Here is a 54,776-nt window from a genome sequence, read left to right as displayed (position 1 = left end):
ACGACGTGTGGAACGTCGTCGGCCTGCGCGGCACCGGTAGCAACGACATCGTGGTCGAGGACGTCTTCGTCCCCACGCACCGCGTGCTGAGCTTCAAGGCGATGAACGACCACACCGCCGCCGGCCTCGCGGTCAACACCGCGCCGGTGTACAAGATGCCGTGGGGCACCATCCACCCCACCACGATCTCGAGCCCCATCGTCGGAATGGCCTACGGCGCCTACGAGGCTCACGTCGAGCACCAGGGCAAGCGCGTGCGCGCGGCCTACGCCGGCGAGAAGGCCAAGGACGACCCGTTCGCCAAGATCCGGATCGCCGAGGCGTCCAGCGACATCGACGCCGCGTGGCGTCAGCTGTCGGGCAACGTCGCCGACGAGTACGCCCACCTGCTCGCGGGTGAGGAGGTACCGATCGAGCTGCGCCTGCGGGCCCGTCGCGACCAGGTGCGCGCCACCGGTCGTGCGATCGCCTCGGTGGACCGACTGTTCGAGAACTCGGGTGCGACCGCTCTCACGAACGGCACTCCGATCCAGCGCTTCTGGCGTGACGCGCATGCCGGACGCGTGCATGCTGCGAACGACCCCGAGCGTGCGTACGTGATGTTCGGTGGCGCCGAGTTCGGCCTGCCGCTCACCGACACGATGGTCTAGGGGGCACCGATGACAGCCACCGAAGCCATCGAGCTCTCCTACGAGTCGACCTCGCGGTTCGCGCAGGTCCGCCCGGACCTGAAGCTGCACTACCACGAGGCGGGGGTCGGCAACGGCCCCACGATCGTGCTGCTGCACGGCGGCGGCCCGGGTGCGTCGTCCTGGTCCAACTTCGCCAGGAACATTCCCGTTCTGGCGCAGCAGTTCCACGTGATCGCCGTCGACCAGCCGGGCTACGGCCAGTCCGACAAGCCCACCGAGCACCCGCAGTACTTCCGGCACAGTGCGTCGGCGTTGAAGGACCTGCTCGACACGCTCGGCATCACCGATCGTGTTCACCTGCTGGGCAATTCGCTCGGCGGTGGCGCTGCGGTCCGATTCGCCCTGGACTACCCGGAGCGGGCCGGACGGCTCGTGCTCATGGGACCGGGCGGCCTCAGCGTCAACCTGTTCGCGCCGGACCCCACCGAGGGAGTCAAGAACCTCGGCAAGTTCAGCTACCAGCCGACGCGGGACAACCTCGAGGCGTTCCTGCGGATCATGGTGTTCGACCAGAAGCTGATCACCGACGAGTTGATCGACGAGCGGTTCGCCGCGGCGAGCGCTCCGGAATCGCTGGCGGCCGCGAAGGCGATGGGGAAGTCGTTCTCCAGTTCCGAGTTCGAACTCGGCATGCTGTGGCGTGACGCCTACAAGCTGCGCCAGCGGGTGCTGCTGATCTGGGGTCGCGAGGACCGGGTCAATCCGATCGACGGCGCCCTGGTGGCGCTCAAGATGATCCCGCGCGTGCAGCTGCACGTGTTCGGTGGGTGCGGCCACTGGGCTCAGCTCGAGAAGTTCGACGAGTTCAACCGTCTCGCAGCGGACTTCCTTCTCGACGGAGGTAAGTGATGGGTATTCGTTCACTGGCGTACATGCGCATCGAGGCCACCGACATGGCCGCGTGGCGCGAGTACGGTCTCAAGGTTCTCGGGATGATCGAGGGCAAGGGCACCAACTCCGACGCCCTCTACCTGCGCATGGACGACTACCCGGCTCGCCTCGTCATCGTTCCCGGTGAGCGCGACGGGCTCTACTCCGTCGGCTGGGAATGTGCGAATGCCGAAGGTCTGCAGGAGATTCGTGAGCGCCTGGCCAAGGCCGACTGGGAGTTCGAGGAGGGCACCAAGGAGGAGGCGGCCGAACGCAACGTCGTCGAGTTCATCAAGTGCCGTGACGCCTCCGGTTCCCGCCTGGAGATCTTCCACACCGTCGCTCTGCAGCACCGCCGCATCGTGAGCCCGTACGGACACAAGTTCGTCACCGGCGAGCAGGGTCTCGGGCACGTCGTGCTCGCGACCAAGGACGACGAGGCGGACCTCGAGTTCTACCGCGACGTCCTCGGGTTCAAGCTGCGCGACTCGATGCGACTGCCTCCGCAGGTCGTCGGGCGTCCGGCAGACGGGGAGCCGGCCTGGCTGCGCTTCCTCGGTTRCAACCCGCGTCACCACAGCCTCGCGTTCGCGCCGCTGCCGAACCCCACCGGGATCGTGCACCTGATGGTCGAGGTCGAGAACTCCGACGACGTCGGACTGTGCCTCGATCGCGCGCTCCGCAAGAACGTGAAGATGTCGGCGACGCTCGGCCGTCACGTCAACGATCTGATGCTCTCGTTCTACATGAAGACCCCGGGCGGATTCGATGTCGAATTCGGTTGTGAGGGGCTCGAGGTGGAGGACGAGAAGTGGATCGCGAAGGAGAGCACCGCTGTGAGTCTGTGGGGGCACGACTTCACGGTGGGGTTCAAGTAAATGTCCGGCCATGAGACGTCCAGAGTGGGAACGGGAACGGAGATCGATCCGCGACAGTTCCGGACCGTCCTCGGTCAGTTCTGCACCGGCGTCACGATCATCACGACCATGGACGACGGTGCGCCCGTCGGGTTCGCGTGCCAGTCGTTCGCGGCATTGTCGCTCGAACCGCCTCTGGTGCTGTTCTGCCCCACCAAGGGGTCGCGGTCGTGGGCGGCGATCGAGCGGACCGAGCGATTCTGCGTCAACGTGCTCGCGGAGGAACAGCAGTCCACCTGCGCCCGGTTCGGGTCGCGGGAACCGGATAAGTTCGCCGGAATCGACTGGACTCCATCGCCGTTGGGGTCGCCGATCCTCGACGGCTCGCTCGCGCACATCGACTGCACGGTCGAGACGGTGCACGACGGCGGCGACCACTACGTGGTCTTCGGACGGGTCCACTCGATGAGTGAGATCAAGACCGAGAGGCCGCTGCTGTTCTACCGCGGCCAGTACACCGGGATCGAGCCGGACAAGACGGTGCCGGCGAAGTGGCGGGACGACCTCGAGGCGTTCCTCACGACCGCCAGCGAGGACACCTGGTTGTAGGCTCCGCCCATCGGGGGATAGCTCCATCAGATGATGGATTGGGGAAAGAGTTGAAGGGTCCCTTCACACGCTCACCGCGTGTGAAGGGACCCTTCAGCCGTTGGGGCAGGGGTTCAGATCATCAGGGCGGTGAAGCGCCAGTCGAGCGCCGGGCGGTCCGCGCCGCCGCCGCTGCGGGCGTGGACGATCGAGCGAAGGTGCACGGCCCACGCGTCACCGATCGGGTCGGCCGCCACCACCTCGAGGGTGCTGGTGAGTGTGTCGCTCTCCCGGACCGGGCCGGTGTGGTCACAGGATTCCCAACCCAGCACGGTCACCAGGTTCGGTAGCGCCCGCACCGCCTGTGCAAGCGCGATACCGATCGTGTGCCCGCCGTAGACCAATCGGGATCCGCCGACGCGCTCGTCGTGATGGACGGCGGCGATGTTCAGGCTGAGCCGAGCCAGTTCGGGTGCACTGGTGACGACGTCGCCACTGTTGGCGAACTCCGTACCCACAAGGTCGGGGGAGAAGCGCTCGCCGGGAACTCGGTCTCGATAAGTGTTCAGGTTCCAGTTGTCGGGGACCGACCACGCGGGGGCGTCCGACGGTCCGATCGAGGACAGGTCGTCCGCGTGAACGACGCGTGTCGGGTCGGGGGCGTCGCTCAGCGGGAGCATCGCGCACCGGTAGAAGTCGAGGACAGTCCGCCCGTCCTGGTCGGTGGTGGTCATCCGGAGCGCGGCCAGCCCGGTGGGTGGGCGACCCGGACGAGCTGAGTTCTCGCGTAGGCCGATGACCTCCGTCCTCGTGTACAGGGTGTCGGCGAGGTGAGGGAACCGGTGGAAGCGGAGTCCTCGATAGAAGAGGTTGGCCTTCACGTGGTGCGTGGCCAACGTCGACTGCCCGATCGCGATGTCGCACACCAGACCCGGGTTGACGACCGCAGTGGGTGCCCCCGTGACCGCCCGCGACAGGTGGGTGTCGAGCGCGAGCCGGATCCGGTCGCCGAGGATCACCTGATGCGCTGCGGAGAGGCCGTCTGTGAGGGTGACGCCGGGGGCTGTGTCGAACACCGTCCCGACGGACAGGTCGTCGAAGTAGGGCCCCCCGACGATGTGTGCTCCGGGCATGTCGTCAGACTCCGATCTGCGCAAGTGTGCGCCTGGCAGCGACCGCGACCGCCTCGTCGAGCATCTGCCCGTCCAGCTGTGCCGCCCCGGCCCCGGCGGTTGCGGCCTCGGCCATCGCGTCGAGGATTCGACGGGCCCGGTCGACAGCTTCGGTTGTGGGCGTGAAGATTTCCATGGTTGCCTCGACCTGTTCGGGGTGGATGACCCATTTTCCGTCGAAACCGAGGTCTCGGGTCCACTGCGCCGCCGCGCGGAAGGCGGCGTGGTCGGCGATGGACAGGTGTGGGCCGTCGATCGCTTGGATATCTGCGGTTCGGGCGGCGATCAGGATGCGGTCCTGGACGTGCACCCAGAGTTCGGGCGCGAACCCGCCGCCTCGGCCGAGCGCGGCGCCCAGGTCGGCGTATCCGATCACGACACTGTCGAGTCGCGCGGTTGCGGCGCAGATCTCGTCGATCGACGAGACACCTTGAGGAGTCTCCACGAGGGCCTGCAGCCGGGCGGGCGAGCCCAGTTCGGTGAGCACCCGGTCGGCTGCGACCAGGTCGGTCGCGGTGTCGACCTTCGGCAGCACGATTCCGACGTTGTCGAGCGCACCGATCGCCCCCAGGTCGTCGGCGCCCCACGGGGTGCCCAGTCCGTTGACACGGACGGTGACCATTCGGTCGGGTCGGTGTTCCCCGAGGAGTCGGCACACCGAGGTGCGTGCCTCGTCCTTGCGCGCAGCCGTGACGGCGTCCTCGAGATCGAGCACCACCTCGTCGGCGGTCGATGCGAGGGCCTTGAGGATCTTGCGTTCGTCCGATCCAGGGGCGATCAGCGCACAGCGTCGGCGGTTCGGTGTTGTGGTGCTGCTCATTTCGCCTCGGCTTCCCCGAGAACGCCTGATTCGACGAGGTCGTCGATGGTTCTTGAATCCAGACCGGCTGCCGTCGCAACGTCGCGGGTGTGTGCTCCGGACACCGGCGCCGCGGCGGCATCGGTGTACACGCCGGACCAGCGGAGCGGGGAACGCGAGGTGAGCATGGTGCCGATTCCCGGCTGAACAACTTCCTGCACGACACCGTCGCCGTCGAGGCAGCGGATATCGGCGGCGACCTCGGCGAGCGTGCGGTAGGCGCTCCACAGCACGCGGGTCCCATCGAATTCGGCCTCCAGCTGTGCGAGGGAGCGGGCCGCGAACCACGGTTGCAGCACAGCCGTGATGGCATCCCGGGCCGCGTACCGGTCGGCCTCCACACTCAGGTCCAGTCCGCGGTGTCGTTCGAGTGCGGAGAAGATGTCGGCGGTGCCGGTGACATCGACGAGTGCCCGCCACTGACCGGTCGTCAGCCCGACAATCATGACGGCCCGACCGTCGGCGGTGGGGAAGTCTGCGCCGTAGCTACCGAACAGCGCATTGCCCTGACGTCCCCGCGCTGCACCGCTGCGGTCGGCTTCCGCGACCCACCCCATGCTCGCGACCGCGGACAGTGCGACATCACCCAGTGCCAGTTGTAGATACGAGCCCTGACCGGTCTGGTCGCGACGACGCAGCGCCGTCACCAGTCCGAGTGCGGCGTACAGCCCGGTGAGAAGATCCCACGCCGGCAGAACATGATTGACCGGGGTGTCTGAACTCGGGGCTCCCGTCATGAGCGGCAACCCGACTTCCGCGTTGACGGTGTAGTCGACGGCGGGAGTTCCGTCGGCGTGGCCCTCGACGTGCAGATGGATCAGGTCGGGGCGGCGCCGGGTGAGGACGGTGTTGTCCAGCCACGGTGCGTGTGCGGCGTTCTCGAGCAGAATCCCGGAGTCGGCAACCAGATCGGTGACGAAGCCCCGACCGGCTTCGCTGCGTAGGTCCACGGTCACCGACTTCTTCGCCTGGTTGAGGCCGGCCCAGTAGAGGCTGGCACCGTCATCGGTGACGGGCCAGCGGTTGCCGTCGACGGCACCGGAGATCGGATCGACGCGGATCACCTCGGCGCCGAGTTCGGCGAGGACGCGTCCGGCAGTCGGCCCGGCGACGAACGACGACATGTCGACGACGCGGATGCCGTTCAGCGGTCGTGCGGTCATGACACCCTCTCGAAGATCGCCGTCAGTCCCTGCCCGCCGCCGATGCACATCGTCTCCAGCCCGTAGCGCACGTCGCGGCGCTGCATCTCTCGCAGCAGTGTCGTGAGGATACGCACGCCGGTGGCACCTACGGGGTGCCCCAGCGAGATTCCCGATCCATTGACGTTGGTTCGCTCACGGTCGGCGGCACCGAAGTTCCACTCCCGCATGCAGGCCAGTGCCTGCGCGGCGAAGGCCTCGTTGAGTTCGATCAGATCGATCCGGGACAGGTCCAGTCCGGCGCGCTCGAGAGCCCGTGCCGTCGAAGGAACCGGACCGATGCCCATGATCGACGGGTCCACACCTGCGACTGCCCACGTGACGACACGGGCGAGCGGGTTCAGCCCCAGCCGGTCCGCATTCTCCCGTGTGGTTACGAGACAGGCTGCAGCGCCGTCATTCTGGCCGCTCGCATTGCCGGCGGTGACGGTTGCGTCCGGGTCGGTCCGCGCCATCATCGGCCGCAGTCGGCCGAGGGATTCGACGGTGGTGTCGGCTCGGGGATGCTCGTCCCGCTTGATCGTCTCGGTGCCACCACCTTTGACCGGGACCTCGACCGGCACGATCTCCTCCGCGAACTTGCCTGTCCGGATCGCCGTCACCGCGCGCCGGTGCGAGGCGACGGCGAGTTCGTCCTGCTCCTGGCGGCTGATGCCGAACGTACGTCGCAGATTCTCGGCGGTCTCGAGCATACCGCCGGGAACCGGGTAGTTCCGTCCCCCCGCGGTGACGCGTCCGCGGGCCAGGCGGTCGTGCAGGGCCGCTGGTGCCCCCTTGGCGCCAAAGCGCATGGACTCGGTGTAGTACTCGGCGCGGCTCATGGATTCGACGCCACCCGCGATGATGAGATCGGCGACGCCGGTCTGGACTCGCATGGCAGCGTCGAGTACCGCCTGCAGACCGGAGCCGCAGCGCCGGTCCAACTGCTGGCCCGGCACGGTGACCGGCAGTCCGGCATCGAGTGCGGCTACCCGGCCGATTGCGGGGGCCTCGCCGTTGGGATAGCACTGTCCGAAGATGACGTCGTCGATCGCCTCGGGTGCGACGCCCGTGCGCCGAATCAGCTCGGCGATCACCCGGGCGCCCAGATCGGCGGCGGGAACGTCGCGGAACACCCCGCCGTACCGCCCGACAGGCGTGCGCAGCGGCTCGCAGACTACGACATCGGTTGCTGACGGTGAGTTACTCACTGCGGAAATCCCTTTCACGATCCGTCCATTGCTGCGCCCAGTCGCGCAGTTCCACGGCCCGGATCTTGGTGCCGTTGCCGCCCACCGTGGTGGGCATCTTCTCGATCACGTGGATGGCCGACGGCACCTTGAACGCCGCCAGCGAATCCGCACACCACTGCCGTAGGGCGGCGGATGCGACCGTGGCATTCTCGACGGGAACGATGAACCCGACGGCCTGGGTGTAACCACCGGGCCCGGTGATGCCGACGACCTTCGCGGTTTGCACATCCGAGTGCGTCGCGAGGCGCGTCTCGATCTCGGCGGGGTCGACGAGGAACCCGCGCAGCCGCAACGCATCCCCGGCACGACACACGTAGGTGAACCCACCATCGCCGGTCGCGACCGCCAGATCACCGCTGTGGAACCACCCGTCGGCGGTGAATGCCTGTGCTGCGGCGTCCGGATTACCCAGGTATGCGTCCGTGACGTTCGGTCCGCGAACCTGGAGTTCACCCTGTTCGCCGTCGGGCACCACGGAGTCGTCGTATGGGTCCGCGATTCGGATCGAGATCTCAGGGCCTACGGGTCGTCCGCCACCGTTCCACCGCACCGCCTCGGGATCGTCGGCGTTCCAGAAGAGCATGAGCGAGAACACCTCCGACGATCCGAACACTCCGGTGGTGAACGCGTCGAACTCGTCTCGCGCCCAGCGCGCAATCTCGTGCGAGCGACCGAGGAAGTCCGCGATGCCGAGCCACTTCAAGGACGAGAGGTCCCCGCGGACGTCCTGCCAGGTGTCGTGGATCCTGCCGTAGAGATCGTCGCCGCCGACGATGTGCGACACCCGCTCGGATTCCATCGCGCGCAGCGTGGTGACGGGATCGAACACCGGAACCATGAGCACGGTTCCACCGCCCGCCAAGGTCGCCATTGCGGTGTTGAAGCCGAACACACCGGACAGTGGGAGCACGCACAACGTCACGTCACCGGGCACGATGGCCATTCCGGCCGCATCCGCCCGGGCATGCTGTACGACGGCCGATTCCCGGTGCGCGGCCAGCTTGGGGGTACCCGTCGATCCGGATGTCGTGAAGGCAACGGCGAGCGGGTCATCGGGATCGCCGAGATCCCCTGCCACAGTCTGGGTTGCGGTCACCGGCGTGCGCGGTGCCGACGCCCCGCCCGTATCGCCGCTGCCGGCTTGCCATGATCCGGAGCCGAGATCGAATGCCGCGGCGTCGAAATCGGCCGCGGGGCCGAGACCAGGAGTCCGCACCACCGCCAGTGTCGGGGCATCGGCATTGCCGTCGGTGGCCGAGACGGCCTGGCGGAGCATGCCGAACAGATCGAGTCCGTGGAAGCTGTCGGCGACGGCCACTACGGCAGGCCGTGCCGAGCGGAGCACGTGCTCGATCTCGCCGACGTTGTAGCGGGTGTTGATGCCGATGACGTGGGCGCCGAGTGCCGATGCCGCGAACTGCCAGACGACCGCGTCCGACCAGTTCGGAAGGAACACCGCGACACACTGCCCGCGTCGGAGGCCGACCTCGGCCAGTTCGGTCGCCAGCAACCGCACTCGGTCGCGAAGCCGGGTTCTTGTGGTGGTGACGATGCCCGGACCGACCAGGTCGATGGCTGCGGTCGCCTCGGGGGCTGCGGCGACGAACTTGTCGAGGAACGATGCGAGAGTCTCGCGAGTCATGATGCTGCCTCCGCTCGTGTCGAGCGGGGGACGTCCGCCAGTTCGCCCAGCCACGTGGCCGCGACGTCGGCGAAGTCCTCGACTTCCTCCATCGGATAGTGGCCGATCCCCGCCAACATCGTGAACCGGGCACCGCGGATGCGGGACGCGTCGGCCCTGACCGTGTCAGGAGTGATCCATGGATCCTGTTCTCCCGCAATCATGTGCACGGGACATGTCGTCAGGCACAGTCGCTCACGCACGTCGTGCCCGCCCCAGCCGATGAGGTCGGACGACGAGATCACCGGATCCTCACGACGGTGCATGGTGGCAATCAGATCCGCCCGGTCGGCGGGAACGGTATCGCCCACCGAGGCCAGGGTGCCGAGGTATGTCCGTTCACCGCGTGACGGTCCGGCAACATCCTCGAGTTCGCGGCGCAGGCCTGCCACGTTCACGCGGCCGGGCCCCGCCTCGGCGGCCATCGCGATCGCGCCCGCCAGGGGGCGCTCCGGGCGCGTGGCGAGGTCGAGCGTCAGCTTCCCCCCGATCGAGCAGCCGATCACGTACGGGCGTCCGATGCCGAGAGCGTCGAGCAGCTTCCACAGCCAGTCGCCGTACGCCGTGAGATCGGTGACCGGACCGTTGGCGGCGGGCTCGGACCGGCCATGCCCGGGTAGGTCCGGCACGACCACTCGATACCCCTTGTCCGCGAGAGCGGACGCGACATGACGCCACTGCACACCGTTCTGGCCAGCGGTGTGGATGCACAGCACCGTAGGAGTGGCGTCGTCGGTCGCGGTGGATCCGTTGGCCGGGTGGACGATCTCGACGAAGCCCAGAGCCGAGTCGATGAGCAGATAGCGGGCCTCGATCACAGCTGTGCCTCCCGAGCGATCGTTCGCGCGTGCGCGATGAGGATGTTGAGGGGCTTGGTCAGTCGCAGGTACTCGTAACCGCTTCCCGTGGAGGAGAACTCACCGGTGATGGCGCGGCGCATGAAGTCGTCGCGGTCGCCCAGAACCACGTCCACCCAGGTGTGCCCGGGCGCGACGAAGGTGAAGGTCGCACCTCCAGGCGTGCGGGGGCTGACGTCGATGATCCGGCCCCTGTACACGCGCAGGTGGACCTCGCGGTCGTCGCAGCGTAGTCCGATCGTCCCGTCCCACGTCGCGAGCGAGGACGCGAAGCCTGGGTCCGCACCGAGCGAGTCGCGCACGAGCGCACCCCATCGGGTGGTGCAGAAGTCGGTGGCGGGCACGCCTGGAGTGGACCCTCCGTCGCGAAGCCGCCACGTCTCCACGGACTCCTCGCGTACCGCGCTCACGTTGTCGCACAGGACAACCCGTCGGACGAGAACCGTGGTGTCCCCTTCCGTTACCACCCGGGTGATCACGGATTCGCTGCGGACACTGTCGTCGAGCCGGACAGGATCGCGCGTGCTCCAGGACAAGCGCTCACGCACCGCAGGCGCGATGGTCGGTGACGGTGCCAGCAGTTCGGCGACGGTCGGTCCCAGGAGGGATGTGCCCGCGGGCAGTGCGATGCCGGACTCGGTGAGCAGCGAGGCGACCCGGGCGTACCGGCTCTGTTCGCGGTCGCCTACCCGGAGCGTCGAACGTGAGGGTGCGCCGACGCTCATGACGTGGCCCGGCCGAGGAGTTCGTCGGAGATGATCCGCATCTGGATCTCGCTGGTGCCCTCGAAGATCTTCGTCAGGCGGGCGTCACGCCAGTGCCGCTCGACCTGGAAGTCGGTGGTGTAGCCGGCGCCTCCGTGGATCTGCACCGCCTCGCTGGTTACTCGTTCGGCCATCTCGGTGGCGACGAGCTTCGCCATCGACGCCTCGAGCGAGCAGCGCCGGCCCGTGTCGATGTCGGTGGCCACGGAGTACATCAGCTGGCGGGCTGCCTCGATGTCGGCGGCCATCTTGGCGATCTTGAAACGCAGGTGCTGGAAGTCGCCGATCGGCTTGCCGAACTGGTGCCGGGTGCGTACGTACTCGATCGAGTCCTCGAGCGCGGCGCGGGCCAGGCCGATCGCGCGGGCTGCCGTGTGTGCGCGACCGACCTCGAGGCCGCTCACGGCGAGGTAGAACCCCTTGCCTTCCTCGCCGAGCATCTTGTCGGCCGGAACGCGGAAGTTGTCGAATGCCAACTCCCATGTGCTCCAACCGAAGTAGCCGATCTTGCGGACCTTGTTCCCGGAGACACCTCGGGGAAACGATCCGCGTTCCTTCTCGATGAGGAAGGCACTGATGCCGGTGTGCGGCTTGGCGACATCCTTGTTCGGATCCGTGCGGACGAACAGCACGAGGTAGTCGGCATCGTCGGCGTACGTGCACCACATCTTGGTGCCGTTGACGACCCACTCGTTGCCGTCGCGTACCGCGCGGCACGAGATGTTCGCGACATCCGAACCGGCCTCGGCCTCTGACAGCGCGTACGCGCCGAGGTACTCGCCACGGGCGACCCGGGGCAGTAGCGCCGCCTCCTGTTCCGGGGTGAACCCGCCGCCCATGCCGTTGCCGCGGGCCAGCAGACCCGACACACTCATCCAGGCGCGGGAGAGTTCCTCGGCGACCAGGCAGTACTCGAATACGCCGAGGCCCAGTCCACCATGCTCCTCGGGGATCATGATCCCGAAGAAACCGATCTCGGCCATCGCTTGCTTCAGCGAGTCAGGGATCGTGCCCTGAACCGGGTCGAGTTCGTTCGCGATCGGAAGCACCTGCTTCATGGCGAACTCGCGCGCCAGGTCCCTGATCGCCAGGCGTTCTTCGGTGAGGTACCGCGGGGAATCGACACGCGGTTGTGAAGGTCGGTGAGTCATGCGCTCTCCTAGTCAAGATTAACGCTTGTTAACCAAGTAGAGCATGTGGCTGCATGAGGCGTCAACGGACCCGAACTCAGGCGAACTCGGCGGGAGGATCGGGCGGTCCGTCAGCTGGTTCGGTATCCGACCAGGTTGAGGGCGTAAACGCCGTGCGTGTCGGCGACTTCCTGTGCCGAGAGTGCTCCATCGATCCGGAACCACAGCGCGATTCCCGCGCACATGGTCAGGACCGCGGTGACTGCTTGGTGAACGTGGGGAACTTCGAATACGCCCTGGGCAACGCCCGCTTCGGCGATCGACACGAACAAGTGCTCCTGTGCGTCGCGAGAGCCGACGACGCGTTTGCGATCGACCTCTTCGAGATAGCGCAGTTCGGTGTTCGCAACGACGCAGGCTCGCTGGTTGCGGGCGGTGTAGAGGGCGTGGGCGGTGACAGCCGCGCGCCACTGGTCGGCCGGCTCGGGGCCGGCTTTTCGCAGTGCGTTACGGGTGGCGGTGAACTGTTCGTCGCTGGCGGCCCTCAGGATCTCGACCAGCAGTTCGGCTTTGTTCTCGAAGTGGTTGTAGACGTTGGCGGCGCTGCAGCCGGCGTGCGTTGCGATGTTTCGCATGGTCGCGCCGTGGAAGCCTGCCGCATAGAACTCGTCGAGCGCGGTCTCCAGGATGCGCTCACGGACGCCCTCGTGTGCCGCGGTGCGTGTCCTGGTCAGGGCATTCGCGCCCGATCGAGTGTTCATGTCTCGGAGGGTAGAGCGGTGCGCCCGCGCTGATCAAGAGCAGTCGTGTGGGTCTTGACCAACTCGGGCCACGGGTCTTATGGTCTGCCTCACATGAACGCACGTTAACCAACGGGCGTCGGTATCTGCCCCATCCCATGCTCATACCCCTCACGAGGAGGCTTACCCCATGAGCACTTCCGAAGACCGACTCGAAGACCGGATCCGCAGACTGGAGGACATCGAGGCTATTCGGCAGCTCGATGCTCGGTACTGCCGGCACCTGGACGACGGCAATTGGGACGAGTTGATGGACCTGTTCACCGAGGATGGCGAGTTCGACGGACTGTCGCACCCCAAGGGTCGCTCCGAGATGCGCGACTTCTTCGCCGGTCTGGCCGAGGGCGGTCTCACGTCGTTCTGGCACTTCATCACCAACATGGAAGTCGAGCTGGACGGAGACCGCGCAACTGTGCGATCTTTCCTCTGGCAGCCGTGCGTCACTGACGGCGCTCCGTCGATCGCGGCCGGCCGCTACGAGGACCAGGTGGTCCGTATCGACGGCCGCTGGGTTTACCGCGTCAAGCAGGTGCGCTTCCACTTCTTCGGCCCGCTCGTCGAAGGTTGGGACGAGAACCTCTTCGCGCTCGACACCGCCCGGCGCGCGGCGGTCAACCCGTGAGCGCGCCTGTCCACGGCGACCGTCCGGGGGCGCCCGCGTCCGTGCGGTGGTCGGACATACTCAGCGTCGCCGAGTTCGTCGAACTGCGCCGTCGCCGGAGTGTGGTGACGAACAGTCTCGGTGCTGCGGCGATCGTGATGCTCGCAGTCTTCTTGCTGGGATTCGCATTCCTCCCCGACCTGCTCGGGAGTAATACGATCGCGGGCGTTCCGCTGTCGCTGTGGCTCATGTTCTCCCAGTTCGCCGGCACCTGGGTGCTGGTCTACCTGTACTTCCGCCTCACCCGGACCTACATCCAGCCTGCGGCTGACGCTGCACTCGCGGCCATCGACCCGTACCGACAGGAGCGTTCGGCATGACTGGCGAACCCGACTTCCTCGCCATCGCCATCTGCGCGGCGGTGATCTCGCTGACCCTGTGGGTCACCTTCGCGGCCTCACGTCGCAGTCGTAGCGCAGACGGCTTCTTCGCCGCCGGCCGCTCGATCACCGGGTGGCAGAACGGATTTGCCATCGCCGGCGAATTCATCTCGGCGGGGAGCTTCCTCGGAACCACCGGCCTGATCTTCTACAAGGGTGTCGACGGCACGGTGATCCTGTGTGCATCGGTGGTGTCGTTCCTTCCGGTGCTGTTTCTGCTCGCCGAGAAGATGCGCAACGTCGGCAAGTACACGCTCGCGGACGTGCTGGTGTTCCGCACACAGGCGCGGCGGGTCCGCGTGGTCGTCGCGTTCAGCACCATCGCGACCGGCATGTTCGTGTTGCTCGCGCAGCTCGTGGCAGCCGGAGTGCTGCTCGAGTCCGTGTCGGGGATCCCGTTCTGGCTGTCGGTGATCGTCGCTGGAAGCCTCATGGGCATATACGTTTTCGTTGGAGGTATGCTCGCCACCACATGGGTGCAGGTGATCAAGTCCTCGATCCTCTCGGTGCTGGCGCTGATCGTCGGCCTGGGCATCCTGTCGAAGTTCGGCTTCAGCTTCCCGAAGGTGCTGTCGAATGCCACCGAGCACGCTGTTGCCGGTGACGCGGTCCTGTCACCCGGGCTGATCTTCGCGTCGGGTGGCGCCGTCAACCTCATCTCGTACGGCCTCACCTTCGCGCTCGGCACAGCCGGTATGGCGCACATCCTCATTCGATTCTTCACCGTGCCCGAGGCGGCGACGGCTCGGCGCTCGCTGGGCTGGACCGTCGCACTGTGCAGTGGCTTCTACCTCGTCGTGGTGCTGATGGGATTCGGTGCCGCCGCCGTGCTCGGTGACGGTGGTGCCGAACGTGTCGGCGCAGGAGGCAATCTCGCCGCACCGGTCCTGGTGACCGAGCTCGGAGGAGGCGTCGGAACGGTCGGCGGCTCCATTGCATTGGCCTTGGTCTCCGCCGTGGCATTCGCCAGCATCGTGGCTGTCGTCGCAGGTGTGGTCATCTCGGCCGCCGGTACCTTCGCGCGCGACGTGTGGCCGACGCTGACCCGCCGCGATCGCGGGAACACCACGGATGTCGTCGCCGATACTGCTGCCGGCGACGCACGGGATGCGAAGGTCGCCAGATTCGGCGCGGTCGGCTTCAGTGTCATCGCGATCCTGCTGACTATGGCGATCGGCGACACCACCAACATCACGTACTTCATGGGCATGGCGTTCATGGTCGCGGGGAGTGCGCACCTGCCGAGCCTGCTGCTGAGCTTGAACTGGCGCAGGTTCAACAGCACCGGCGCGGTGTGGGGCATTGTCGTCGGACTGGTGTCGACGATCGTGAGCCTCATGTTCACCGAGGCCCTGTGGATGGGCAGTGGTCCGGCGCCGCTGCACATCCAGCTTCCGGTGATCATCACACTGCCGCTCGGCCTGGTGGCCTGTGTCGTCGGCTCGTTTCTGGGGGAGCGGCGGGTCGAGTCGCGCGAAGATGCCGACGAGAAGTTTGCGGAGATGTTGGTCCGCGCGGAAACCGGAATCGGCGCCGAGGTGGCGGCGTCGCACTGAGTTGAGTTGGAGGGTCCCTTCATGCGCGCGCAGCGCGTGAAGGGACCCTTCAGCTCGTTGAGGGCCTTCATCGGGGCGGTGTGCGGGTCTAGGATTGGGATTGGTACACGTGAGGTAGCCCCGTTGGGCGCCCGCGTGATCCGGCGGTCATCGCATTCCTGAAACCGTATGCGTACCGCGAAATCCATTACCCGAGTGCCTGATCGGCGCGGGTGTGTTCACGACTTGCGTGACGCGTCGACGGTCGCCTCCAGTTGAGGATGTGAGATCCATGGCCAAGACGCTCAGTATGAGCGATTCCGTTGTCATCGACCGACCGATCGCGGATGTGTTCAGCTACCTCTCCGATCCGGACAAGGCCACCGAATGGTCGAGCGACGTCGTCGATTACCGGATGGTCTCCGGTGCTCCCGACGAGGTGGGTTCGGTCGCGTCGACCACTCTCAAGGTTGCCGGCGTGAAGGTCGAGGCGACGGAGGAGATCACCGCGTACGAGGAGAACAAGCGGATCGGGTTCGAGTCGCGCGACTCGCGCGTCGAGTACACCCGCGAGCTCGACTTCGACGGGGACGGTGACGGGGCGACGCGGGTGACGTTCAAGGTGGACGCCAAGCCCAGTCCGGGACTGTTCAAGTTCGCCGACTCGGTCGCGATGAAGCTGTACGCCCGCGACGTGCACGGCAATCTGGAGAACGCCAAGACGATTCTCGAGACCCCGAACGGCTGAAGGGTCCCTTCACGCGCCGACAGCGCACGAAGGGACCCTTCAGCTTTCGACAGCAGGCTCAGCGGACGGTGAACTCCGCGGATGTGCCGGTGAAGGGGGATACCGCGCCGTCCGGGGCCTTGCGGTCGCCGAAGTGCTGGATCCGGTACGTGCCCGACGGAGTTCCGGTCGGGACGTCCCAGGTGATGCGCGCGATCGATGCGCCCAGTCCTTCGCGGCGCCACCGGTACTTGGTGGCCCAGTCGCCGTCGTCGGCGTGCCGCACCCAGCGGCCGCCGTCGCGGCGCTGCACCTCGAAATACGTTCCGCGGCGGTGCAGGTCGTTCTTGGGATGTCCGGTGACGAACTCGACGGCCACCTGATCGCCCACCCCGGCGCCTCCGGCGGGCTGGACGACCACGTCGCCGAACGCGCGTCCGGGCAGTGGCTCGTCGACCGGGAAGTCCTGCCCGAAGCCGGGCTGGAAACCGGACAGGTCGCGCGGTGCCGGGCCGCGGGGGACCTGGGCACCGGTCTTCATCGCCGCGGCCAACTTCGCGAACCCCTGCTGGTAGGCGGGCAGGGTGTTGCGGCCGAACAGCGTCGAACCACCCTCGTACTGCTGGGCGTCGTACTCCTCGGGCGTCGTGCAGTAGCTCGAGTACGCGTTGGCGTAGCCCTGGAAGATGACGTTCTCCAAAGGGACTCCGAGTTCCTCGGCGACGGTGCGGCGAATCCGCAGGCCCGAGACGATGGTGAACTCGGCCGGTCCGCCGACCACGTAGATGTCGCCGATCCGGATGATCTGGATCTTGAGCACGTGCGGCACCCAGCCGTCCGGAGGCAGCAGGCCGACGGGCACCAGCACCAGCTTGGGGGCCTGCGCGTCGGCGAGCCACTGCGGGGTGGGGGTGTCGATGCCGCCGAGGGCGTCGATCAGCGGGTTGCGGGTGCCCTCGGTGAAGATCTCGATCGCGGGGCCGTCCTCGGTGCTACCCGCGGCCATCGCGGCGCCCACGCACGCGGGTGCGGTGCGGCGCGGCTGCCCGTCGGACGTGTACTTGCCGTCCACCAGCTGGTCGGCCATGTCCAGGTAGATGATTCGGCTGTCGACGGTGGTCGACGCCAGCGGTGACGCCGCCTTGAACGCCGTCCGGGCCGCGGTCACCTGACGTTCGCCGATGAGCCGCGCGTTCTCGAACTCGTCGGCGGTGGGGCCGTGTCCGGGCTCGAGGTCGAGATTGGGGGACATGTCGCCGGTGTTGGTCTGCGGGAAGCAGGCGACGAACCCGGGCGCACCGTCGAGGTAGCGCACGCCGGCGACGTCGTGCTCCCAGAAGTACGCGGCCGCACCCTTGTTGTCGCCCGAGATCAGGTGGTTCTTGTTGGTGAGCGATGCGCCATGCGTGGGGAACCAGCCGATGCCGCCGACGTTGTCGCCGCCCTGGCTGATCTTGAGCACCCGCATCGAGGTGTCGATTCCGAGCGGGTAGTAGTCCTTGTCGCGCTGCGGGTTCCGATCGAATGCTGCACGCGAACGATTCACGCTCGCGTCCTTCAGCTCGCTGCGTCCGTAGGAGACGACACCCGCGGCGAGGTTGTCGTGCGCGGCGACGATCGCCTCGACCATGCCGTCGACCTCGGCGCCGAACACCTGCGGCTGGAAGCCGAGAGTCGCGAGGCTGTACGCGTAGTCCTGCGACGCACCGCCACATGCCGCGTGCGAGTGCACGGCCGTGAGCATCACGTTCTTTTCGGTGTAGAGGCCACCGAACTTCGCGGCCAGCCGGGCCAGGACCGCGTCGTGCACGGCCTGGAACACCATGCAGGTATCGGCGCATGCGTAGACGACGCGGTTGTCGTCGGCATCGGCGAAGATGTACGCGCGGACCCGGGTCCGCTGATGCAGACCCTCCGCGCGCTGCTCGAAGCTCGAGTAGCCCATCATGCCGTTCTCGGCGACAGGGCCCGTCATGTCGGACAGGCCGACGCCCACCCGGAATCCCTGGCTGTCGGCGGCGCGACGCGCGGGTGCGGCGGTGGTTCTGGGCAGAGCGTGTGCGGTGGCACCGGCAACTGCTGCGAGCGCCGGTGCGGCGGCGGCTCCGGCCAGCACGGTGCGTCGACTGATCGTCACGACGAAGTCCTTTGCGCGAGGTCGAGAATCATTACTTGATCAAACGTCCAAGTCTTCAAGCACACACCAGTAGGTCTCGTTTCGCAAGGGTTCTTCCGTCGAGTGTCGTCCCGGTTCAGACCTTCGCCGCGTCCCCGAAGGTCATCTGCAGGTCGGGGATCGTGGTGGTCATCAAGGCTCGCCGCGGCAGGCCGAGGGACCGGAGTTCGGTGGCGATCGGGTGGTTACCCAGACGCAGTTCGGCGCCACCGAGCCGCGACCGGACGCCGCTTGGATTCATGTCCCAGGCCGTGTGCCGGGTGACGCCGTCGATGTGCGAGTACGCCTCGAGTGAGGTGTTGGCGCCGCCGCCGGGTGTCGGGATGCCCTGCTTGACGGTGAGTTCGGCGATGAGCCGGCCGTCCTGGCTGACCTTGCCACGGCGGACGTCACTGGTGTGGTCGGCCTCGAAGTCGGCCAGGATCTTGGGGAATCCCCAGATCCCACGGCCCGCGGCCAGGGTGAACTCGCCGTCGACGGGCAGTTGGTGAATGAGGGCGCCGGCCTGCCCCGTGGCCAGTGCCCGCAGGTCGCCGGGCACCGACGACCGTCCTCGGCCGCGGTGGTTGCGGACCATGAACGTGACGCCGAATTCGTTGTACGGGCCGAGGTCTCCGTCCACGTAGTCGACGAACACCAGGCCACACAGGCCGCGCCCGGGGCGGAACTGCAGGATCTCGAGCCCGGTGTAGTCGATGAGCGCCTGGGCGGCCGCGGTCGGGACCGAGTACATCGCCATGAACGCGGTGGCGGCGCGGATCTCGACGGGCATGTCGACCTGTCGGCCGAGCACCTCATGCGCACTCACTCCGACACCACCCCGCGCAGTCCGTCGGCGCCGTAGACCTGTTCGAGCATCGACGTGAAGTCGGGTCCGCGGCGCAGCATCTGGCCGCCGTCGACGTTGATCACCTGCCCGGTGATCCACGTGGACTCCGGACCGAGCAGGAACTTGGCGAGCCCGGCGATGTCGTCCACTTCGCCGACTCGCGCGAGGGGAGTGCACGCCATGTAGTCGTCGAGGATCGGTCCGCCGTCGGTGATCATCGCGACCAGATCGGTCCGGGTCAGTCCCGGACGGATGCCGTTGACGCGAACCCCGCTGGCGCCCAGTTCGTCCGCGGCGAGCTGGACGAGATGATCGACGCCGGACTTGGAGACGCCGTAGGCGCCGAACCAGCGGTGCGTGTTGCTGGCGGCGATCGACGAGATCGCGACGATCGCGCCGCCGCCGGCCGCGACGAGCGCGCGGGCCCCGTGCTTGATGGTGAGCATCGTGCCGGTGACGTTGAGGTCGACGGTGCGGCGCCACGCGTCGGCGTCGAGCTGCGTGATGGGTGCGATGGTCTCGTTGCCGCCGGCGCACGCGACGACGCCGTCCAGTCGCCCGGTGGTCTCCATCGCGCGGGCCACGGCACGGGCGACGTCGGCCTCGTCGGTGACGTCCGCCGCGACGGTGGAGATCGACCCGCCCGACGCGAACACACCGGTCGCGGCGATCTTCTCGGCCGCGGTCGACAGCTTGTCCGCGCTGCGGCCGCAGATCGTGACGTGGGCACCCTCGGCGACGAGAGCCTGCGCGATGCCCAGGCCGATGCCGCTGCCACCTCCTGTGACCAGGATCGATCGTCCGGTGAAGGTCCCGGATACGCCGTCCGAACTCATCACGTCTCCCCTCGTGTGTCCGATACCCCGCCGATAGTAGGAACAAGTTCTACTATCGGGGCAGGTTTGGGTGATTGTCGAGGCCTTCCAGTTTGTCCGTACGGACCGAGGAGCACCGGATGACGATCGTGAACAACGTGAAGGACACGGATCTGCTCGACGGGCGTTTCTACGCCGGCGAACTGGGTGACCCCCGCGCGGCGTACGCGTGGATGCGGGCGCATCAACCGGTGTTCCGGGACCGGAACGGGATGGCGGCCGCGACGACGTATGCGGCGCTGATCGCCGCCGAGCGCGATCCGGGCCTGTTCTCCAACGCGGGCGGGATCCGCCCCGAGACCGGCCCGTTGCCGCAGATGATCGACATGGACGACCCCGCACACCTGCAGCGTCGGCGGCTCGTGAACACCGGCTTCACCCGCAAGAAGGTGGAGGCGAAGATCGGGCGGATCCGTGAGATCTGCGATCAGTTGATCGACGCGGTGTGCGAGAAGGGGGAGTGCGACTTCGTCGCCGACCTCGCGGCGCCGCTGCCGATGGCGGTCATCGGCGACATGCTCGGGGTTCGGCCCGAGGAGCGCGAGACGTTCCTGCACTGGTCCGACGATCTGGTGAAGGCATTGGGCAGCAACGCGACCGAGGAGCAGCTGAAGGCGATGATGGACGCGTACGTCGCGTTCAACGAGTTCACGTTCCGCACCATCGCGGAGCGGCGGGAGAACCCCGCCGACGACCTGATCAGCATCCTCGTGCACGCCGAGATCGACGGCCGGCGACTCGACGACCAGGAGATCGTGAACGAGTCGCTGCTGATCCTCATCGGCGGTGACGAGACCACCCGGCATGTCCTCAGCGGCGGTATGGAACAGCTGATGCGGCACGAGGATCAGCGCGACCGACTGGTGGCCGATCCGTCGGGCATTCCGCTGGCGATCGAGGAGATGCTGCGCTGGGTGTCGCCGATCAAGAACATGGCCCGAACGCTCACCCGCGACACCACGTTCCTCGGAACCGACCTGAAGAAGGGTGAGAAGATGCTGCTGCTCTTCGAGTCCGCCAACTTCGACGGGGCCGTGTTCGACGACCCGGACCGCTTCGACATCGGACGCTCCCCGAACCCGCACGTGGCCTTCGGCTTCGGTACCCACTTCTGCCTCGGCAACCAGTTGGCCCGGCTCGAGGGGAACATGATGTTCGAGCGACTCCTGGCCCGGCTGCCCGACATGGCCCTGGCGACGAGCGAGCCACTGTCGCGGCGGCCGGCGAACTTCGTGTCAGGGCTCGAGGCGATTCCGGTGAAATTTACTGCAGCGCAGCATAGTTGAGGTCGTTGCGGGTCATCCCGGTTCGCCGTTGAAACGGGCCTCCATCGTCGGGGACAGCGGGATCCGGTGCACGATCCGCTCGGTGAGCGGCAGCGCACGGATCGCGGTGATCGCGTCCCACTTGAACGCGCCGCACTCGCCGGTCGGCAGACCCGGTGCCCGCAGGCCGAGTCCGTTCTCGTTGACGAGCCAGACGATCGGTGGCGTCGGCTGATCGATACGGCAGGGTTGTTCGTCGGGCGGTTCGGAGGGGAGCCGGTAGCCGGCGATTATCGCCGTCATGTCGCCCCCGCGACGCTCCTCGACCCACGAGACGGTGTGGTCGTCGGCGACGGTGGCATCCCCGTCGTCTCCGCACGTGACGACGCGGACCGGGGCGAAGTCGTCCGGGATCGGCATCGGGTCGGGCACGGGCGGCGCGGTCTGGGGCAGACCCGAGAATCCGAGGAGATTGCCGGCCAGACAGGTCGGTTCCACCAGGTCGGGCACGGTCGTCGGCGTGGTCGGTTGCGGCGCCGCGGTGGTGGCGTTGTCGCCCGACGATCCACAACCGGCCAGTAGTACGACCGCAGTCATCCCCACGAAAATCCTTGAAGCCCCCATATCGGGCAGCCTACGTTCACGATTTCCCTCCCGATCGAAACCGACTGTTTGTCCGCCAGTCGGTGAGCAGTCGGAAAGACTAAGCGCAGCTCGGGGCGGGTGCGTCCTCGGACAGCGGACTGCCGACCGGGTTCACGTACAGCACGTGCAGGACCATCGGCGTCGGGCCGAGATTGCGGCCCATGTGGACGTATCCGTGCCCGCTCGGCTCGACGATGGTTCCGCCGGCGTTGTAGATGCCGTCGGTGGTGCAGTCCGACTTGTAGTGCGTGAGCGTGCCCTCCGTGACGAGGCCGTACAGCATGCCGTCGTGGAAGTGCCAGCCCGTGGTGCCGCCGGGTGCGATCGTGATCCGGCGCAGGATGTAGTCCTGCCCGCCGACCGTGGCCTGGGCCAGGATCTCGCCGGTGACGCCCTCGCTGGGGGTCGCGGCGGCGGTTGCCGGTGCCAGGCCGAGTACGAGGGCGGCGGAGGTGGCGGCCAGTGCAATTCGGTACCGACGGCGCATCGCTGTTCCTTCCCGAACCTGCGGAGGTGCGAGAACATCGTGCGCGCCGGTCGGCCTCGACCGTGGGGTTTTCGCCTACGCGGGTGCCCCGAGATTCATCTCGTCCGGATGGAAGCCGACGCGCACGCCGTCGTCGAGGGTGGCGATGTCGGCGAGGTCCCGGTCGGTGAGCTCGAAGTCGAGGACGTCGAAGTTCTGGGCGATCCGGTTGTCGTGCACGGACTTCGGAATGACGATCAGTCCGTTCTGCAGGTGCCAGCGGATGAGGACCTGCGCGGCCGATTTGCCGTGGCGTTCGCCGATACGGGTGATGACCGGGTCGTCGAGCAGGGTGTTGGGCTTGGACGCGTTGCCCCAGCCGGAGTTGCTGGTGCCGCCGAGCGGGCTCCACGACTCCACCGCGATGCCGTGCAGGGCCGAGAAGTCCCGGATCGCGTGCTGCGGCAGATGCGGGTGCAACTCCACCTGGTCGACGGCCGGCAGCAGGCCGCCGCGGTCGACGAGTTCCTGCAGGTGGTGCGGTTCGAAGTTGCACACGCCGACGGCCCTCGCGCGGCCCGATTCGGCGATCTTCTCCATCGCGTCCCACGTGCGCAGGCGGGTGTTCCGGTCGCGCAGCGGCCAGTGGACGAGGTACAGGTCGACGTAGTCGACGCCCAGGCGCGCGAGGCTCGCGTCGAATGCGTCGAGGGCCGGTTGGTACCCCTGGTCGGAGTTCCACAGCTTGGTGGTGACGAAGATGTCCTCGCGGGGGACCGACGCGTTCGCGATGGCGCGTCCGACGCCCTCCTCGTTGCCGTACGCGGCGGCGGTGTCGATGTGGCGGTATCCGGCGTCGTCCAAGGCGAAGCGGACGGCGTGCTCGGTCTCGTCGTTGGTCGCTTGCCACACACCGAGGCCGAGCTGGGGGATGACTGTTCCGGAATTCAGGGTGATCTCTGGAGTGGTCATGGATCCAGGCTAGGAGTTCCGGCTCAGCCCTGCTGGGAACCGGCCTCCCACATGTGGGAGAGCAGCTTGAAGCTCGGGGTGTCGTCGAGCGAGGTGATCGACTCGTAGATGCGGTCGTACGACGTCTCGACGATCCGCCAGCGGCCGTCGTCGTCGCGCCGGTACCGGTCGGTGTAGTAGCCGGCGCCGCGGATGACGCTCTTGGCGTCCGGGACGATGACGGTGTCCTCGAACGCCCACGAGCCGGACGCCCGCGACCCGTCGACGGTGAGCTCGGGGTGGTTCGCGACGTGGACGGTGGTGACCGCCGGACCGAGCGAGTCCCGCATGAAGCCGGCGAGCGTGTCGCGGCCCTCGAACACCAGCGGATCGCGCAGCGCATGCGTCCCGTACCGGGCGACGACGTCGTCCGCCAGGGTGTCCGCGAACTCGTCCCACCGCTTCAGATCCAACGTCCGGAAGTAGCGGTACTTGAGCTGCCGGAGGTCTTCGAGGGCGGCGAGTTCTTCGAGGGAACGGATGCTCACGCGCGGAGCATGGCACGTCGCATCGGCCGGCCGCAGGCGATTCGCGTCAGGATTCGCAGCAATCCGGGCGCGAGGCAGCCGGTGTGGGACAACATGTGTCGCCCCGCCACGCCTCGACGCCCTCACGCACCGCGACGACGGCGATGACGAGCGCTGCGACGGGGTCCGCCCAGGTCCAACCGACGAGGCTGTTGAGCAGCAGCCCCACCAGCAGGACTGCGGACAGGTAGGTGCACAGCAGCGTCTGCTTGGAATCCGCCACCGCGGACAGCGACCCCAGCTCCCGGCCGGCCCGGCGCTGGGCCCACGACAGCACCGGCATGATCGCCAGGCTCGCCGCGGCCAGCGCGATGCCTACCGTCGAATGCTGTGGCTCGCCCACACCGAGCAGCGAGCGGACGGCGTCGACGGTGACGTACGCGGCGAGACCGAAGAACGAGAACGCGATGATCCGCAACGCCACCTTCTCCCGTGCCTCCGGGAAGCGTCCCGAGAACTGCCAGGCCACCGCGGCGGCCGACGACACCTCGATCACCGAGTCCAGTCCGAAGCCGAACAGCGCCACCGACGACACCCGGGCGCCCTCGGTGAGCGCGACGGCCGCCTCGATCACGTTGTAGGTGATGGTGGCCGCGACGAGGAACCGGATGCGGCGCGCGAGGACCGCCCGTCGATCGGACGAGACCGCGACGCCGGGCKCCATCAGCAGCAACCCTCGCTCGCGGCGGCCGGGCAGCATGCCGGGTCGACGGCGAGTACGAGGCCGATGAGGTCGCCGAGCGCGTGCCCGATCCGCGGGTCCGCGAGCTCGTACCGGCTGCGCCGGCCCTCGGGTACCGCGACGACCAGTCCGCAACCGCGTAGGCAGGCAAGGTGATTCGACACCAGCTGGCGGGAGACCCCGATGGTGTCGGCGAGATCGGACGGGTAGCCGGGGCTCGACCGCAGGCTCAGCAGGATCTGTGCGCGCGTGGGGTCGGACAACGCGTAGCCGAACCGGGCCAGCGCGTCACGGTGGACGAGGGTCTCCATGGCCCAACAGTACATCCGATTCTGTATTCAGAAAAGGGTGTACAGAGGCGCGGTCGGACGTGGGCGGCCACCACCGTGGGGATGCTGGGATCATTCACAGGTGACGCGAATCAGACTGGTGGCATCCGACCTCGACGGGACCCTCCTGCGGTCCGACCGGACGGTCTCGCCGCGCACGGCGCGCGCGATGACCGCTGCACGCGACGCCGGTATCGAGGTGGTGTGGGCGACGGCCCGCGCCCGCCACTCGGTGGACACACTGGCCCGCTCGTGCGGGTTCCGCGGCGAGGCGATCTGCGCCAACGGGGCGGTCACCCTCGACCTGGCGGACGGCACCCCCGAGATCACCGGCACCGTCTCGATCGAGGTCACCGAGGCACTCGCCGCGATGGACCGCGTCCGCACCCTCGTACCGGGCGTGGTGTTCGCGAACGTCGGGCCGACGACGTTCGTCGCCGAACCCGAGTACGCCGCGCTCTGCGACTACGCCGACCACCACCGCACGCTGGACGAGATGATCCTCGAGGAGCAGTTGCCGCGGATGGGGGAGCCGATGGTCAAGATCGTCGCCCGGCATCCGGAGGTCCCCAGCCACGAGCTGTACCGGCTCGCCGTCGCGGCCGGCGTCGACGGCGTGGAGCTGACGCATTCGGGGGCGCCGTACGTGGAGATGGCCGCGTCCGGGGTGTCCAAGGCCAGCGCCCTCGCCCGGCTCTGCGCGGCGAGAGGCATTGCGGCCGATGAGGTTGCGGTGATCGGCGACGCGGTCAACGATGTGCCGATGCTGCTGTGGGCCGGCACCGCGCTGTGCCCGGAGAATGCGTTGCCGGAGGTGCGTGCGCTGGCCGACCGGGTGCTGCCGAGCAACGACGACGACGGCGTCGCGCAGTATCTCGAGGAGATCGGGGGCTGAACCGGCTTCGCCCGGCCAGGGGTGCCTCTGGCCCGAATCGTTGTCGTCGGCAATGATGCAATCCGTCGGAGAAGCGAGACGAAGGGTGCGGCTGAATGCTCAAACAGGAGCGCGCGGTGATCACGCGGAAGCAGATCATCCAGGGTGCCGCCGAGATGTTCGACCGCGTGGGATACGAACGAGCCAGTCTCGCCGAGATCGTCGCCCTGTCCGGAATCACCAAAGGGGCGCTGTATTTCCATTTCAGGTCGAAGGACGACCTCGCCGGTGTCGTCATCGAGGAACAGCACGCCATCTCGATGAACGCGGTCGTGGCCATCGGTGGTACCGGTGCTCCCGCGCTCGAGCAACTGGTCATGCTCTGCTACGAGATGGGCCGGTCGATCGTCGAGGATCCCGTGGTGCGAGCGGGGATCCGCCTCACGTTGGAGATGAGCGCCGTCGGTGGGCCCCAGCGGCCCTACCTCGACTGGATCGACAGCTGTGAGCGGCTCGCGCGGGACGCCGTCGCGCAGGGCGACGTGGTCGACACGGTCGTTCCCGCCCAACTCGGACGCTTCATCGTCTCGGCTTTCACCGGCGTGCAGATCGTTTCGAATGTGCTGACTGCCCGGACGGATCTCTACGACTGCATCGACCAGATGCTCACGCTGCTGCTTCCCGGGATCGTTCCGCCGGATCGACGGAGCGGGATCGACCGCACCCTGGCGGCCCGCTGGACACCGGCTGCGGACTGAGACGAGCGGTCCGAATGACGCCGAGGGCCGGCCCGGAAATTCCGGGCCGGCCCTCGGCTGATGGGGGACGGAATCAGGCCGGCAGGCCCGCCAGCGACTCCATGCCCTTGATGTATTCCTCCGGCTGGCCGAACAGCTGCGAGCTGCCGTGGGCGCGCTTGAAGAACAGGTGCGCGTCGTGCTCCCACGTGATCGCGATGCCGCCGTGCAGCTGGATCGAATCGCCGGTGACGATGTTGAACGCCTCCGAGCAGTACGCCTTCGCGACCGCGGCGTCGGCGGCGGCCGAGGGCAGGCCCTCGCTCAGCGAGTACACCGCCGCGTACGACGCGGACCGGGCCGTCTCGACCTGGAAGTACAGCTCGGCCATGCGGTGCTTGAGGGCCTGGAAGCTGCCGATCGCGCGACCGAACTGCACGCGGTCCTTGCTGTAGTCCACCGTCATCTGCAGGCAGCGCGCGGCGGCGCCGACCTGCTCGGCGGACAGCGCGACGATCGCGATGGTGCGGACGCGCTCGAGCGCGTCCGTCGCATCGTCGGCGGTGAGCCGGACCGCCGCGGCGGAGGTGAACTCCACCAACGACATCGGCCGGGTCAGGTCCATCGTCGGCAGCTCGCGGCGGGCGACGCCCTCGGCGGACGGGTCCACCTCGAACAGCGCGATCGCGCCGTCGACCGCAGCGGCGACGATGAGCACGTCGGCGTGCGCGCCGTCGAGCACGTAGTGCGCGGTGCCCGAGACGGTGTAGCCGTCGGCGTCGCTGCCGGATGCGGTGCACGCGACCTCGTCGCTGCGCCAGTGGCCCTCGGGGCCCACCCAGCACAGTGCCGCGATCGACGAGCCCTCGGCGATGCCGGGCAGCAGGCGCTCGCACGCTTCCGTGTTGCCGGTCGCCAGGATCGCCTGCGCGGCCAGGACTGCGGAACCGAACATCGGTGACGGCGTCAGCGCGGCGCCGAGCTCCTCGAGCACCAGGTGCTGCTCGACGAGCGTGGCACCGAAGCCGCCGAACTCCTCCGGGATCGCCAGCGCCGCGACACCGACCTGCTGGCACAGCACGTCCCACAGGCCACGGTCGTAGCTCTCGCCCGACTCGAGCGTCTTGCGCAGCGCGGCCGGGTCGGCGCGCTTGGCGAGCAGCTGGGCAACCGTCTTGCGGAGTTCGATCTGCTCCTCCGCGAACACTCCGACCCCACTCACAGCGCGCTCGCAATCCGTGCGCGGTGTGCGGAAGCGGTGCCCCAGGCGGACTGCAGCGCCCGCGTCTTGGTCAGCCACAGCGACAGGTCGCACTCGAGGGTGTAGCCGATCGCGCCGTGGACCTGCAGCGCCTTGCGCGACGCCACGTACGCGGCGTTCGCGGCGGCGACCTTCGCGGCCGACACGTCGCGGGCGATGGTGTCGGAACCTTCGGCGATGGAGATCGCCGCGCCGTACACGAGCGGGGTGGCCATCTCGACGGCCACGAGGGCGTCCGAGAGGTGGTGCTTGATGGCCTGGAAGCTGCCGATGACGCGGCCGAACTGCGAACGGTTCTTGGCGTACTCGGTGGCCGTCTCGATCATCGCGTGACCGGCGCCGATCAGCTGCGCCGAGGCGGCGAGGACCGCGAGGTCGTACGCCTTCTCCGCGGCGGCGGCGACGTCCGCGCCCTGCGCGAGCGTCTCGACCGACTCGACCTCGAACAGGCGGCGAGCCGGGTCGACCGACTCGAGCTGCGTGGTCGCGCGGACCAGCTCGAGCGTGTCGCCCGAGACCCGCAGGACCGGATCCGCGATGTCACCGTCGAGCGCCCGTGGCGTGGACGGCTCGAGCACCAGCGACGCCAGCGACGTGCCCTCGGCGATGCCGGGCAGGAAGCGCTTCGCGAGCTGCTGGTCGTCGAGCGCCGACAGCAGCGCGGGGACGGCGGCGGCCGTCTCCAGGATCGGGCCCGGGACGGCGGCGCGGCCCAGCTCGATGAACGCCACGGCCAGATCGGCCGGATGCGCGCCGATGCCGTCGAACTCCTCGGGCACGGCGAGTGCGGTCACGCCGGTCTCGGCCAGCTGCTGCAGCAGTGCCAGACCCGAAGCGGTGTCGTTCTCACCCCACGACCGGACGACGGCCGGGGTGTTGGCGTTGGCGAGCATGCCGCGGAGGCTGTCCGCGAAATCGTGCTGCTCGGTGGACAGGGAGAATTTCATCGATCCGCCTTCGGGAGTCCGAGCATCCGCTCGGCAACGATGTTGCGCTGAATTTCGTTGGTGCCGGCGTAGATCGGGCCGGACAGCGAGAACAGGTACCCGTCCTGCCACTTGCCGGCGAGCTCGCCGTCGGCGCCCAGCAGGTCGAGGGCCGTCTCGTGGATGCGGACGTCGAGCTCCGACCAGAAGATCTTGTTGATCGAGCCCTCGACGCCGAGGGGGACACCCTCGAGCATGCGGGTGACGGTGCCCCACGTGTGCAGGCGGTAGGCCTCGGCGCCGATCCACGCGTCGACGACGCGGTCTCTGGAGGACGTATCGGCCGGTTCGCTCTCGGCCTTCCACACCTCGACCAGGCGATCGACCGCGGAGGTGAAGCGGCCCGGGCTGCGCAGCGACAGGCCACGCTCGTTGCTGGCGGTGCTCATCGCGACGCGCCAGCCGTTGTTGACCTCACCGACGACGTCGGTGTCCGGGACGAAGACGTCCTCGAAGAAGATCTCCGCGAAGCCGGGCTCGCCRTCGAGCTGCGGGATCGGGCGCACCGTGACGCCGTCCACGTTCAGCGGGAACATGAAGTACGTCAGGCCCTTGTGGCGCTGCGCCTCCGGGTCGGTGCGGAACATGCCGAAGCCCCAGTCGGCGTACGTGGCGCGCGAGCTCCACGTCTTCTGGCCGTTGAGGATCCAGCCGCCCTCGGTGCGGCGGGCCGTCGAACGGATGCCTGCCAGGTCGCTGCCGGCCTCCGGCTCGGACCACGCCTGCGCCCAGATGACGTCGGCGTTCGACATGCTCGGCATGATGCGCGCGAGCTGCTCCTCGGTGCCGTGCTCGAACAGCGTCGGCGCGAACAGGAAGATGCCGTTCTGGCTGACACGGCCGGGGGCGCCGGCCTTGTAGTACTCCTCCTCGAAGAGGACCCACTCGATCATCGACGCGTCGCGGCCGCCGTACTCGACCGGCCACGCGACGGTCGACAGGCGGGCGTCGGCCAGCTTGTGCTCCCACTCGCGGTGAGCCTCGAAGCCCTCCGCGGTGTCCATCGACGGCAGCGGCTGTGCCGGGACGTTAGCCGCGAGCCATTCGCGCACTTCCAGCTGGAAGGCGCGGGCCTTTTCGTCCAGTTCGAGATCCACTATTTCGCCTTCGCTTTCATACTGTTGACGTCCATTCCACCCAGCGAGTCCCTGCCCACCTCGGCATTGTGTGCGTGGGCAAAGTGGTGCAGGCCGAACACCGAATCCATACCGGCCCGCTGACCCATCAGGTCCTCGCACTGGTTGACGGCCTTCTTGGTGAGTGCCAGACCGAAGCGCGGCATCTCCGCGACACGGCCGGCGAGCGCGAGCGTCTCGGCCTCGAGGTCGGTGCGCGGCACCACCCGATTGACCATGCCCACCTCGTACGCGCGCTGCGCGGTGAAGCGGTCGCCGGTGAACAGGATCTCCTTCGCGAACCGCGACCCCAGCACCCACGGGTGCGCGAAGTACTCGACGCCCGGGATGCCCATCCGGACAACGGGATCCGAGAAGAACGCGTCCTCCGACGCGACGATCAGGTCGCAGCACCATGCGAGCATCAGGCCGCCGGCGATGCACGCGCCGTGGATCTGGGCGATCATCGGCTTCGGGATCTCACGCCAGCGGCGGCACATCCCCAGGTACACCTCGGTCTCGCGGGCGAAACGCTGGTCACCGCCAGGCTTGTCGAGGTGATCCCACCACAGGGCGGCCTTGTTCTCGTACTGCACGTGATGGTCGCGACCCTGCGTGCCGATGTCGTGGCCGCCGCTGAAGTGCTCGCCGTTCCCGGCCAGCACGATCACCTTCACGTCGTCGTCCTCGACGGCCCGCACGAATGCGGCGTCGAGCGCGTACGTCATCACCGAGTTCTGCGCGTTGCGGAAGTCGGGACGGTTCATCGTCACGTACGCGACATGGTCGCGGACCTCGTACGTGACGACATCGCCCTCGTCGGGAACATCGCCCCGATCGGAAACACTGTGGGCGACGGTCATGCCTTGCCCTCGCGCAGATCGTTCTTGAGGACCTTGCCCGACGGGTTGCGCGGCAGTGCGCCGACGACCGTCACCTCGCGCGGAATCTTGAAGTTCGCCAGGCGCTCCTTGCAGAACGCGATGACATCCTCCGCGGTCACGGTGACGCCGGGCCTCGGTACGACGTAGGCGCGGCCCACCTCGCCCATCCGCTCGTCGGGGATGCCGATCACGGCCGCCTCGGCGAGGGAATCCATTCGTGCGAGGGCGTTCTCGATCTCGGCGGGGTACACGTTGAAGCCGCCCGAGATGTACATGTCCTTGAGGCGGTCGGTGATGTCGAGGTAGCCGCGCTCGTCGAGCACGCCGACGTCGCCGGTGTGTAGCCAGCCGTCCGGATCGATCGTCTTCTTCGTCGACTCGGGGTCGTCCAGGTAGCCGAGCATGACGTTGTCGCCGCGCACCAGGATCTCGCCGTGGTCGCCGATCCTGACCTCCATGCCGGGGATCGCGCGACCGGACGACGTCGACACGGTGACCGGGTCGTCGTCGGTGCGGCACATCGTCACCACGACGGCCTCGGTCTGGCCGTAGGCGGTGATGACGGCGTCGTATCCGAGTTCGGCCTGCATGCGCTCGACGAGAACGACGGGCACCGCGGCGGCGCCGGTGATCGCGACGCGCAGGCTCGACAGGTCGTACTCGTCGCGGGTCGGGAAGTCGAGGATCGTCTGGTGGATGGTCGGGGCGCCCGGCAGCACGCTGATCTTCTCGTTCGCGATCGTCGTCATGATCGTGGGGACGTCGAAGACCGCGGCCGGCACGATGGTGGCGCCACGCAGGATGCACACCATGATTCCGGCCTTGTAGCCGAACGTGTGGAAGAACGGGTTGATGACGAGGTAACGGTCGTTGCTGTCGACCTCGGCGCAGTCCGCCCACGCGTCGGCGATGCCGACGGTCTGGCGGTGAGCCGTCATGACGCCCTTGCTCTTCCCGGTGGTCCCGGACGTGAACAGGATGTCGGCGACGTCATCGGGGGAGACGGCGCGAGCACGCGCATCAGCGTCGTCGGCGGAAACCGGCTCGGCAGCGGCCGCGAGCTGATCCCACTCGAGGATCTCGCCGCCGGGGAACTCGGTGGTCGGGGCGCCGGCGGAGGGATCGTCCGACGGCGTGCGGAGCACGAGCTTCAGCGTCGGGATGCCCTCGGGTCCGGCGGCCTTCAGGACGTCCGCGAGGCGATCGTTCTTGAGGAAGCGATCGGGGACGACCAGGACCTTCGCCAGGGTGCGCTCGAGCAGGTCGAGGGCCTCGTGACCGGTGTAGCGGGTGCTGATCGGGACGAGCGTCGCGCCGACGTACTGCGCGGCGAGGAACGCCTCGATCCAGTGATGAGTGTTGGGGGCCCACACCGCGACGCGGTCGCCCGCCTCGACGCCCTTCGCCATGAACGCGCGGGCCGCGAGGCGGACCCGTTCGAGCAGCTCGGTGTAGGTGGTCCGGTCGGATCCGTCCGCTACAGCCTCGTTCGATCCGAATTGCTCAGCGGCGCGCCACAGCGCAGCCGGGGTCGTCCGGGGCTCGGTGGTCACATTCGTGCTCACAATCTCTCCTCAACGAGGCAGAACCTCTATACAAAGCAAGTGCTTGGTAGGGTACCGTATCGCTGTGGACGTTAGCCAGGGTATTGAGACCAGCGAGCAGGCAGCTGCTGACGAGGCCTTTGCGCGGGAAATTCGCGAATGGCTCGAAGAGAACCTTTCCGGGAAGTTTGCCGAGCTGAAGGGCCTGGGCGGGCCGGGGCGTGAACACGAGGCGTTCGAGGAACGCCTCGAGTGGGATCGCCACCTGGCTGCCGCCGGTTGGACCTGCCTCGGGTGGCCGAAGGAATACGGCGGACGCGAGGCGACGCTGAGCCAGCAGATCATCTTCCATCAGGAGTACGCGCGCGCCAATGCGCCTGCGCGCGTGAGTCACATCGGTGAGGAACTGCTGGGTCCGACGCTCATCGCGTTCGGCACCGAGGAGCAGAAGAAGCGCTTCCTGCCGGGGATCAAGACGGTCACCGAGCTGTGGTGCCAGGGCTACTCCGAGCCCGGTGCGGGCTCCGACCTTGCGAACGTGTCGACCACCGCGCGCCTCGACGGCGACCAGTGGTCGGTCAACGGCCAGAAGGTCTGGACGTCGCTCGCACACCTGTCGGACTGGTGCTTCGTGGTCGCGCGCACCGAGCCGGGCTCCTCGCGGCACAAAGGTCTGTCGTACCTGCTGGTTCCCATGAACCAGGAGGGCGTCGAGGTCCGTCCGATCATCCAGCTCACCGGCACCTCCGAGTTCAACGAGGTGTTCTTCGACAACGCCCGCACCGATGCGGACCTCGTCGTCGGCGGCGAGGGCAACGGCTGGGGCGTCGCGATGGGCACGCTCACCTTCGAGCGCGGCGTCTCGACTCTCGGCCAGCAGATCGGCTTCGCCCGTGAGCTCGAGTCCATCGTCGAACTGGCCGAGCGCAACGGCGCCGCCCAGGATCCGGCCATCCGCAACAAGATCTCCCGCGCGTGGATGGGCCTGCAGGTCATGCGTGCCCACGCGCTGCGGACCCTCGCGGCGGTCGACGCGAGCGCCAACGGTGGCGAGGCGTCGGTCGCCAAGCTCCTGTGGGCCAACTGGCACCGTGGCCTCGGCGAACTCGCCATGGAGGTCCAGGGTGCGGCCTCGCTGGTGGGTGTCGAGAACACCGAGCCCGGTGAGGAGCTGAACGACCTGCAGCGTCTGTGGCTGTTCACCCGCGCCGACACCATCTACGGCGGATCCAACGAGATTCAGCGCAACATCATCGCCGAGCGCGTGCTCGGCCTTCCCCGAGAGGCACGCCCGTGACCGCCACCATCAAGTCCCCGCTCTCCGTCGCCCCCGAGGAGATCGAGGGTCACAACCTGCTGAAGGGTAAGAAGGTCGTCGTGACGGCCGCCGCCGGCACGGGCATCGGCTTCGCCACCGCCCGCCGCGCGCTGCTCGAGGGTGCCGACGTCCTGGTCTCGGACTTCCACGAGCGTCGCCTCGGTGAGACCGTCGAGAAGCTGTCCGCCGAGTTCGGCAGCCAGCAGGTCGAGTCGTTCGTGTGCGACGTCTCGAGCACCGAGCAGGTCGACGCCCTCATCGCCGGTGCCGCCGAGAAGCTCGGCCGCATCGACGTGCTCGTCAACAACGCCGGCCTGGGCGGCGAGACCCCGGTCGTCGACATGACCGACGAGCAGTGGGACCGCGTCCTCGACATCACTCTGACCAGCACGTTCCGCGCCACCCGCGCTGCGCTGCGCTACTTCAAGTCCGTCGACCACAACGGCGTGCTGGTGAACAACGCGTCGGTGCTCGGCTGGCGTGCGCAGCACTCGCAGGCGCACTACGCCGCCGCCAAGGCCGGCGTCATGGCGCTCACCCGCTGCTCGGCGATCGAGGCCGCCGAGTACGGCGTCCGCATCAACGCCGTCGCGCCGTCCATCGCGCGTCACGCGTTCCTGGCGAAGGTCACCAGTGAGGAGCTGCTGGACCAGCTGGCTTCGTCCGAGGCCTTCGGCCGCGCCGCCGAGGTGTGGGAGATCGCCGCGACCATCGCGATGCTCGCGAGCGACTACACCACCTACCTCACCGGCGAGATCGTCTCGATCTCCAGCCAGCGCGCGTAGGTAGTCGACCGTGCCCCCGGTGGCCGAATGTCACATCGGTTCAGTTCAACTGCACCGATGTGACATTCGGCCGCTGTGGAAAACTGCCCACTGGACGAAATGCGCTGATGCCCTAGCAATCGCTTGGTTGGTAGGATGCGTGGCATGACTCCACCCCGAGACGCCGACGAGTCTTCGAGCAAGTCGGGCCGCCGCGCCGAGCTCCTCGACCTCGCTGCGGGCCTGTTCGCCGAACGCGGTCTGCGGGCCACCACCGTGCGCGACATCGCCGACGCGGCGGGCATCCTGTCCGGCAGCCTCTACCACCACTTCGACTCCAAGGAGTCCATGGTGGACGAGATCCTGCGCGGATTCCAAGACGACCTGTTCGGGCGCTACCACGAGATCGTCGACGCGGGCATGGGCTCGCGCGAGACCTTCGAGGCCCTCGTGGTCGCGTCGTTCGAGGCGATCGACACCCGGCACAGCGCGGTCGCGATCTATCAGGACGAGGTCAAGCACCTCGCCGCCAACGAACGCTTCGCGTACCTCGCCGAGCGTAGCCAGGAGTTCCGCGACCTGTGGGTCGGGGTACTCGAGGCCGGTGTCGCCGACGGTAGCTTCCGTCAGGACCTCGACATCGAAATCGTCTTCCGCTTCATGCGCGACACGGTCTGGGTGGCCGTGCGCTGGTACCGGCCGGGTGGCCCGCTGACCGCCGAGGCCGTCGCCAAGCAGTACCTCTCCATCGTTCTGGACGGGCTTGCCAGCCCCGACTCCCACAAGTAATCCGAATCCAGGAGCTGTTATGCCCGAGGTTTACATCGTCGACGCCATCCGCACCCCGATCGGCAAGAAGAACGGCGGCCTGGCCCCCGTTCACCCGATCGACCTGGGCGCGCACGTCATCAAGGCCGTCGTCGAGCGCACCGGTATCGACCCGTCCGACGTCGACGACGTGGTCTTCGGCTGCGTCGACGCGATCGGTGGCCAGGCCGGCAACATCGCGCGCATGTCGTGGCTGGCGGCGGGCCTGCCGCAGCACGTGCCCGGCGTGACCGTCGACCGCCAGTGCGGCTCGAGCCAGCAGGCCATCCAGTTCGGCGCGCAGGCGATCCTGGCCGGCACCGCCGACCTGATCATCGCCGGTGGCGTCCAGAACATGAGCCAGATCCCGATCTCGGCCGCGATGATCGTCGGTCAGCAGTACGGCTTCAGCACTCCCACCGCCGAGTCCAAGGGCTGGACCGAGCGTTACGGCAACGAGGAGGTGTCGCAGTTCCGCGGCGCCGAGATGATCGCCGACAAGTGGGACATCAGCCGCGAGGAGCTCGAGAAGTGGGCTCTGCAGAGCCACGAGCGCGCCAAGGCCGCGATCGCCGAGGGCCGTTTCGCGAACGAGATCGTCCCCTTCGGCGACGTCACCACCGACGAGGGCCCGCGTGAGACGAGCCTCGAGAAGATGGCCGGACTCAACGTCCTGGTCGAGGGTGGACGCCTCACCGCGGCCGTCGCCAGCCAGATCTCCGACGGTGCCAGCGCGCTGCTGCTCGCGTCGGAGGAGGCCGTGCAGAAGTACAACCTCGAGCCCCGCGCGCGCATCCACCACATGAGCGCCCGCGGCGACGACCCGATCTTCATGCTGAGCGCGCCGATCCCGGCCACCCAGCACGCGCTGGAGAAGACCGGCCTGACCATCGACGACATCGACCTGGTCGAGATCAACGAGGCCTTCGCGCCCGTCGTCCTCGCGTGGATCAAGGAGCTGGGCGCCGACCCGGCCAAGGTCAACGTCAACGGCGGCGCGATCGCGCTGGGCCACCCGCTGGGCGCCACCGGCACCAAGCTGATGGCGACGCTGCTCAACGAGCTCGAGCGCACCGACGGCCGCTACGGCCTGCTCACCATCTGCGAGGGTGGCGGCACCGCGAACGTCACGATCATCGAGCGCATCCAGGACTAGTCCCGGCCGCTTCCGAAGACCTCCCGAGCCCTCCCGAGCCCTCCCGAGCCCTCCCGAGCCCTCCCGAGCCCTCCCGATCATCGATCGGGAGGGCTTCGGTGTTTGTCAGTTGTGTTTGCGGGCGACGCCGGCGATCTGGGTGTTGACCGGCAGGAAGGGTGAGCGCAGCCGGTAGGCCTCGATGGTCGTCTCGGCGAATCCGGCAGCCTCGACGACTGTCTGCAGGTCCCGCTCGCAGGAGCAGCCTTCGAAGGTCCAACTCCATGGCCGGCGTGCGGCCCGCTGCAGGCGGCGGAGCACTGTGCCATCCGGAGCGGCGACGTGTTCGAGGAAGGCATATCGCCCGCCGGGACGCAGGACGCGGTGGACCTCGGTGAGGACGGCGACGGGGTCGGGCACGGTGCAGAGCACGAGGCTGGATATCACCGCGTCCACCGACGCGTCGGGCAGATCGAGCCGTTCGGCGCCAGTCGTGTGCAGTTCGAGATCGATTCGGGCGCGGGCGGCTCGTGCGCGCAGGCGATCATGCATGGCCGGGTTCGGCTCGACGGCGATCAGCCGGGTGCCCGCACGGAGGTAGCGCAGGTTGGCGCCGACACCGGGCCCCAGCTCGACGACCGTGCGGGGAAGGTTGCCGAACAGGGATCGTTTGTGCGGCTGCAGCAGGTGATCCAGGTACCGGTCGAGAGCGGTGAAGAACAGGGCGTTGAACGGCCCGCGGAGTGGATGGGGCCGAAATGCGTCCGGCGTGGTAGGTGCATACTCCTCGAGCTTCGAGGGCAACACATCGTGGCTGGCGTCCATCGCGGGCGCTCCTTCCGGATTCGTGGTCGGTCGATGTGACTACGAGCCTCGCGGAGGGACGCACCGGCGGATAGGCGGGAATCACCCCTGCAGGTACCTCAATCCGGTACCTCGACGTCGGTTCCCGGGCCGGGGGAGACGCGTCGGGCCCACCAGGCGGCGACCTGGGCGCGGGAGGTGACGCCGAGGCGGAGACGGATGCGCTCGACGTGTCCCTCGGCGGAGCGCTCCTCGATGCCCAGCCGCTGGGCGATCTGCCGGTTGGTCATGCCCTCGGCGACGAGTGCCGCCACCTGCAGTTGCCGCGGGGTCAACTCGCCCGAGGGCGGGGCCGGCCGCTCCGGTGGGGGCGCGGCGGGACCGTCCCCCAGGAATTCCAGGATCGCCCGGACGACGGCGGCGGCGGCCTCGCCCACGTGCGGGAAATGGCTGTTGCCGGGCAGCGAGACCAGTCGCGCGCCGGGGATCTGCGCGGCCAGCTCTCGGCCCGCGCGGTAGGGGATGGCCCGGTCTCCGCGCCGGTGTACCACCAGGGTCGGGGCGGCGACCCGGGCGAGCCGATCGACCACGTCGACCTCGTAGCATTGCGCCAGCAGGTCGACGGCGAGGCGAGGCGAGGCCGCCTCCCGCTGCAGCCGGGCGAAGACCGCCTTGGTCGCGGCACTGCCGTCCGGCAGGAAGATGTCGGCCAGCAACTCCGACCCCAATCCCCAGTGGGCTCGGATCATTCCCAGCATGGCGGTGCGAACCTCCGGCGTGGCGATGTGCGCGCCGTCGGCGTAACCGCCGTACAGGATCAGCCGGTCGACCCGCTGGGGAAACTGCGCCGCGAAGGCGACCGACACCGGCGCGCCCAGGGAGATGCCCAGCAGATCGACGCGTTCCAGTTCCAGATGATCGGCAAGGGCACGGAGCACCGCCACGTCGGTGTCCAGCCCCTGCGCCCCCGGCCAGGGGTCGGAGAGCCCGCAGCCGGGCCGGTCGTACTGCACCACTGTCCGGACCGCCGCCAGCGGCGTGAAGAAGGCTCGGTAGGCCGGGTCCTGCCACAGCAGTTCCAGATGGCTGATCCACGCCGCGGGAACCAGAAGCGCCTTTCCCCGTCCCATGCAGGTGTACGCGATCCGCGTGCCGGTCGGCGCCGTGCAGAAACGGACCGGGCGGCGCGGCTCGAATGCCTCCCGCGAGGACGGTTGGCCCATGTGGGCCTCCAGCCTGTGATGCCTACGTCCAACCATCATGCCCGGTCGCCGACGATCGAGCGGGCCACCGCCTCGACCGAGTCGACGATCCGTCCGGCGCGGGCGCCACCAGCGGCGAGCGGACGCGCCGCGCCGGCGACCATCGCGAGCAGCAGCACTGCGGTCCCGTCCGGGTCCATGTCCGGCCGCACCTCGGTGATCAGCGCGCTCAGGTGGTCGTACCAGAAGCCGTGCAGGTCGTCGGCGCGTCCGTCGGCATCGGAGGCGTCGTATGCGGCGGTGAGTGCGGGGTGGTCGACGATCAGGTGCGCGAAGGCGACGAGGAATGCGACGAGCCGCGCGTCCGCGGGCGCGCCGGGACCGAGTGGCGGCGGCGCGTCGAGGACCGCCTGGCGCAGCGCGTTCGCCTGTTCGTACACGACCGCGCGCACCAGTTCGTTGCGACTGCCGAACCGGTGGAACACCGTCGCCTTCCCGACACCGGCGGCCGCGGCGATCTGGTCGACGGACACCCGGTCCGGGCCGTGCTCGGTGAACAGACGCTGCGCGGCGGCGAGGATCGCGCGCCGGTTTCGAGCGGCGTCGGCGCGTTCCGGTCGCGCGTCGGGCATTACATCTCCTGGAAGCCGTTGTACGAGAGTGACCGAATATATCTTGACCGCCGGTCCAGATCGACGCATGCTTTAACTGAACCGATGGTCCATTTAGGGGTGATGTGATGCGTGGGGTTCTGTGGTCACAGGCGGGCGGGCCGGACACGCTGGCGGCGCGAGACGGCGACGATGTGCACGCCGCCGGTGGGCAGGTGCGGGTGCGCACCGAGGCCAGTCCGGTGCTGTGGGTGGAGACGCAGATGCGGGCAGGGCTGGTGCCGTCTCCTGCCGCGCCGCCGACGGTCTTCGGCTCCCAAGCCGTGGGGCTGGTCGATGAGGTGGGCGACGGCGTCGATCCGCAACTGATCGGCACCCGGGTCGCGGTGAGTGGTGTGGGGATCGGCGCACACGCCGAGTTCGTCTGCGCCGCGGTCGAGCAGTGCGTGGCGGTGCCGGACGCGATCGGGGCCGTGGATGCGGCCGTCGCGCTCACCGGGGTCCCTGTCGCGCTCGCACTGCTGGAACGGGCGGGTGATCTGAGTGATGCGACGGTGCTCGTGGAGGCGGCGGGCAGCGGGATCGGTGCGTACCTGACGCAGCTGCTGCGCGGCCGGGCGGGGCTGGTGGTCGCAACCGCGGGGAGCGATGAAAGCCGCACCAGTGCAGCATCCTTCGGTGCCGACGTCGTGCTCGATCATGCCGACCTGGACCGACCGGGAGCGCTCGCGGCGGCGGCCGGTGGGCGCACGATCGATGCGGCGTTCGACTCGATCGGGGGATCGACCGCACGGCGCGTGCTCGACGCCCTCACGCCGCTGCGCGGGCAGTTGCTGTCGTACGGGATGCTCTCCGGGGAGGCGCCCCGGATCGTAGCGGCGGATCTGTACGCCGGTGGGTTCACCGTCACCGCCTGCGCCGGGCCCGCCTGGCTCGACCGCGTCGCCGCGCTTCGTTCGATCGCGCTCGATCGCGTCGCCGACGGCACGGTCCGGCCCGTCGTCGATTCCACGATGCCGCTCGATGCGGTGGCTACGGCCCACCGCCGGATCGACGAGCGAGCGACCAGCGGAACGATCGTGCTCGTGCCGTGACGTCGTGTCAGCCTGCCTCGGAGGCCCTCTCGGTTCGATCCTGAACCGAGACGGCATCCGTCGTCCCGGCCTGCGTGCCCCGACTGATCAGCCAGCCGACGGCCGCGGCCAGCGGGAACATCACGACGCCGTACACGGCGGCGGGGATCGCGATGTCGACGCTGTCGAGGACGCTGATGGAGATCGCGATCGCCARAGTGCTGTTGTGGACGCCGATCTCCATCGAGCACGCGATCGCCTGACGCTGCCCGACGCTGAGCAGTTTCGGGATCCAGTAGCCCACCGCGAGACTGATGAGGCAGAACAGGATCGTGATCACGCCGACGTCCGCGAGGTAGGACGGCACGTTCTCCCGCTCGGCCGCGATGGTGCCGACGATGACGAGCACCAGGACGAGGGCCGACGCGATCCGCACCGGGCGGTCCATCCGCTGCGCGAAGTCCTCACGCTTGGCACGCACGAGCATGCCGATCGCGACGGGGATCAGCACGATCGCGAACACCTGCAGGATCTTGGTGAAGTCGAGGCCCATCGACGTGCCGGTGTCATCGGGGTCGAAGTGGCCGAGCGCGAAATTCGTGATGAGTGGCAGCGTCACGACGGCGATCACCGAATTGACCGCCGTCAGTGTGATGTTGAGGGCGACGTCGCCGCGGTAGAGGTGGCTGAAGAGATTGGCGGTGGTGCCGCCGGGGGAGGCCGCGAGCACCATCATGCCGACCGCGAGCAGCGGCGGCAGGTCGAACAGCAGCACGAGTCCGAACGCCACCGCCGGCAGAATCAGCAGCTGGCAGGCGAGAGCGATCGTCACGACGCGGGGATGTCGTGCGACGCGGGCGAAGTCGGCGACCGTCAGCGACAGGCCGAGGCCGAACATGATGATCGCGAGGGCGGCCGGCAGGGCCACCGTGGCCAGGGCTGAGTCCATGTTGTTCGCCGTTCTGGTGTGCGGATGTGACGCGAACGGTAACGACACTGCACTGCGCGGGTGGGCGAAATGCCTGAATAGATACTGGCGGAATCAGTCTCGACGCCGCCGCAGCGACAGCGTGAACCCCGTCGGCATCAGTGTCAGTCGCTCCTGGATGCGCAACTGGTAGTCGGGGTCGGCGGAGAAGTCGTAGCGGCGCAGGATCGTGCCCAGCACGAGGACCGCCTCGTGCAGTGCGAATTGCCGTCCGATACAGGCGCGTTCACCGGTTCCGAACGGCTTGTAGATGTGCGGTGCCCGGCCGCGAACATTCTCGGGGGCGAATCGGTCCGGGTCGAAGCGTTCCGGATCGTCGYCCCATGAAGGATCGCGGTGCAGCGACGGGATCAGCACCAGCACCCAGTCGCCGGCCCGCATCGGGTAGCGGCCGCCCAGCACGGTGTCCTCACGGGCCTCCCGCGCGTAGCCGGGCGCGGTGGGCCACAGTCGCAGTGTCTCGTCGAGCACGCGTCGGACGTAGCGCAGCTTTGCGACCTTCTCGAACGGCGGCGTCTCGTCGCCCCACACGGCGTCCACCTCGGCGCGGGCCTTCGCCAGGACGTCGGGGTTGTGGGCCAGGTAGTACAACGCGAACGACAGTGCGCCCGAAGTGGTTTCGTGCCCGGCGACGAGGAACGTCACCACCTGGTGGCGGATGTTGACGTCGTCGAGGCGGTTCGGATCGTCCTCGCGGGCAGCGCGGAGCATGATCTCGAGCAGGTCCTCCGGGCCGGCCGCAGCGGCGTCGCGGCGGCTGCGGATCACCTCGTCCACCACGTCGGCCAGGTACGCGGTGTCGGCGGCGTTCTGTCGATCGGACCTGCGGTAGAGAGCCTTCCCGAGGACCGGAACGGCCCGGAACGTCCGGCGCTGCGCGTGTGTGAGGGCGCGGACCATCGCCTCCACGAACGGGTGCGGCTGCTCGCGGCGGAACGAATCGAACGAGTAACTGAAGCCGGTCCGTCCGATCGTCTCGAGCGTCAGCTTCGTCATGTCCGACGAGACGTCCACCGGTGCGCCGCCGGTGAGGCCGTCCCAGTGCTCGGTGAGCTCGTCGGCCACCTGCACCATGATGTCGTGGTACGACCGCATCGCAGACTGGGTGAATGCCGGCCGCAGCAGGTTGTGCGCCCTGCCCCAGTTGGGTTCCTCGTTGTAGGCGGTGAACAGGCCGTCGCCGCCGATGCCGCGCAACTCCGCGATCCCGGGTGCGACGTTCTTCGCGAAGCGCGACTCGTCGGACAGTTCGGCGACCATGTCGGCGCCCGAGACGAACACGAAGCGGTGTCCGAGCGCGTTGCGCTCGAATATCGGCCCCAGCTGTCGACCGATCCTCATCGAGTCCTGCACCGGGGTGTGCAGCGAGACGCCCAGGACGTCGCCGAGCAGAGGAAGGCGCCGGGGCGGATGCGGGACGGCCGTCGCTGCGGTTTCCAGGATCTCCTCGACGYGCATCCCGCCCCCGTTCGACCGTCCGGTGTCTGATACCGAAAGTACGCGGTAACCGGACCGGGGAACAGCCTTTCGCGCGGCCGGACGCGGGATTACCGTTCGAGGCATGTGCCGAAACATCACTGAGCTGCGAGGGCTCGAGCCGGCCGCCACTCCCGAGGAGATCGAGGCCGCCGCACGACAGTACGTCCGGAAGGTCAGCGGCATCCACAAGCTGTCCGACGCCAACCGTGCCGCATTCGAGCGGGCAGTCGAGGAGGTCACCGCGACCACGGCGGAACTGCTCGGGGCGCTGCCGCCGCGCAAGCAGCCGCCCCCGACGGTGCCGCCCCTGCGCCGGCCCGAGGTGCGGGCGCGGATGGCGGCGGCGAAGGGTGCGGCCGCGGGATCCTGACCGTCAGCTGAGACGGTGGGCGAAGAACGCCAGGATCTCGTCGCGGGCCGCGATCGTGGGCTGGCCCGCGTCGTCGATCAGGTGGGCCGTCACCACGCTGTGCGGGCTCCCGATCACGTGCTCGAAGAACGGCGAGGTCGCCGGATTGGCCGCCTCGTCGGGAAGTTCGCGCGCGACGAAGCGGTCGCCCAGCGCCTCGGCGTACGCCGCGAACCGCTGCGCCCGGCAGAATCGATCGCCCCGGAACCGGTAGGCCAGCACCGTCAGATCGTCGTTGTCGAGACGTTTCCGAACGGCGGCGAGCTCATCTGCGGGACTGGCCGTTGCGTCAGGATCGTCGAGCGGGAGCGACGGCTGTGACAGGACCGGCGCGAGCATCGCGGGCTCGAGCATCATCGTCAGCGCGAAGTTGCCCGTGAAACACATTCCGATCGCCCCGACGCCCGGGCCGCCGCATTCCGCGTGGGCGAGCCTGGCGAGGGACCGCAGCCACACGGTCACCGGACTCTGCTCGTCCGCCGCGAACGCGCGGAACTCCGCGCTGACGCACGCCCGCCGTAACACTGCGGTGCCCTCGTCGACGGTGGGCACCGCGCCGTCGCGACCGAACAGCGACGGCAGGTACACGGTGAAGCCCGCGTCCCGCACCCACCGGGCGAAGCGGGCCACGTGCGGGCTGATACCCGGCATCTCCGGCATGACGATCACCGCCGGTCCCGCGCCGGCCACGTGCACCACCTTCGTCACGCCTTCGAGGTCGATCTGCCGACGCGTGAAGTCCTCGAGGGGATCGTCGACGTTCATGCTCCGGTGCGGCACCGCCGTACCTCCTCATCCCGTGTGTGCGAACGAGATCAGTCTCTCCTCGCCGCGTCGACGGGACGAGAGGCGCGATCGCCACGTTCGGGGGCATTCTCGCCACCTCGCGTGTCGGCGCGGAACCGTCGGCGGTAGTCGGCGGCGCTGACACCCACCTGCTCGACGAACAGTCGACGGAACGTGCCGGCGTCCCGATAGCCGACGAGGCTCACGATCTCCTCCAACGGCCGGTCCGTCGTCTCCAACAGCCGTTTGGCGGCGCGGACCCGCGCCCGCCGCAGGAATGACAGTGGCGACTCGCCGGCCTCGGCACCGAACCGCCGCAACATCGTTCGGGTGCTGACGTGAAACGCCGCCGCGAGACGAGGCAGGTCGTAGGGGTCTGCCAGGTGTTCGACCAGCCATCGGCCGACGTCCTCGACGAACTGCCCGCGGCGCGGCGGGAGCATCGATTCGACGATGTACGGCGCTTGGCTCGAGCGGTTCTCGGCGACGAGGGTGATGCGGGCCGTGGCCCGGGCGACGTCGTCGCCGAGATGCTCGCGGATGATGACCGTCGCGAGATCGAGAGCGGTACTGAACGCCGCCGTCGTGGTGACGCGGTCGTCATCCACGATCAGCGCCTCGCCGCGAACGCTCGCGCGTGGATACCGTTGGGCGAGTTGTGAAGAAAACAGCCACGACGTGGTGCACCGACGCCCGTCCAACAGGTCGGCCTCCCCGAGTAGGAACGCTCCGACACACACCGATGCGATACGAGTGCCTCGGGCCTCGGCGGCGCGCAGGAACGCGGTCTCGCGGCTCAGGCCGGACAGTCGGGCGTCGAGATCCGCCGACGGCGCGAGCTCGAAACCCGGCACGACCAGGCGGTCGAAGTCGTGGTGCCACGCCTGCGCCCCGATCGGGAATCCGCCGGCTGCCGTGACAGGGGATGCCGACGAAGCGATGACCGACACCTGGAACGGATCCTCCGACGCAACACCCGTTTCCCGCGCTACGCGGTTCGCGATGAGCAGCAGATCGGAGAAGAGGAAGATCTCGGCCGCGAGGCAGCCGTCGTAGGCGAGGATCCCGATCCGCATGCTTCCCGTCCCGTCTCCAGGGGTGTACCGAAGTCACCCTGAACCCCTGTTATATTGCCCAATGCAAAGGACCGACCGGGGGCATCGGGTCGGTGGGGGAGGACTTTCGCGATGGGGGCGGCTTTGTTGCCGAGGGGGACGAACGGGCACGTGTGTGCCCACGATCGTGTGTGGGCAGCGTCGGCGCCCGCGATCTCCGAGACATACCCGGCCACGACATCGGTGTACCTCGCGCCCGCCGGCCTGCGGTTCTTCCAGGCCTGATCATCCGCGACGTCTCAGACTCGAGTCAGCTCGACATATCACTAGGGGGTTTCACAGATGGGTAAGCACCGCAAGAGCCGGGCGAGGACGATCGCTCGGGTGGCGTTGGTTCCCTCCGCCGCGGCCGCAGTGGTCGTGGCGGCATCGGGCGCGGCGTCGGCTGCGCCGGACCAGTTGCCGTCGCAGGGCGGTGTCACCTCCGCTCCGCAGACGCAGGGCGGCGTCACCTCCGGACCGTCGTCGCAGGGCGGCGTCACGTCCGCGCCCGCGCAGCCGGAGCCGGTCTACTGGGTGGAGCCCCCGGCCCAGTACCAGAACATCGAGTACCAGCCGCTCGACAACTACGACTACGACACGAACACCTACAACGCGCCCGACAACTACTACGTGGCACCCGCCCAGTTCGAGGAACTGCACCTGCCCACGTATGTCGAGCCGACGGCGCCGATCATCGCACCGCGCGAGACCCTGCGCCTGGGCACCTACCATGTGGCGCAGCCCAACTGGATCACCGACGGCGACCTCGCGCGCACCAACAACACGTCCGCCGTCATCGAGGCCGAGGTGTCGACGTTCTGGCGTTCGCTGGGTGTCGAGACCACACGCGCGAATCGTTTGGCGGCGGCGCAGATCGGTATGGGTGCGGCGGGGGCGGTCACGGGTGCTGCGGTGGTCGGCGGCGTGGCTGCTCTCGCCGGAGGTGCACTCGGAACTTATGTCGGTGCAGTTACGGGACTCGGTACGGAAGGGCTGTTTCTTCCGGGAGTAGGGTTCGTGACCACGGTCGGTACGGCGGTCGGGGCAGCGACAGCGGGCATCCCGGCTGCTGTTCTTGGCGGTGCCGGGGGTGCTGTGCTCGGCGCCGGCGCCGGCATCGCCGTCGGCACGGGTGATCTCGGCGAGCCGCAGGAGCTTCCGGCTGAGGTGCGCGGCTACTTCAACGACGTCGACCAGCCCGCGGTCACGGTGCAGACGCAGGAGACCCTCGCGCAGTGGGAGACCACGCCGGTCGGCGGGGCCACCGCGTCGGCCGTCCGGGACGTCGTGAATGCCGCACCCGGAATCGACCGTCAGGCACGTGATTTCGTGGCCGCGCGGCCCGGCGGCTCGCAGGTGCTCGACCAGATCGACGGGGCGCTCACCACATTCGTCGCCGAGTCGTCACTCGGCGTTGCCGCGAACATGATCAGTGGAGCCGTCGGGGGCGGCATCCAGGCATGAGCCACGGGTGGGGCGGACCGGTGTCCGCCCCATCCGTCGACTTCGGGGAGGACATATGGCGACGGACAACCGAGCGGACAATTCGCTGTTCCCGGACGTCACCGAGCACTACGGGACGGAGTCGGTCCCCGAACGCCCGGTGACCGAAGAGATTGCGGCGCTGCCGGTTCCGTCCGAACCGGACCTCGGGCGCCCCTCGGGGCAGGCGCACCCGGCGCCCGAGCCCGCCGTGGTCGCCGAGCCTGTTGCAACCTCCGAGCCTGTTGCAACCCCCGAGCCGGTCGCAAACCCCGAGCCGGTCGCAACCCCCGAGCCTGTTGCAACTCCCGAGTCGGCCACAACCGCCGAATCGCTCGCCGTACCCGGGCCCATCGAACCGCCCGAGTCCGACGCTGTACCTGAACCGGTCGCCGAGTTCGACCAGTTGCCGACGTGGCTGGTGACCGCCCCAGCGGAGTCACCGGCGGAGAAGCCGTCCGCGAAGAGGAAGCCGCTGCTGATCGGTGGCGGCGCCGCCGCGCTCCTCGTCATCGCTGCGACCGCGACGATCGTCGGGTTCCGCGGCGCAAGCGACGCGATCGCGGGCTCGCCGAATCCCGTCGCCGGCTCCACTGCGGCGTCGTCGTCGGCGGCGGCGGACACGACGGTCGCGGTGGCGCCGGCGCAGTCCGCCGGGTGGTGTGCGGATTCTGTCGCCGACGGGCGGAGCGTCGGTCGCGGACCGGGAAGTGTCGACGACGGCCCGGGCGCGATCAGGGCGTTCGACCACGCGTACTACGTCGACCGCGACGGCGCCAGGGTCGCGTCACTGATGGTGACGCCCAACGCCGTTCCGGACATCCAGAAGTGGATCGACGAGGTTCCGCTCGGTACCGAGCACTGCGTCACCGTCGTCCCCACCGCCGACCCGAACGTATTCGAGGTCGATCTGGGATTGCGGTCGCCGACCGGTTCGGACGGCGTGATCCGCCAACATGTCACGGTCGCACCGTCGCCGGCGGGATTCAAGATCGCCAAGGTGGAGGACCTGCGATGAACAACGTGGTCTCGCTGCGCCGCACCCCCAGGGTGCCCGAGCCGGAGCGGGTGTCCGCGATGGTGGTCGCCGGATCGGGTGGGGCCGCCACCACCACGACGGTGTACGGGTTGGCCACTGCGCTCCGCCTCGGTACCGGCAAGGACGTCTCGGCGGTCGACGCGACCAGCGACGGCGGAAACCTCCTCGCGCGTGCCGGATTCGGCGCTGTCGATCCCGCCCGATCGATCCGGCAGCTCGAGTCGCGTATGGCGCTCACGTCCGCCGGTGTGGTGGTGGTGGGCAGCGGCAACGCGCAGGCGAGCGACCCCGCGATCGTCGACGAGCTGCTCGCGGCCCGGCACAGCGCTCGCGTCCACGACGTCGGTACCGCGCTGCGCTCGCCGCGACTGGCGCCACTGATCCGCTCCGGTGCGGCACTGGTGGTGGTCGCGCCCGCTCGTTCCGAACCGCTGAGCCGGATGCGTGACGCCCTCACCTGGGTGATGTCGACGTACGGTGCGCAGGTGCTCGGCGGCACCACCGTCGTCGTCTCCCACCAGATGCCCGACGCACCGGTCGATCTGGGGCCGATCCGGGACGCACTGTCACCGCGGATCGCAGGATTCGTCGAGGTGCCCTTCGACACGGCCCTCGCGCAGCCCGGGGTCATCGACCACCGCCGTCTGGCGACCTCGACGATCGACGCCTGGACCGACGTCCTGGACGTGCTCGGCGGACTGTTCTCCCGGCCGGAGCAGTCGGGGGAAGCGAGCGAGGAACTCGCCTGAGCGGACGAAGGGACCCTTCACGCGCTGGTGGCGCATGATGGGTCCCTTCAGCTGGAGGCCGGCCGATCAGGCCTTGAGGTCTCCAAGTGCATCGATCCGCTTGACGGCGTCGGCCATGATGCGGTCGATCAGTTCCTGGCAGCTGGGCAGGTCGTCGATCATGCCGACCACCTGACCGGAGGCGAGCACACCGGCCTCCGTGTTGCCCTCGACCAGACCGGCCTTGAGCAGCATCGGGGTGTTGGCGGCCATGATGATCTGCTGCCACGTGCGGTCGCCGGACTTCTTCATGGCGAGTCCGTCCTTGGCGAGCGTGGACCACTTCATGCCCGTCATCGCCTTGAACTTCATGGCATTCTTGGTGGCCGCAACGAGTCCCTTTGCGTAGCTGGACTTCTCGAGTGCATTGACCAGTTCGGTGTTGAGCACGCGGTGCGGCATGCCGTCGACCTTCACCGACACCGTGGTGTCCGTCAGGCTGCGCTTGAGGTACTCCTGCTTGACCGAGTCCGGCACCGCCGAATCGCTCGTGAGCAGGAACCGGGTGCCCATCGCGACGCCCGCGGCACCGTACGACAGCGCCGCGGCCAGGCCGCGACCGTCGAAGAAGCCGCCGCCGGCGACAACCGGGATGTCGACTGCGTCGAGCACGGACGGCAGCAGCAGCGTCGTCGCGACTCCGCCGGTGTGGCCGCCGCCCTCACCGCCCTGCACGATCACCGCGTCGGCGCCCCACGAGGCGACCTTCACGGCGTGCTTGGCGGCACCGATCGACGGGATCACGACGATCCCGTTGTCCTTGAGCTTGGCGATCAGTTCCTTCTTGGGCGCCAACGCGAACGAGGCGACCTTGACGCCCTCGCGGATCAGCAGATCGCAGCGCTTCGAGGCGTCCGACGCGTCGGCGCGCATGTTGACGCCGAACGGCTTGTCCGTCAGCTGCTTGGTCTTGAGGACCGCTGCCTCGAGCTCCTCGTAGGTCATCGTCGCCGAGGCGAGGATGCCGAGGCCGYCCGCGTTGGCGGTGGCCGCGGTGAGGCGCGGGCCGGACACCCAGCCCATGCCCGTCTGCACGATCGGATGCTCGACACCGACCAGCTCGGTGAACGGCGTCTTCAGCACGGCGGTCACGCCGAGACCTCGCGGTCACGCAGGCTCTTCGGATCGATGACCTCGCGGATCAGGCGCAGCTCCTCGGCGGTGGGCTCGCGGGTGATGCCGGCCTCGGCCAGGCCCGCGATCTCGAAGGAGGTGTTGGCCTTGACGTCCTCGGCGGTGACGCCGGGGTGCAGGCTCACCGCACGCATCGTCTGGTTCGGGCCCTGGAAGTCGAACACACCGAGGTTGGTGACCACCTGGTGGTTCTTCAGGAAGCGGAACGCCGGGTTCTCCGGGTCCACCTTGTCGTAGCCGACGCCGCACACCACGTCGACCTGCTCGGCGAACACGCGGGTGGAGTGCTTGCCCACCCAGTAGCTGGTGGCGTGGTTGATGGTGTTGCCGGGGGCGCCGCGCAGGCCGAACATCTGGCGGGTCGGCTTGTCCAGCGGGCCGAACGCGGAGAGGTTCTGGTTGCCGAACTTGTCGATCTGGTTCGCGCCCATCACCACGTGGCGACGGCCGGATGCGACCACGTCGAACACCTTGGAGAACGGGATGTAGCCCTCGATCGGCGCGCTCGCGCCGATGGCCGGTGCGTCGGCCAGGATCAGGGCCTCACCGTCGGTGATGATCAGGTCCGGCTCGGTGGTGAGCTTGGCCAGGCGGGCACCGATCAGCGGCAGCGTCGCCATGGGGGAGGCGAAGATCTCGCCGGCGTCGGCGAACAACTCGGCGCACGCGATGGCGCAGTACTCCGCGCGGGTTACCTCGGTCATGACTTCTGCTCCTCTGCGAACTTGCGCACGGCGGCCTGGTAGTCGTCCTCGCTGCCGGACAGGTAGGTGTCGGCGAAGGCCTGCCACGCCTCGGGGGTCTTGGCGGACTCGGCGTAGTGGCGCTGGAACTTCTCGTCGCGCTTGTATTCGCCGGCGAAGGTGAAGTGCGCGCCGCCCGGGGCCTCGGTGACGGTGTCGACCATCGCGCGGTTCAGGATCAGGGCCTGATGCGGGACGGACTTGACGAGTTCCTCGGTCGAGACGATCTTGTCGACGCTGAGGATGCGCTGCTCGGCCGCGAGGCAGAACAGGTCGTCGAAGTAGGGGTCGACGCCGGTGTAGGCGGCGTTGCCGCGCTCGTCGGCCAGGTCCAGGTGGACCAGGGCGGCGTCGAGGTTCAGCGCGGGCATCGCGATGAGGGACTCGATGCGGCCGTCGGCATGCGGGTACGGGGATGCGACGGTCTTGAGCTCGTCGCCCCAGACGGTCTGCGCATCCGAGCCGAGGCCGGCACGGATCGGCATGAACGGCAGGCGCGCGGCGGCGGCCTGCAGGCCGGCCTTGACCATGCCCTCGTCCATCTCGCGAGACTCGATGGTCCCGGCGACGCGGGCCTGTGCGAACCAGGGGTCGTAGAACGGCGCCGAGTCCAGGGACACGAAGCCGTAGTAGGCGCGCTTGACCTTGCCCGCGGAGATCAGCAGACCGAGGTCCGGGCCGAGGTACCCGACGACGGTCAGGTCCTTGACGTCGCTCCGCAGCAGCGCGCGCACCAGTGCCATCGGCTTGCGCCGCGAGCCCCAGCCGCCGATGCCGATGGTCATCCCGCTCTGGATGCCGGCGACGGCCTCATCCAGTGAGCGACGCTTGTCGCGCTTCTCAGCCATTACTTGCTGTCTCCCTTGGGTGCGGTGGTGTTCGACTTCGGCTTGCCCGTGGCGACGAACTCGTCGCGGTGCTCGTCGGCGACGCCGGCGAGGTTGAGCTCGAACGTGAAGCCCTGCTCGATCCGGTAGCTGGTGTGCACGTCCATCACGTCGATGCGGTTGATCGCTTCCTTGGCGCGGCGGATCACTCGGGTGTCCTTGGCGGCGATCTCGCCGGCGATCTTCAGCGCGCATGCGTCGAGCTCGGCGCGCGGGACCACGTCGTACACGGAACCGAAGTGCTTGAGCGTCTGGGCGTCGACGTTCTTGGCCGTGTAGTACAGCGTGCGCATCATGTGCTGGGGGACCAGGCGGGCGAGGTGCGTGGCCGCACCGAGTGCGCCGCGGTCCACCTCGGGCAGGCCGAAGATCGCATCGTCGGACGCGACGATGACGTCCGCGTTGCCGACCAGGCCGATGCCACCGCCGACGCAGAAGCCGTTGACGGCGACCACGACGGGCACCTCGCAGTCGTAGACCGCGGAGAAGGCTGCGGCGCAGCCGCGGTTGGCGTCGATGAGCGCGCCGTGACCCTCGGTGGCCTGCATTTCCTTGATGTCGACGCCGGCGTTGAAGCCGCGTCCCTCGGCGCGCAGGATCACCACGTGCGTGCTGGGATCCTTGCCCGCTTCGAGGATGGCGTCGGCCAACTCGAACCAGCCCTTCGAGGGGATGGCATTCACGGGCGGGTAGTCGACGGTGACCGTGGTGATCCCGGCACCGTCCGAGGTCGAAGTGATGCCCATGGCATGTTCCTTACGTCTGTTGACCGAACCAAGCGATTGCTTGGTAAGTTATCACAGACGGGTGCGAATGACTCGTGCCGCTTCAGGGAGGATGAACGTGGATCTCGGTCTCGAAGGCAAGGTCGTGCTGGTGACCGGCGGAGTGCGCGGAATCGGGGCCGGCATCAGCCGGTCCTTCCTGCGTGCGGGCGCGACGGTGGTGACGTGCGCGCGTCGCCCGGCCGACGAACCCGTCGAGGTCGCGGGTCCCGGAGGCGAACTGCGCAGCATCGACTTCATCTTGTGCGACGTGCGCGACGCGGACCAGGTGCAGTCGATGATCGATCAGATCGTTGCGAAGTACGGCCGGCTCGACACTGTCGTGAACAATGCCGGTGGCGCCCCGTTCGCGATGGCCGCCGACGCGAGCCCCAAGTTCCACTCGAAGATCGTCGAGCTGAACCTCCTCGCTCCGCTGCTGATCTCGCAGATCGCGAACGCGATCATGCAGAAGCAGGAGGACGGTGGGTCGATCGTGATGATCTCCAGCGTCAGCGGCAGCCGACCCTCCCCGGGCACCGCGGCGTACGGCGCCGCGAAGGCGGGCATCGACTCGCTCGCGGCCAGCCTGTCCGTCGAGTGGGCGCCCAAGGTGCGCGTCAATTCGATCGTCGTCGGCCTCGTGCAGACCGAGCTGAGCCACCTGCACTACGGCGACGAGGCCGGCATCGACGCCGTCGGCGCCACCGTCCCGCTGGGTCGGATGGCATTGCCCGAGGACATCGGCAACTGTGCGACATTCCTGGCATCACCGTTGGCGGCCTACGTCAGCGGTTCGACCCTTACCGTCCACGGCGGCGGCGAGCGCCCGGCCTTCCTGGCCGCGGCAACAACTTAAGGAGAATCAAGTGAGCGGATTGCTTGACGGCCGAGTCGTCATCATCACCGGCGCCGGCCGTGGAATCGGTCGCGCGCACGCGCTGGCCTTCGCGGCGGAGGGCGCCAAGGTCGTCGTCAACGACATCGGTGTCGGCGGCGACGGCTCCAACACCGGCGAGACCCCTGCAGAGCAGGTTGTCGCCGAGATCAAGGCCGCCGGCGGAGAGGCTGTCGTCAACGGCGACGACGTCGCGTCGTGGGATGGTGCCCAGAACCTGATCCAGACGGCTATCGACACGTTCGGTGGACTGGACATCCTGGTCAACAATGCGGGCTTCCTGCGTGACCGCATGCTCGTCGGCATGAGCGAGGAAGAGTGGGACGCGGTCATCCGCGTGCACCTCAAGGGCCACTTCGCCCCGCTGCGCCACGCCGCCGCGTACTGGCGTGCCGAGTCCAAGGCCGGGCGCCCGGTGGACGCCCGCATCATCAACACCAGCTCGGGTGCGGGCCTGCAGGGCTCCATCGGCCAGGGCAACTACGCCGCGGCCAAGGCCGGCATCGCCGAGATGACGATCCAGGCTGCCGCCGAGCTGAAGAACTACGGCGTCTCCGTAAACGCGATCGCCCCCGCGGCCCGTACCCGCATGACCGTCGGCGCCGGTGGCGCGATGGCCGAGGCGATGGCCGCTCCGGAGGAGGGCTTCGACGCGATGGCGCCGGAGAACATCTCCCCGCTGGTCGTGTGGCTGGGCAGCGCCGAGGCGAAGAACGTCACCGGCCGCGTGTTCGAGGTCGAGGGCGGCAAGATCACCGTCGCCGAGGGCTGGCGCCACGGCCCCACCCAGGACAAGGGTGACCGCTGGGATCCGAAGGAGCTCGGACCGGTCGTCGCCGACCTGCTCGAGAAGGCCGAGACCCCCACCCCGGTCTACGGAGCCTGAGCAGCGGCATTCTCGCCTGACGAAAACCGCCCGTGCGCTCGATGCGCACGGGCGGTTTTCGCGTTTCGGCGTGTTTATGCCGGGGTGCGGATGATCAGGACCGTGCCGGGGAAGTAGGCGGCGAGTTCGCTGCGCGCCTGCTTGAGCGCCGCGGTCCCGTAACCCTGCTTGCGGGCGTCGGGCGCCACCCAGACCGCGACGTCCACCTCGTTGCCGGTGAGCTCGCCGAACACCAGGCCGACACTGCTGGGCTCGTCGCCGGTCGTGCATTCCGCGACGAACCACCCGGCCGACTCGTCGTCGATGCGCTCGAGCCCGTCCCGACGCTCCTGCTCGACGCGGTCCGGGCTCCACGGCGCGCCCGAGTCGTCGAAGCGCTCGGCGGACCGCTTGCGGAACAGGTCGGTGTCCCCGTCCGAATCGGTGAAGGGGCGCAAGCGAACTCCGGCGCCGGTGCTGAACGGACGCTGCTCGGGCAGCCACTGCAGGGTGGCGTCGAGGTCCTCGAGCTCGGTGCGGATCCGGTCGCGTTCCTTGACCGTCAGCCGGTCGAAACGCAGGTTCAGCACGGCCTCGGCGCAGAAGTCGGACGTCTCGAGCAGGTCACGGACGGCCGCGACGGCGGCGGCACGGTCCTTGCTCTCGACGATTGCGTCCAGGACCTCGTGACGACGGTCGAGTGCCTTCAGCAGGGCCGAAGCGATCTCGCGCCGGTCGATCACCTGGTCGTGGTTCTTCACTGTCATGGTGCGACATTCCTCCTCGAGAACGGGGGTCCCGGCGCCGATGTGCCGGGCGTCGACCCTCATTATTCCCGTCTATGCGCCTGCGGGGGAGTGCCGCGCGCTATTCGCAGACGACGACGGGGATCTGCCGATCGGTCCAGGCCTGGTAATCATCGAACTCGGGATACATCGCCAGCAGCTTCGGCCACAGCTGCGCGCGCTCGTCGTCGTCGGCGACACGGGCTACCAGATTGCGTACCTGTGAACGGATCTGGATCGTCACTTTCGGGTCGGCCTTCAGGTTCAGGTACCACATCGGGTTCATCGGCTGGCCGCCCTGCGAGGCGACGAGGACGATGCGGTCGTCATCCTCGAGGAACACCAGGGGGGTCACCCGTGGCTCGCCGGTCTTGCGTCCGGTGGTGGTGAGCAGGCAGATCGGCAGGCCGTGCTTCGCGGCGCTGCCGATCCGCCACTTGCCGCCGATGCGCCCACCCGTGACCCGGTACACGACGACGTTCGTCTTCGACATCCACTTGACGAGGGATCGGGTGAACTGCGTATCGAGCAACGGTGGGCGCTTCATCGCGGCGTCAGATCCGCTCGATGATGGTGCCCGTCGCGAGTGCGCCGCCCGCGCACATCGTGATCAGGGCGGTCGAGCCGTCGCGGCGCTCGAGTTCGTGCAGCGCGGTGGTGATCAGGCGAGAACCGGTGCTGCCCACGGGATGTCCGAGCGCGAGC

Annotated in this window: 58 protein-coding genes and 1 pseudogene (1 of these 59 running past the window's edge); 22 read left to right on the top strand and 37 right to left on the bottom strand. The window is 68.3% G+C overall.

Features of this window, described 5'->3' with window-relative positions:
* The 4 genes in view from hsaA to hsaB are tightly spaced (at most 9 nt apart) and all read left to right on the top strand, a layout consistent with a single transcriptional unit that may run on beyond the window.
* Positions 1-650, top strand: the 3' portion of a protein-coding gene (hsaA, locus tag AB4Z09_RS17555) for a 3-hydroxy-9,10-secoandrosta-1,3,5(10)-triene-9,17-dione monooxygenase oxygenase subunit (RefSeq protein WP_114723641.1). It extends 526 nt beyond the left edge of the window; the window shows 650 of its 1,176 coding nt (coding positions 527-1,176); the start codon falls outside the window, past its left edge; its stop codon occupies positions 648-650.
* Positions 651-659: 9 nt separating this feature from the next.
* Positions 660-1,541, top strand: a complete 882-nt coding sequence (gene hsaD, locus AB4Z09_RS17550; RefSeq protein ID WP_114723640.1) for a 4,5:9,10-diseco-3-hydroxy-5,9,17-trioxoandrosta-1(10),2-diene-4-oate hydrolase — start codon at positions 660-662, stop codon at positions 1,539-1,541.
* Positions 1,541-2,440: an iron-dependent extradiol dioxygenase HsaC gene (gene hsaC / locus AB4Z09_RS17545; protein WP_442240294.1), complete on the top strand. Its 900-nt coding sequence runs from the start codon at positions 1,541-1,543 to the stop codon at positions 2,438-2,440. The genes hsaD and hsaC overlap by 1 nt, the downstream gene beginning before the upstream one ends.
* Positions 2,441-3,028, top strand: a complete 588-nt coding sequence (hsaB, locus tag AB4Z09_RS17540; RefSeq protein WP_174908058.1) for a 3-hydroxy-9,10-secoandrosta-1,3,5(10)-triene-9,17-dione monooxygenase reductase subunit — start codon at positions 2,441-2,443, stop codon at positions 3,026-3,028.
* A 113-nt stretch (positions 3,029-3,141) separates the two neighbouring features.
* Here the strand turns inward: hsaB and AB4Z09_RS17535 are convergent, their stop codons facing one another.
* The 9 genes from AB4Z09_RS17535 to AB4Z09_RS17495 all read right to left on the bottom strand — a co-directional run bounded on the left by AB4Z09_RS17535 (position 3,142) and on the right by AB4Z09_RS17495 (position 12,665).
* Positions 3,142-4,140: a MaoC family dehydratase gene (locus AB4Z09_RS17535; RefSeq protein WP_174908060.1), complete on the bottom strand. Its 999-nt coding sequence runs from the start codon at positions 4,138-4,140 to the stop codon at positions 3,142-3,144.
* Positions 4,141-4,144: 4 nt separating this feature from the next.
* The gene (locus AB4Z09_RS17530; RefSeq protein ID WP_174908062.1) at positions 4,145-4,999 is read right to left on the bottom strand and encodes an HpcH/HpaI aldolase/citrate lyase family protein; all 855 of its coding nucleotides are present in this window, start codon (positions 4,997-4,999) and stop codon (positions 4,145-4,147) included.
* Positions 4,996-6,201 carry a CoA transferase gene (locus tag AB4Z09_RS17525; protein ID WP_174908064.1) on the bottom strand — a complete coding sequence of 402 codons (1,206 nt, stop codon included), beginning with the start codon at positions 6,199-6,201 and terminating at the stop codon, positions 4,996-4,998. The genes AB4Z09_RS17530 and AB4Z09_RS17525 overlap by 4 nt, the downstream gene beginning before the upstream one ends.
* A complete protein-coding gene (locus tag AB4Z09_RS17520; protein ID WP_429518262.1) occupies positions 6,198-7,430 on the bottom strand; it encodes an acetyl-CoA C-acetyltransferase in 1,233 nt (410 codons plus the stop codon). Before AB4Z09_RS17520 ends, AB4Z09_RS17525 begins: the two co-directional genes overlap by 4 nt.
* Positions 7,423-9,114: an AMP-binding protein gene (locus AB4Z09_RS17515; protein WP_442240293.1), complete on the bottom strand. Its 1,692-nt coding sequence runs from the start codon at positions 9,112-9,114 to the stop codon at positions 7,423-7,425. The genes AB4Z09_RS17520 and AB4Z09_RS17515 overlap by 8 nt, the downstream gene beginning before the upstream one ends.
* Complete coding sequence (locus tag AB4Z09_RS17510) at positions 9,111-9,971, bottom strand: alpha/beta fold hydrolase (protein WP_174908068.1); 861 nt, start codon at positions 9,969-9,971, stop codon at positions 9,111-9,113. Before AB4Z09_RS17510 ends, AB4Z09_RS17515 begins: the two co-directional genes overlap by 4 nt.
* Entirely contained in the window at positions 9,968-10,735 is a 768-nt protein-coding gene (locus tag AB4Z09_RS17505) for a hypothetical protein (RefSeq protein ID WP_174908070.1), read from the bottom strand. The genes AB4Z09_RS17510 and AB4Z09_RS17505 overlap by 4 nt, the downstream gene beginning before the upstream one ends.
* Positions 10,732-11,925 (bottom strand): acyl-CoA dehydrogenase family protein, encoded by a 1,194-nt coding sequence (locus AB4Z09_RS17500; protein WP_174908072.1) that lies wholly within the window; start codon positions 11,923-11,925, stop codon positions 10,732-10,734. The genes AB4Z09_RS17505 and AB4Z09_RS17500 overlap by 4 nt, the downstream gene beginning before the upstream one ends.
* Positions 11,926-12,035: 110 nt before the next feature.
* A complete protein-coding gene (locus AB4Z09_RS17495; RefSeq protein ID WP_174908074.1) occupies positions 12,036-12,665 on the bottom strand; it encodes a TetR/AcrR family transcriptional regulator in 630 nt (209 codons plus the stop codon).
* Between the two features lie 169 nt (positions 12,666-12,834).
* Here AB4Z09_RS17495 and AB4Z09_RS17490 point away from each other — a divergent pair, with 169 nt between their 5' ends.
* The 4 genes from AB4Z09_RS17490 to AB4Z09_RS17475 all read left to right on the top strand — a co-directional run bounded on the left by AB4Z09_RS17490 (position 12,835) and on the right by AB4Z09_RS17475 (position 16,028).
* The gene (locus AB4Z09_RS17490) at positions 12,835-13,326 is read left to right on the top strand and encodes a nuclear transport factor 2 family protein (RefSeq protein WP_442240292.1); all 492 of its coding nucleotides are present in this window, start codon (positions 12,835-12,837) and stop codon (positions 13,324-13,326) included.
* Positions 13,323-13,685 (top strand): DUF485 domain-containing protein, encoded by a 363-nt coding sequence (locus AB4Z09_RS17485; protein WP_442240291.1) that lies wholly within the window; start codon positions 13,323-13,325, stop codon positions 13,683-13,685. Before AB4Z09_RS17490 ends, AB4Z09_RS17485 begins: the two co-directional genes overlap by 4 nt.
* On the top strand, positions 13,682-15,301 hold the full coding sequence (locus tag AB4Z09_RS17480) for a solute symporter family protein (protein ID WP_174908077.1): 1,620 nt from the start codon (positions 13,682-13,684) through the stop codon (positions 15,299-15,301). The genes AB4Z09_RS17485 and AB4Z09_RS17480 overlap by 4 nt, the downstream gene beginning before the upstream one ends.
* Positions 15,302-15,572: 271 nt before the next feature.
* Positions 15,573-16,028: an SRPBCC family protein gene (locus AB4Z09_RS17475; protein ID WP_114723637.1), complete on the top strand. Its 456-nt coding sequence runs from the start codon at positions 15,573-15,575 to the stop codon at positions 16,026-16,028.
* 58 nt (positions 16,029-16,086) lie between these two features.
* Here the strand turns inward: AB4Z09_RS17475 and AB4Z09_RS17470 are convergent, their stop codons facing one another.
* From AB4Z09_RS17470 to AB4Z09_RS17460, 3 genes are all read right to left on the bottom strand, one after another.
* On the bottom strand, positions 16,087-18,144 hold the full coding sequence (locus AB4Z09_RS17470) for a neutral/alkaline ceramidase (RefSeq protein WP_174908079.1): 2,058 nt from the start codon (positions 18,142-18,144) through the stop codon (positions 16,087-16,089).
* 115 nt (positions 18,145-18,259) lie between these two features.
* Positions 18,260-18,991: an acetoacetate decarboxylase family protein gene (locus AB4Z09_RS17465; protein WP_174908081.1), complete on the bottom strand. Its 732-nt coding sequence runs from the start codon at positions 18,989-18,991 to the stop codon at positions 18,260-18,262.
* Positions 18,988-19,848, bottom strand: coding sequence for an SDR family oxidoreductase (locus AB4Z09_RS17460; protein ID WP_174908083.1), 861 nt, complete (start codon positions 19,846-19,848; stop codon positions 18,988-18,990). Before AB4Z09_RS17460 ends, AB4Z09_RS17465 begins: the two co-directional genes overlap by 4 nt.
* Before the next feature lie 119 nt (positions 19,849-19,967).
* On the opposite strand from AB4Z09_RS17460, the gene AB4Z09_RS17455 reads away from it, so the two are divergent.
* On the top strand, positions 19,968-21,173 hold the full coding sequence (locus AB4Z09_RS17455) for a cytochrome P450 (protein ID WP_174908085.1): 1,206 nt from the start codon (positions 19,968-19,970) through the stop codon (positions 21,171-21,173).
* 12 nt (positions 21,174-21,185) lie between these two features.
* On the opposite strand, the gene AB4Z09_RS17450 is transcribed toward AB4Z09_RS17455, so the two are convergent.
* The 6 genes from AB4Z09_RS17450 to AB4Z09_RS17425 form a co-directional block, all read right to left on the bottom strand.
* On the bottom strand, positions 21,186-21,749 hold the full coding sequence (locus tag AB4Z09_RS17450) for a hypothetical protein (protein ID WP_254622794.1): 564 nt from the start codon (positions 21,747-21,749) through the stop codon (positions 21,186-21,188).
* Between the two features lie 106 nt (positions 21,750-21,855).
* Positions 21,856-22,284, bottom strand: coding sequence for a cupin domain-containing protein (locus AB4Z09_RS17445; protein ID WP_114723632.1), 429 nt, complete (start codon positions 22,282-22,284; stop codon positions 21,856-21,858).
* A gap of 75 nt (positions 22,285-22,359) precedes the next feature.
* Positions 22,360-23,235, bottom strand: a complete 876-nt coding sequence (locus tag AB4Z09_RS17440) for an aldo/keto reductase (protein WP_174908089.1) — start codon at positions 23,233-23,235, stop codon at positions 22,360-22,362.
* 23 nt (positions 23,236-23,258) lie between these two features.
* Positions 23,259-23,762: a nuclear transport factor 2 family protein gene (locus tag AB4Z09_RS17435; protein WP_254622795.1), complete on the bottom strand. Its 504-nt coding sequence runs from the start codon at positions 23,760-23,762 to the stop codon at positions 23,259-23,261.
* A gap of 46 nt (positions 23,763-23,808) precedes the next feature.
* Positions 23,809-24,465 (bottom strand): cation transporter, encoded by a 657-nt coding sequence (locus AB4Z09_RS17430; protein WP_442240290.1) that lies wholly within the window; start codon positions 24,463-24,465, stop codon positions 23,809-23,811.
* Entirely contained in the window at positions 24,465-24,794 is a 330-nt protein-coding gene (locus tag AB4Z09_RS17425; RefSeq protein WP_114723629.1) for an ArsR/SmtB family transcription factor, read from the bottom strand. The genes AB4Z09_RS17430 and AB4Z09_RS17425 overlap by 1 nt, the downstream gene beginning before the upstream one ends.
* A gap of 100 nt (positions 24,795-24,894) precedes the next feature.
* On the opposite strand from AB4Z09_RS17425, the gene AB4Z09_RS17420 reads away from it, so the two are divergent.
* Together AB4Z09_RS17420 and AB4Z09_RS17415 are read left to right on the top strand one after the other, a co-directional pair.
* The gene (locus AB4Z09_RS17420; RefSeq protein ID WP_114723628.1) at positions 24,895-25,707 is read left to right on the top strand and encodes an HAD-IIB family hydrolase; all 813 of its coding nucleotides are present in this window, start codon (positions 24,895-24,897) and stop codon (positions 25,705-25,707) included.
* A 95-nt stretch (positions 25,708-25,802) separates the two neighbouring features.
* Positions 25,803-26,444 carry a ScbR family autoregulator-binding transcription factor gene (locus AB4Z09_RS17415; RefSeq protein ID WP_174908092.1) on the top strand — a complete coding sequence of 214 codons (642 nt, stop codon included), beginning with the start codon at positions 25,803-25,805 and terminating at the stop codon, positions 26,442-26,444.
* Positions 26,445-26,517: 73 nt separating this feature from the next.
* Here the strand turns inward: AB4Z09_RS17415 and AB4Z09_RS17410 are convergent, their stop codons facing one another.
* Genes AB4Z09_RS17410 through AB4Z09_RS17390 form a run of 5 tightly spaced genes read right to left on the bottom strand, consistent with a single transcriptional unit; the run spans position 26,518 to position 32,222 of the window.
* Complete coding sequence (locus tag AB4Z09_RS17410; protein WP_429518238.1) at positions 26,518-27,645, bottom strand: acyl-CoA dehydrogenase family protein; 1,128 nt, start codon at positions 27,643-27,645, stop codon at positions 26,518-26,520.
* Positions 27,642-28,631, bottom strand: coding sequence for an acyl-CoA dehydrogenase family protein (locus AB4Z09_RS17405; RefSeq protein ID WP_442240289.1), 990 nt, complete (start codon positions 28,629-28,631; stop codon positions 27,642-27,644). The genes AB4Z09_RS17410 and AB4Z09_RS17405 overlap by 4 nt, the downstream gene beginning before the upstream one ends.
* The gene (locus AB4Z09_RS17400; protein WP_114723624.1) at positions 28,628-29,767 is read right to left on the bottom strand and encodes an acyl-CoA dehydrogenase family protein; all 1,140 of its coding nucleotides are present in this window, start codon (positions 29,765-29,767) and stop codon (positions 28,628-28,630) included. Before AB4Z09_RS17400 ends, AB4Z09_RS17405 begins: the two co-directional genes overlap by 4 nt.
* Positions 29,767-30,648 carry an enoyl-CoA hydratase gene (locus AB4Z09_RS17395; RefSeq protein ID WP_442240288.1) on the bottom strand — a complete coding sequence of 294 codons (882 nt, stop codon included), beginning with the start codon at positions 30,646-30,648 and terminating at the stop codon, positions 29,767-29,769. The genes AB4Z09_RS17400 and AB4Z09_RS17395 overlap by 1 nt, the downstream gene beginning before the upstream one ends.
* Positions 30,645-32,222 carry a FadD3 family acyl-CoA ligase gene (locus AB4Z09_RS17390; protein ID WP_442240295.1) on the bottom strand — a complete coding sequence of 526 codons (1,578 nt, stop codon included), beginning with the start codon at positions 32,220-32,222 and terminating at the stop codon, positions 30,645-30,647. The genes AB4Z09_RS17395 and AB4Z09_RS17390 overlap by 4 nt, the downstream gene beginning before the upstream one ends.
* Before the next feature lie 76 nt (positions 32,223-32,298).
* On the opposite strand from AB4Z09_RS17390, the gene AB4Z09_RS17385 reads away from it, so the two are divergent.
* From AB4Z09_RS17385 to AB4Z09_RS17370, 4 genes are all read left to right on the top strand, one after another.
* Entirely contained in the window at positions 32,299-33,510 is a 1,212-nt protein-coding gene (locus tag AB4Z09_RS17385; RefSeq protein ID WP_442240287.1) for an acyl-CoA dehydrogenase family protein, read from the top strand.
* Entirely contained in the window at positions 33,507-34,316 is an 810-nt protein-coding gene (locus AB4Z09_RS17380) for an SDR family oxidoreductase (RefSeq protein ID WP_114723620.1), read from the top strand. The genes AB4Z09_RS17385 and AB4Z09_RS17380 overlap by 4 nt, the downstream gene beginning before the upstream one ends.
* A gap of 144 nt (positions 34,317-34,460) precedes the next feature.
* Positions 34,461-35,084 (top strand): TetR/AcrR family transcriptional regulator, encoded by a 624-nt coding sequence (locus tag AB4Z09_RS17375; RefSeq protein ID WP_114723695.1) that lies wholly within the window; start codon positions 34,461-34,463, stop codon positions 35,082-35,084.
* A 19-nt stretch (positions 35,085-35,103) separates the two neighbouring features.
* Positions 35,104-36,258, top strand: a complete 1,155-nt coding sequence (locus tag AB4Z09_RS17370) for an acetyl-CoA C-acetyltransferase (protein WP_114723619.1) — start codon at positions 35,104-35,106, stop codon at positions 36,256-36,258.
* Between the two features lie 105 nt (positions 36,259-36,363).
* On the opposite strand, the gene AB4Z09_RS17365 is transcribed toward AB4Z09_RS17370, so the two are convergent.
* The 3 genes from AB4Z09_RS17365 to AB4Z09_RS17355 form a co-directional block, all read right to left on the bottom strand.
* Positions 36,364-37,062, bottom strand: coding sequence for a class I SAM-dependent methyltransferase (locus AB4Z09_RS17365; protein ID WP_442240286.1), 699 nt, complete (start codon positions 37,060-37,062; stop codon positions 36,364-36,366).
* 98 nt (positions 37,063-37,160) lie between these two features.
* Complete coding sequence (locus AB4Z09_RS17360; protein ID WP_442240285.1) at positions 37,161-38,264, bottom strand: alpha/beta fold hydrolase; 1,104 nt, start codon at positions 38,262-38,264, stop codon at positions 37,161-37,163.
* 35 nt (positions 38,265-38,299) lie between these two features.
* On the bottom strand, positions 38,300-38,875 hold the full coding sequence (locus AB4Z09_RS17355) for a TetR/AcrR family transcriptional regulator (protein WP_442240284.1): 576 nt from the start codon (positions 38,873-38,875) through the stop codon (positions 38,300-38,302).
* A 107-nt stretch (positions 38,876-38,982) separates the two neighbouring features.
* Here AB4Z09_RS17355 and AB4Z09_RS17350 point away from each other — a divergent pair, with 107 nt between their 5' ends.
* Positions 38,983-39,948 carry a quinone oxidoreductase family protein gene (locus AB4Z09_RS17350; protein WP_442240283.1) on the top strand — a complete coding sequence of 322 codons (966 nt, stop codon included), beginning with the start codon at positions 38,983-38,985 and terminating at the stop codon, positions 39,946-39,948.
* Between the two features lie 7 nt (positions 39,949-39,955).
* Here the strand turns inward: AB4Z09_RS17350 and AB4Z09_RS17345 are convergent, their stop codons facing one another.
* Complete coding sequence (locus tag AB4Z09_RS17345) at positions 39,956-40,876, bottom strand: bile acid:sodium symporter family protein (RefSeq protein ID WP_174908174.1); 921 nt, start codon at positions 40,874-40,876, stop codon at positions 39,956-39,958.
* Positions 40,877-40,969: 93 nt separating this feature from the next.
* Complete coding sequence (locus AB4Z09_RS17340) at positions 40,970-42,373, bottom strand: cytochrome P450 (protein WP_442240282.1); 1,404 nt, start codon at positions 42,371-42,373, stop codon at positions 40,970-40,972.
* A 103-nt stretch (positions 42,374-42,476) separates the two neighbouring features.
* On the opposite strand from AB4Z09_RS17340, the gene AB4Z09_RS17335 reads away from it, so the two are divergent.
* On the top strand, positions 42,477-42,764 hold the full coding sequence (locus AB4Z09_RS17335) for a DUF2277 domain-containing protein (protein ID WP_114723612.1): 288 nt from the start codon (positions 42,477-42,479) through the stop codon (positions 42,762-42,764).
* Positions 42,765-42,767: 3 nt separating this feature from the next.
* Here the strand turns inward: AB4Z09_RS17335 and AB4Z09_RS17330 are convergent, their stop codons facing one another.
* Positions 42,768-43,583, bottom strand: a complete 816-nt coding sequence (locus tag AB4Z09_RS17330) for a dienelactone hydrolase family protein (protein WP_174908176.1) — start codon at positions 43,581-43,583, stop codon at positions 42,768-42,770.
* A 35-nt stretch (positions 43,584-43,618) separates the two neighbouring features.
* Positions 43,619-44,665 (bottom strand): GlxA family transcriptional regulator, encoded by a 1,047-nt coding sequence (locus AB4Z09_RS17325; protein WP_442240281.1) that lies wholly within the window; start codon positions 44,663-44,665, stop codon positions 43,619-43,621.
* Positions 44,666-44,986: 321 nt separating this feature from the next.
* On the opposite strand from AB4Z09_RS17325, the gene AB4Z09_RS17320 reads away from it, so the two are divergent.
* The 3 genes from AB4Z09_RS17320 to AB4Z09_RS17310 are packed head-to-tail and all read left to right on the top strand — an operon-like array spanning position 44,987 to position 47,956.
* Positions 44,987-46,150, top strand: a complete 1,164-nt coding sequence (locus tag AB4Z09_RS17320; RefSeq protein WP_442240280.1) for a hypothetical protein — start codon at positions 44,987-44,989, stop codon at positions 46,148-46,150.
* Positions 46,151-46,205: 55 nt separating this feature from the next.
* On the top strand, positions 46,206-47,186 hold the full coding sequence (locus AB4Z09_RS17315) for a hypothetical protein (protein WP_442240279.1): 981 nt from the start codon (positions 46,206-46,208) through the stop codon (positions 47,184-47,186).
* The gene (locus AB4Z09_RS17310) at positions 47,183-47,956 is read left to right on the top strand and encodes a hypothetical protein (protein ID WP_442240278.1); all 774 of its coding nucleotides are present in this window, start codon (positions 47,183-47,185) and stop codon (positions 47,954-47,956) included. Before AB4Z09_RS17315 ends, AB4Z09_RS17310 begins: the two co-directional genes overlap by 4 nt.
* A 66-nt stretch (positions 47,957-48,022) precedes the next feature.
* On the opposite strand, the gene AB4Z09_RS17305 is transcribed toward AB4Z09_RS17310, so the two are convergent.
* The 4 genes from AB4Z09_RS17305 to echA20 are packed head-to-tail and all read right to left on the bottom strand — an operon-like array spanning position 48,023 to position 51,505.
* Positions 48,023-49,087, bottom strand: a complete 1,065-nt coding sequence (locus AB4Z09_RS17305) for an NAD(P)H-dependent flavin oxidoreductase (protein ID WP_442240277.1) — start codon at positions 49,085-49,087, stop codon at positions 48,023-48,025.
* Positions 49,084-49,833 carry a CoA-transferase subunit beta gene (locus AB4Z09_RS17300; RefSeq protein WP_174908183.1) on the bottom strand — a complete coding sequence of 250 codons (750 nt, stop codon included), beginning with the start codon at positions 49,831-49,833 and terminating at the stop codon, positions 49,084-49,086. Before AB4Z09_RS17300 ends, AB4Z09_RS17305 begins: the two co-directional genes overlap by 4 nt.
* Complete coding sequence (locus AB4Z09_RS17295; RefSeq protein WP_174908185.1) at positions 49,830-50,720, bottom strand: CoA transferase subunit A; 891 nt, start codon at positions 50,718-50,720, stop codon at positions 49,830-49,832. The genes AB4Z09_RS17300 and AB4Z09_RS17295 overlap by 4 nt, the downstream gene beginning before the upstream one ends.
* On the bottom strand, positions 50,720-51,505 hold the full coding sequence (gene echA20, locus AB4Z09_RS17290) for a (7aS)-7a-methyl-1,5-dioxo-2,3,5,6,7,7a-hexahydro-1H-indene-carboxyl-CoA hydrolase (RefSeq protein ID WP_114723603.1): 786 nt from the start codon (positions 51,503-51,505) through the stop codon (positions 50,720-50,722). Before echA20 ends, AB4Z09_RS17295 begins: the two co-directional genes overlap by 1 nt.
* A gap of 97 nt (positions 51,506-51,602) precedes the next feature.
* Here echA20 and AB4Z09_RS17285 point away from each other — a divergent pair, with 97 nt between their 5' ends.
* Positions 51,603-52,382, top strand: a complete 780-nt coding sequence (locus tag AB4Z09_RS17285; RefSeq protein WP_442240276.1) for an SDR family oxidoreductase — start codon at positions 51,603-51,605, stop codon at positions 52,380-52,382.
* Positions 52,383-52,392: 10 nt separating this feature from the next.
* The gene (locus AB4Z09_RS17280) at positions 52,393-53,307 is read left to right on the top strand and encodes an SDR family oxidoreductase (protein ID WP_442240275.1); all 915 of its coding nucleotides are present in this window, start codon (positions 52,393-52,395) and stop codon (positions 53,305-53,307) included.
* A 74-nt stretch (positions 53,308-53,381) separates the two neighbouring features.
* Here AB4Z09_RS17280 and AB4Z09_RS17275 read toward each other — a convergent pair whose 3' ends face one another.
* The 3 genes and pseudogenes from AB4Z09_RS17275 to AB4Z09_RS17265 form a co-directional block, all read right to left on the bottom strand.
* The gene (locus tag AB4Z09_RS17275) at positions 53,382-54,053 is read right to left on the bottom strand and encodes a GNAT family N-acetyltransferase (RefSeq protein WP_442240274.1); all 672 of its coding nucleotides are present in this window, start codon (positions 54,051-54,053) and stop codon (positions 53,382-53,384) included.
* Positions 54,054-54,153: 100 nt separating this feature from the next.
* The gene (locus tag AB4Z09_RS17270) at positions 54,154-54,618 is read right to left on the bottom strand and encodes a nitroreductase family deazaflavin-dependent oxidoreductase (RefSeq protein ID WP_114723601.1); all 465 of its coding nucleotides are present in this window, start codon (positions 54,616-54,618) and stop codon (positions 54,154-54,156) included.
* A gap of 7 nt (positions 54,619-54,625) precedes the next feature.
* Positions 54,626-54,776 (bottom strand): annotated as a pseudogene (locus tag AB4Z09_RS17265) (steroid 3-ketoacyl-CoA thiolase); the annotation flags it as partial.

The organism is Rhodococcus sp. TAF43 (assembly GCF_052113525.1).
GTDB lineage: Bacteria > Actinomycetota > Actinomycetes > Mycobacteriales > Mycobacteriaceae > Prescottella.
Note: the sequence above shows the minus strand (reverse complement) of the source record. Positions and strands in the feature narration are given on the sequence as shown.

Coding starts and splice junctions, on each gene's coding strand:
- hsaD (WP_114723640.1), top strand. CDS start 660: ATGACAGCCACCGAAGCCATCGAGCTCTCCTACGAGTCGACCTCGCGG.
- hsaB (WP_174908058.1), top strand. CDS start 2,441: ATGTCCGGCCATGAGACGTCCAGAGTGGGAACGGGAACGGAGATCGAT.
- AB4Z09_RS17535 (WP_174908060.1), bottom strand. CDS start 4,140: ATGCCCGGAGCACACATCGTCGGGGGGCCCTACTTCGACGACCTGTCC.
- AB4Z09_RS17530 (WP_174908062.1), bottom strand. CDS start 4,999: ATGAGCAGCACCACAACACCGAACCGCCGACGCTGTGCGCTGATCGCC.
- AB4Z09_RS17525 (WP_174908064.1), bottom strand. CDS start 6,201: ATGACCGCACGACCGCTGAACGGCATCCGCGTCGTCGACATGTCGTCG.
- AB4Z09_RS17515 (WP_442240293.1), bottom strand. CDS start 9,114: ATGACTCGCGAGACTCTCGCATCGTTCCTCGACAAGTTCGTCGCCGCA.
- AB4Z09_RS17505 (WP_174908070.1), bottom strand. CDS start 10,735: ATGAGCGTCGGCGCACCCTCACGTTCGACGCTCCGGGTAGGCGACCGC.
- AB4Z09_RS17500 (WP_174908072.1), bottom strand. CDS start 11,925: ATGACTCACCGACCTTCACAACCGCGTGTCGATTCCCCGCGGTACCTC.
- AB4Z09_RS17495 (WP_174908074.1), bottom strand. CDS start 12,665: ATGAACACTCGATCGGGCGCGAATGCCCTGACCAGGACACGCACCGCG.
- AB4Z09_RS17490 (WP_442240292.1), top strand. CDS start 12,835: ATGAGCACTTCCGAAGACCGACTCGAAGACCGGATCCGCAGACTGGAG.
- AB4Z09_RS17480 (WP_174908077.1), top strand. CDS start 13,682: ATGACTGGCGAACCCGACTTCCTCGCCATCGCCATCTGCGCGGCGGTG.
- AB4Z09_RS17475 (WP_114723637.1), top strand. CDS start 15,573: ATGGCCAAGACGCTCAGTATGAGCGATTCCGTTGTCATCGACCGACCG.
- AB4Z09_RS17460 (WP_174908083.1), bottom strand. CDS start 19,848: ATGAGTTCGGACGGCGTATCCGGGACCTTCACCGGACGATCGATCCTG.
- AB4Z09_RS17455 (WP_174908085.1), top strand. CDS start 19,968: ATGACGATCGTGAACAACGTGAAGGACACGGATCTGCTCGACGGGCGT.
- AB4Z09_RS17450 (WP_254622794.1), bottom strand. CDS start 21,749: ATGACTGCGGTCGTACTACTGGCCGGTTGTGGATCGTCGGGCGACAAC.
- AB4Z09_RS17445 (WP_114723632.1), bottom strand. CDS start 22,284: ATGCGCCGTCGGTACCGAATTGCACTGGCCGCCACCTCCGCCGCCCTC.
- AB4Z09_RS17440 (WP_174908089.1), bottom strand. CDS start 23,235: ATGACCACTCCAGAGATCACCCTGAATTCCGGAACAGTCATCCCCCAG.
- AB4Z09_RS17425 (WP_114723629.1), bottom strand. CDS start 24,794: ATGGAGACCCTCGTCCACCGTGACGCGCTGGCCCGGTTCGGCTACGCG.
- AB4Z09_RS17415 (WP_174908092.1), top strand. CDS start 25,803: ATGCTCAAACAGGAGCGCGCGGTGATCACGCGGAAGCAGATCATCCAG.
- AB4Z09_RS17405 (WP_442240289.1), bottom strand. CDS start 28,631: ATGAAATTCTCCCTGTCCACCGAGCAGCACGATTTCGCGGACAGCCTC.
- AB4Z09_RS17395 (WP_442240288.1), bottom strand. CDS start 30,648: ATGACCGTCGCCCACAGTGTTTCCGATCGGGGCGATGTTCCCGACGAG.
- AB4Z09_RS17375 (WP_114723695.1), top strand. CDS start 34,461: ATGACTCCACCCCGAGACGCCGACGAGTCTTCGAGCAAGTCGGGCCGC.
- AB4Z09_RS17370 (WP_114723619.1), top strand. CDS start 35,104: ATGCCCGAGGTTTACATCGTCGACGCCATCCGCACCCCGATCGGCAAG.
- AB4Z09_RS17365 (WP_442240286.1), bottom strand. CDS start 37,062: ATGGACGCCAGCCACGATGTGTTGCCCTCGAAGCTCGAGGAGTATGCA.
- AB4Z09_RS17360 (WP_442240285.1), bottom strand. CDS start 38,264: ATGGGCCAACCGTCCTCGCGGGAGGCATTCGAGCCGCGCCGCCCGGTC.
- AB4Z09_RS17355 (WP_442240284.1), bottom strand. CDS start 38,875: ATGCCCGACGCGCGACCGGAACGCGCCGACGCCGCTCGAAACCGGCGC.
- AB4Z09_RS17350 (WP_442240283.1), top strand. CDS start 38,983: ATGCGTGGGGTTCTGTGGTCACAGGCGGGCGGGCCGGACACGCTGGCG.
- AB4Z09_RS17335 (WP_114723612.1), top strand. CDS start 42,477: ATGTGCCGAAACATCACTGAGCTGCGAGGGCTCGAGCCGGCCGCCACT.
- AB4Z09_RS17325 (WP_442240281.1), bottom strand. CDS start 44,665: ATGCGGATCGGGATCCTCGCCTACGACGGCTGCCTCGCGGCCGAGATC.
- AB4Z09_RS17320 (WP_442240280.1), top strand. CDS start 44,987: ATGGGTAAGCACCGCAAGAGCCGGGCGAGGACGATCGCTCGGGTGGCG.
- AB4Z09_RS17315 (WP_442240279.1), top strand. CDS start 46,206: ATGGCGACGGACAACCGAGCGGACAATTCGCTGTTCCCGGACGTCACC.
- AB4Z09_RS17310 (WP_442240278.1), top strand. CDS start 47,183: ATGAACAACGTGGTCTCGCTGCGCCGCACCCCCAGGGTGCCCGAGCCG.
- AB4Z09_RS17300 (WP_174908183.1), bottom strand. CDS start 49,833: ATGACCGAGGTAACCCGCGCGGAGTACTGCGCCATCGCGTGCGCCGAG.
- AB4Z09_RS17295 (WP_174908185.1), bottom strand. CDS start 50,720: ATGGCTGAGAAGCGCGACAAGCGTCGCTCACTGGATGAGGCCGTCGCC.
- echA20 (WP_114723603.1), bottom strand. CDS start 51,505: ATGGGCATCACTTCGACCTCGGACGGTGCCGGGATCACCACGGTCACC.
- AB4Z09_RS17275 (WP_442240274.1), bottom strand. CDS start 54,053: ATGACAGTGAAGAACCACGACCAGGTGATCGACCGGCGCGAGATCGCT.
- AB4Z09_RS17270 (WP_114723601.1), bottom strand. CDS start 54,618: ATGAAGCGCCCACCGTTGCTCGATACGCAGTTCACCCGATCCCTCGTC.